This is a genomic window from Patulibacter minatonensis DSM 18081, from assembly GCF_000519325.1.
Taxonomy (GTDB): Bacteria; Actinomycetota; Thermoleophilia; order Solirubrobacterales; family Solirubrobacteraceae; genus Patulibacter; species Patulibacter minatonensis.
The window spans coordinates 4,287,229-4,342,816 of record NZ_KI912613.1; the positions used below are offsets into that span (position 1 = coordinate 4,287,229).

Consider the following 55,588-nt stretch of genomic DNA (forward strand, 5'->3'; position numbering starts at 1 on the left):
GGCGGGCCGGTGCCGGCTGGCGGCGGACCGGGGCCGGCTGACGGCGGACCGAGCCGGCTGGTAGTGGGCGGGCGTTCGGCGGGCGGCAGTTCGAGCCGGAAGGCAGCGGGCGGTCGGCAGTCCGCGGTGGGGGTCAGCAGGCGGCGGGATGTCGCCGACAGGCCGGCGGGCGGACGGCGAACGGGGGGCGGGGGGCGGGGAGCGACTGCGAGGTGCCGAGCCCTCAGGGTTCGCCGACCCGTGGCACATCGCGGTCGCTGGACGACCACGACGTGTCACGGTGCCGGCGAAATGCGACCCGTGGCACCTCGTGGTCGTGCGGGGAGCCGACGAGCATCGGCCGCCGGGCGGTCCGGATCGGGCGGCACGCGGTCAAGTAGATAGAAGTGGTGTAGCTCGGTGAGGAGCGCGGTGGGCCGTCGAAGGCGGGCCACCGCGACGTTCGCATCGAGACCGTGGGTCTTCTTGGCGGAGGCCCCCACGACCCAGAAGGAACATCACGATGGCCCAGAGCCAGGGTAAGACGACCACGCGCGACGCGGTCGAGAGAATGCTGTCCGAGCACGGCGATCTCGTCCGCGAGAGCGTCGCGTTCATGGTCCGCGAGCTGATCGAGGCCGAGGTCTCCCAGCTCGTCGGTGCGGAGCTCGGCGAGCGATCCGAGGACCGCTCAACCCACCGAAATGGGTACCGCCACCGGCGGTGGGACACGCGGGCGGGCACGATCGACGTGGCGGTGCCGAAGCTTCGCCAGGGCTCGTATCTGCCGTCGTTCCTTGAGCCCCGGAAGCGTTACGAGCAGGCGTTGGTGGCCGTCGTGCAGGAGGCCTACGTCAACGGTGTCTCGACCCGGAAGGTCGATCGGTTGGTTGAGCAGATGGGCCTGCAGGGCCTGTCGAAGGGGTCTGCTGCATCGGTAGGTGACATCTGACGTGTGGTGCCCTGGGGTGCCACCAGAGAGGATGTGCAGCGTGCCGAAGCCGTATCCGCGGGAGTTCAAGGAGGACGTGGTCCGGGTCGCGAGGGCTCGTGATGGGGCGACGACGATCAAGCAGATCGCGAAGGATTTCGGGATCAGTGAGTCGTGTCTGACGAACTGGATCAAGCAGTCCGACGTCGAGGCGGGCGTGCGGCCGGGCGTGACCGCGGCCGGTGTCCGTGAGGTCATCGGTCTCGACGTCGGCGAGTCCGAGACCGAAGCGTTCTGGACCGAGTTCCTGCACTCGCTCCGGGCGCGTGGCCTGGCCGGCGTGCAGCTGGTGATGAGCGACGCGCACCAGGGTCTGAAGAACGCGATCGGTCGCGTCCTCTCCGCGCGGTGGCAGCGGTGCTGCGTGCACTTCGCTCGCGACATGACCGGCCACGTCGGCGCCGCGCAACGGCAGCTCGTCACCGCCGCGATCCGGCAGATCTTCACCGCCGACTCCGGCCAGGCCGCCCGCATCAAGCTCGGCGAGGTCGTGCAGCAGCTCGAGGGCCCCGCACCGAAGGTCGCCCGGCTGCTGGAAGGTGCTGAGGACGACCTCCTCGGCTTCTACGACTTCCCCAGCGAGCACTGGCCGAAGCTCAGGTCGACCAACCCGCTGGAGCGCCTCAACCGCGAGATCGGCCGTCGCTCCGACGTGGTTGGGATCTACCCCAACGACCAGGCGCTGCTGCGGTTGGCCGGCATGGTGCTGTTGGAGCAAAACGACGAATGGCTCGTCGGTCGCCGGTACCTCTCGGAGACCTCGATGCGCCGCGTTCTCAACCGCACCGAAACCACCACTGAGGCGCTGCCGGTGCAGCTCGCCGCCTGACCCAGACCACGCGCGTGGTGCCCGGACCGCTCGCCCTACGGGCTCCCGACCCGGGCACCACGCGACCCACGACCTCCGACCCAGAGCCGCTCACGGATCACGAAACCGAGCTACACCACAAAACGCGACTTGACTCGGCACGCATCGTGGAGGTGTCACCCCGGAGAACGTGACGATCCCCCGGTCCGACGGTCGGGGGTCGTCACGTTCTCCGGGCCGGGACGAGCATGACGTGACAACCCCCTCTGTCGCCCGTGGGGGCTCGTCACGTTGTCCCGGCCCGCGTCGCGTGCCCGAGCGGCGCGCCGCCCTGCCCGGACCGCCCGCGCATCGACCGCGTCGTCGAGCCCGTCCCCTACGCCGCCCGCGCGTCGACCGCGTCGTCGTGCCCGTGGTGGTGCATCGCGTCGGTGCCCCAGCGGGGCCACGGGTCCGGGAGCGCGCGGCCCCACCGCGGGCCGCGGGCGAGCTCCGCGTCGGTCAGCAGCGCCGCGTCGAGCCGGGCGATCAGGGCGTCGCGGTCGAGCCCCTGGCCGATGAAGACCAGCTCCTGCCGGCGGTCGCCGTAGTCCGGGTGCCAGTCCTCGGCCAGGCGCTCGCGCATCTCGTCGGGCCACGCGGTCTCGGGCTGCGTCGCCCACCAGGTGCCCACGGCGCGGAGGTTCAGGATCGGCCCGGCGGTCGACCACTCGCCGACGAGCGCCGGCCGGCTGGCGAGCCAGAAGAAGCCCTTCGACCGCACGACGCCCGGCCACGCCTCGTGGACCGCGTCCCAGAGGCGCTGCGGGTGGAACGGGCGGCGCTGCCGGAAGACGAAGCTGCCGATCCCGTACTCCTCGGTCTCGGGCTCCTCCTGCCCGCGGAGGACCTGGAGCCAGCCGGGGTGCTCGGAGGCCTCGTCGAAGTCGAAGCGCCCGGTGTCCAGGAGCTCGCCGAGCGGCACCTCGCCGTGCTCGGCGCGGACGATCCGCGCGCCGCGGTTCAGCTGCCGGACGACGTGTTCGGTGCGCTGGAGCCGCTCCGCATCGACGAGGTCGCACTTGCTGAGCACGACGAGGTCCGCGAACTCGACCTGGTCGATCAGGAGATCGACCACCGTGCGCTCATCGTCCTCGCCGAGGCTCTCGCCCCGAGAGGCGATGTCGTCCGTGGAGCCGATGTCGTCGACGAACCGCGCGGCGTCGACGACGGTGACCATCGTGTCCAGGCGCGCGACGTCGCCCAGGCAGCGGCCGTCCTCGTCCTCGAAGGTGAACGTCTCGGCGACCGGCAGCGGCTCGCTGATCCCGGTCGACTCGATGACCAGCGCGTCGAAGCGCCCCTGCTCGGCGAGCCGACCGACCTCGACGAGGAGGTCCTCCCGCAGCGTGCAGCAGATGCAGCCGTTGCTCATCTCCACGAGCTGCTCGTCGACCCGCGAGAGGGCGCTCTCCCCCGTGCCCGCGCGGTCCACGAGCTCGGCGTCGATGTTCACCTCGCTCATGTCGTTGACGATCACCGCCACGCGGCGACCCTCGCGGTTCTTCAGGAGCTGGTTCAGGAGGGTGGTCTTCCCGGCGCCGAGGAAGCCGGAGAGGACGGTGACGGGCAGCCGGCCGTCGTCGGTGAGGGGTGCGGTCATCCCTCCGTTCTATGAGACTCAGTCTCATCTGACAACCAGATGAGAATCGCGGCCCGCGCTCCCCCGTCATCGGGGGAGCGCGACGCCGCGACCGGGACTCAGAGAGCCTTGAGGATGTCCTCGACGCGGTCCTTCGCGTCGCCGAACAGCATCTGCGTGTTCTCGCGGAAGAACAGCGGATTCTGCACGCCCGCGTAGCCCGAGGCCATCGAGCGCTTGAAGACGATCACGTTCTCGGACTCCCAGACGTGCAGGACGGGCATGCCGGCGATCGGGCTGCTCGGGTCGTCGGCGGCGGCCGGGTTGACCGTGTCGTTGGCGCCGATCACGAGGACCACCGACGTCTCCGCGAAGTCGTCGTTGATCTCGTCCATCTCGAGGACGATGTCGTACGGGACCTTCGCCTCGGCCAGGAGGACGTTCATGTGGCCCGGCAGGCGCCCGGCGACGGGGTGGATGCCGAAGCGGACCTCCACACCGGCGTCCCGCAGCTTGCGCGTCAGGTCGGCGACGCCGTGCTGCGCCTGGGCGACGGCCATGCCGTAGCCGGGCGTGATGATCACGGACTTCGCGCTCTTCAGGAGCTCGGCTGCACCCTCGGCGTCGACCTCGCGGTGCTCGCCGTAGTCGGTGTCGCCGTCGCCCGCGGGCGCCTCGATGCCGAAGCCACCGGCGATGACGGAGATGAACGACCGGTTCATCGCCTGGCACATGATGTAGCTCAGGTACGCACCGGAGGAGCCCACGAGCGCGCCGGTGATGATGAGCGCGTCGTTCTCGAGCAGGAAGCCCGAGGCGGCGGCCGCCCAGCCGGAGTAGCTGTTCAGCATCGAGACGACGACCGGCATGTCGCCGCCGCCGATCGAGGCGACGAGGTGCCATCCGAGCGCGAGCGCCAGGATCGTCGCGAGGATGAGCGGCACGATGCCGGGGCTGGCGCAGAACCACACGGTCAGCCCGGCGAAGACGACGAGCGACCCGACGTTGATCAGGTTCTTGCCCGGCAGCATCAGCGGCTTGGAGTCGATCTTCCCCGAGAGCTTCAGGTAGGCGACGATCGAGCCCGTGAACGTCACGGCGCCGATGAAGACGCCGATCATGACCTCGGCGTGGTGGATCCCGAGCGTCCCGAGGACGTCCAGGTGCAGCGCCTCCTCGCCGTTCTTGTCGTTCTCGACGAGCAGGAAGCCGTTCCAGCCGACGAGGACGGCGGCCATGCCGACGAAGCTGTGGAGCAGGGCGATGAGCTCGGGCATCCCGGTCATCTCGACGATGCGGGCGCGCCAGATCCCGATCGCCGCGCCGATGACGACGGCGACGAGGAGCAGGACGAGCCCGATGTCCTTGATGTCGGCGTCGATGGCGAGCCAGACGGTGGCGATCAGGGCGACCGCCATGCCGGCCATGCCGTAGCGCAGACCGACCTTCGCGGTCTCGTGCTTGGAGAGTCCTGCCAGCGCGGCGATGAAGAGCAGCGCTGCGACGAGGTATGCGGCCTGGGCCGGAACGGTGACGGTCATTCCGCTAGCTCCTCGAGAACATGGCGAGCATGCGGCGGGTCACCGCGAAGCCACCGAAGACGTTGATGCTCGCGAACAGGATCGCCACGAACGCGACGGCCGTGATCGTGTCGTTGCTGTGCCCGATCTGCAGCAGGCCGCCGACGACGATGATCCCGGAGATCGCGTTGGTCACCGACATGAGCGGCGTGTGCAGCGCGTGGTGCACGTGGCCGATCACGTAGTAGCCGATGACGATCGCCAGGGCGAAGACGGTGAGGCGCGGCACGAGCACCTCGGGCGAGATCGCCACCAGGCCGAAGAACAGCGCGGCCGCGGCGAGCACGAAGCCCAGGCGCGTGGTGTCCGACATCGGCTCCTTCGGCGGGGGCGGCGGGGCCACCTCCTTCGGCGGGGCCGTGGGCGCCGCCGACACCTGGACCTCGGGCGGCGGCCAGGCCAGCTCGCCGTCGTCGACGACCGTGATGCCGCGCTGGACGACGTCCTCGGAGTCGAGGACCAGGACGCCGTCCTTCTCGGGCGTCATGAGCTTCATGAGGTTGACGAGGTTCGTGCCGTAGAGCTGCGACGCCTGCGCGGGCAGACGGCCCGCGAGGTCCGTGAAGCCGAGGATCGTCACGCCGCCTTCGGTGACGACGGCCTCGCCCTTGACCGTGCCCTCGACGTTGCCGCCGTTCTGGGCGGCCATGTCCACGATCACGGAGCCGGGCTTCATGCTGGCCACCATCTCGGCGGTGATCAGCGTGGGCGCGGGACGGCCCGGGATGAGCGCCGTCGTGATGATGATGTCGACGTCCGTCGCGAGCTCGGCGTAGAGCTTCGCCGCGCGGGTGTTGTAGTCGTCGGACATCTCCTTCGCGTAGCCCGTGGCGCTGACCTGCGCCTCCTCGGACTCGACCGAGAGGTACTCGCCGCCGAGCGACTTGACCTGGTCGGCGACCTCGGGCCGCGGGTCGGTCGCGTAGACGATCGCGCCCATGCTGCCGGCCGCGCCGATGGCGGCGAGCCCTGCGACGCCGACGCCGGCGACCAGGATCTTCGCCGGATTGACCTTGCCAGCGGCGGTGACCTGCCCGGTGAAGAAGCGCCCGTAGGTGTGGGCGGCCTCGACGACCGCGCGGTACCCGGCGATGTTCGCCATCGACGAGAGCACGTCGAGCGACTGCGCGCGGGAGATGCGCGGCACCGCGTCCATCGAGAGCGCCGTGATCGGGCGCCGGGCGAGGTCGTCGACCATCGCCTGGTCGAGCCGCGGCGAGAGCAGAGCGATCAGCGTCGCGCCCGGCTTCAGGCCGTCGAGCTGCGCCCTGGCGGGAGCGTTGACGCCGAAGACGACGTCCGCGGCGAGCGGGTCGCCGATGGTCGCGCCGGCCTCCGTGTAGGCCTCGTCCGTGAAGCTCGAGGCCTCGCCGGCGCCCGTCTCCACGGTCACCTCGTAGCCGAGCTTGAGCAGCTGCTGGACGGTCGCGGGGGTGGCCGCGACGCGGGTCTCCCCGGCCTGCGCCTCCCTCAGTACACCGATCACCATGGGCGAATCCTTTTCTGCATCTGGGCGTTCATCCGATCCACCGGCGCCGACCGGCTGGTGGTTCCGGGTGTGGTTGTGTGCTCGAGAGCATCGCGGCGTGGTCCTGGCACCGCCACCGCGACGGCGGCGGCGGTCGGGCGTCGCGACAGAACGGTACTTGTGCGGCCCGTCGGGTGTCGTCGCCGCGGATCGCGGCGTTGGAGTCCCCCGATAGAAGGAGAATTCTGACCGGCGGTGTGAGTGCCCCCGCTCCCTACCGCCCGGTCGCCGAGCGGGCGGCGACCGGCGCGACGAGCGCAGCCCGCTGATGCGTGACGGACGACGGGGCCGTCGCCGACGCCGGCGCCGCCCCGCTCCCCCCGAGCAGCCCTGCCACGAGCAGCCCGACACCCACCAGCGACCGGCGCACGATCTTCTTCGTCCGCGGGCCCATGAGCCAGGGGAAGCGGGCCTCGAGCCACATCCGCATGCCCGAGGCGCCCGCCACGGCCGTCATCGCGCCCGCCGCGCACTGGATGCACATGACGTCGATGCAACCAGGGCGGCGGACGGCGGGCCAGTAGATGAGAAGACGGGCGCCCCGCCGCTCGCGGGCACGCCGGGCCCTACTTCAGCTCGGCCGAGCTCTTCTTCAGCAGCTGGCGCGCGATGATCAGCAGCTGGATCTGCTGGGTGCCCTCGAAGATGTCGAGGATCTTCGCGTCGCGGGACCACTTCTCGAGCAGGTCGGCCTCGCTCAGGCCGATCGAGCCGCAGAGCTCGACGCAGCGCAGCGCGACGTCGGTGCCGGTCCGACCCGCCTTGGCCTTGGCGTACGAGGCGTGCAGCGAGTTCGGCAGCCGGTTGTCGGCCATCCACGCGGCGCGCATCGTCAACAGGCGCGCGGCCTCGACGTCCGACTCGAGCTCGAGGAACGTCTGCGCGGCACCGACCTGCAGGGCCGCGGGGCGGTCGTAGTCGATCGTGACGCCGGCGTCCTCCAGCTGCTTCCGCGTGAAGTCGAGCGCCGCCTCGGCGACGCCGACGGCCATCGCGGCGACGAGCGGCCGGGTGTTGTCGAACGTCTGCATCGCGCCGGCGAACGACTTCTTCGCGTCGATCTCCGGCGTGCCGAGCAGGTTGGCGGCCGGGACCCGGCAGTCGACGAGCTCGAACTGCGCGGTGTCGGACGCCCGGATCCCGAGCTTGTGCTCCAGGCGGATCAGCTGCATGTTCGGGTTGCTGCGCTCGACGACGAACGACTTGATCGCGGCACGGCCCTTCGAGAGATCCAGCGACGCCCAGACGACGACGAGGTCGGCGCGCTCGCCGGACGTCACGTAGATCTTCGTGCCGTTGAGGACGTACTCGTCCGTCGCCTCGTCGTAGCGGGCGGTGGTGCGGATGTTGGCCGAGTCCGAGCCGACCGACGGCTCGGTGATCGCCATCGCCGCCCACTTGCCCTCGAAGCGCTCGAGCTGCTCGTCGGACGCCACGGAGGCGATCGCCGAGTTGCCGAGGCCCTGACGGGGCATCGTGAGCGTCAGGCCGACGTCGCCCCAGCAGGTCTCCATGACCGACAGCGCGGTCGACATGTTCGTGCCGTTGCGGTTGCCCTCGCCCGTGTCCTTCGACGCGCGCACACCGGTGGCGCCGGCGCCGCCGGAGCCGGAGTCGTTGAGCCCGTCGATGAGCGCGGCCAGCATGTCGAGCTCCTTCGGGTACTCGTGCTCGGCGGCGTCGTACTTCCGGGAGTTCGGGCGCAGCACCTCGCGGGCGACCTGCTTGGCCTGCCCGATCAGGGGCGCGAACTTCTTGGGGGTCTCGAGATTGATCATCGGATTTCGATCCTTGGTCTTCGGAAGGCTGTGGGCCGACGGCACGCCGTCGCCCCTGGTCGGAGAACCGGGTGTCACGTGTCCTTCACGGTCCGACGCGGTGCGGACCCGAGAGACACGGGACGGGGCCCGGTCCCCTGTCAGACGAGAAGGGCCCCTTCCATGACGCCGGCGGCCCGCAGGTCGCGGTACCAGCGCTCGACCGGGTGGTCCTTCACGTAGCCCGCGCCGCCGAGCATCTGGACGGCCTGCGAGCCGATCTCCATGCCCTTGTCGGCGGTGAGCTTCCGGGCCAGCGCGGCCTCGCGGGCGAAGCTCTTGCCCATGTCCGCGCGGCTCGCCGCGCGGTAGGTCGTCAGCCGGAGGCTCTCGAGGTCGATCGCCATGTTCGAGACGGTGAACGCGACGCCCTGGCGGTGCGAGACGGGCTCGCCGAACGCCTCGCGCTCGTTGACGTACGGGATGACGTGGTCGAGCGCCGCCTGCGCGGTGCCGGTGGCCAGCGCGGCCCAGGCGATGCGGCCCAGGCGGATCGCCTCGGCGTAGACGTCGGGGTCGCCGCCGCCCAGCAGCGCGGAGGCCGGGACGCGGACGTCCTTCAGCACCAGGCGCCCGGTGGCCGCGGCGCGCAGACCGATCGCGGGCTCGGGCTCGGTCAGGACGCCGGCGGTCTTCGACTCGACGAGGAACAGCGCCGGATGGTCCGCGAGGTCGGCGGCGACGACGAACAGCTCGCCGGTCCCGACGTGCGGCACGAGGGACTTCACGCCGGAGAGCACGTAGTCCTCGCCGTCGCGGGTCGCGGTCGTCCGCAGCGCGAACGGGTCGAACAGCGGCCGCGGCTCCTGGACGGCGAGCGCGGCGGTCGGGACGTCCTCGCCGACGAACTCGGGCAGGTAGGTCGCCTGCTGGTCGGCGTCGCCCCAGAGGCCCAGCGCGGTCGATACCGCGGCCGGCGCCAGGACGGCGTAGGCGAGGCCGAGGTCGCCGTGCGCGAGCGCCTCGGCGAGCAGCACGGACGTGACGGCCGAGCGCTCCTCGACGGCGCCGCCGGCGGCCTCGGGCACGCCGAGCAGCGTGGTCCCGATCTCGGTGCTCTTCAGGAGCAGGCCCTCGGGCATCGCGCAGGCGGTGTCGGCGGCCTCGGCGGCGGGACGCAGCTCGGTCGCGGCGAAGTCTCGCGCGGCCGACTGGATCATCTCCTGCTCGTCGTCGGGCGTCAGGTCGAACAGCCCGTTGCCGGTGCGTGCGGGCTTCAGGCGCGACGCCGAGCCCCCGCCGGAGCGCTTGGCGAACGTGCGCCCCACGGTGCCCGCCGCCTGGAAGCCGCGGTGCGCACCGATGCGCACGACGCGCTCGCTGGCGCTCCGGGCTCCCAGGCGGTCGATCAGCTCGGAGCCCGCGAAGCGGTTCAGCGCGCGGAGGCCCAGGGCCATTCCTCGGTCGGTCAGGTTCATCTCGTGGCGATCCGGGTCGATGGGACGACGGCGTCGCACGGTCTCGATACGACCGCGTACACCTTTCCTACTCAGAGTAGCACCTGAGTGCACACCTGTACCGAAGATCCTCGCACCGATGAGTTCGCGGAGCCGGCGCGGTCCTCGTCCCGAACGACCGCCCGCCGGCCCCGGATCCGCCTGCGCGGATCCGGCCGCCCGACCCGAGGACCACCGTGCCCGACGTCTCCGCCCCCACCATCACCCCGAACCTCTGGTTCGACACCCAGGCCCATGAAGCCGCCGAGTTCTACGTCTCGGTCTTCCCGGACGCCGAGATCCTCGACGTCCACCGCTACGGCCCGGAGGGCATGCGCGACGAGGGCACGGTGATGCTCGTCGTCTTCCGGCTCGGTGCCACCCGCTTCTGCGCCATCAACGGCGGCCCGCAGTTCACGTTCGACGAGGCGGTGTCCTTCGAGATCGAGTGCCAGGACCAGGAGGAGGTCGACCGCTACTGGGAGGCCCTGATCGCCGGCGGCGGCGCGGAGAGCAGGTGCGGCTGGTGCAAGGACCGCTTCGGGCTCTCGTGGCAGGTCGTGCCGAAGGGGATGGGCGAGGTCCTCTCCGACCCCGACCGCGAGCGCGCTGGCCGGGCGATGAAGGCGATGCTCGGTATGCGCAAGCTCGACCTCGCGGCGCTCCGGCGCGCGGCCGACGGGGAGGCCTGACGCATCTGGCAGGCTTCCCCCATGGCCTCCACCGTCCCGCGCGCGCCGTTCACGTCGTCCCTGGCGGAGGAGCTCGCGCCCGGGCTGCTCGAGCGGTTCGTGCGGTACGCGCGGGTCTCCACGCAGTCCGACCGCGAGGCGACGACGAGCCCGTCGACCGCCCGCCAGCTCGACCTCTCGCGCCTCCTCGTCGACGAACTCCGCGAGATCGGGCTGGACGACGTGGTCCTCGACGACGACGGCTACGTGTACGCCACGCTCCCGGCGACGACGGACGCCGCACCCGACGGGACGCCCTGGCCGGTCGTCGGCCTGATCAGCCACGTCGACACGAGCCCCGACGCGCCGGGCGAGGGCGTCGAGCCGCTCGTCCACCGCGCGTACGACGGCACGACGATCGCGCTGCCGAAGGACGGGACGGTCCTCGATCCCGAGCGGATGCCCGAGCTCTCCTCGCGCGTCGGCCACGACGTCGTGACGTCGAGCGGTGACACGCTGCTCGGTGCGGACGACAAGGCGGGCGTCGCGGAGATCGTCACCGCGCTGGCACATCTGGCCGCGCGTCCCGAGCTGCCCCGCCCCACGCTGCGGGTCTGCTTCACGCCGGACGAGGAGATCGGCCGCGGCGCGCACCGCTTCGACGTCCCCGGCTTCGGCGCCGTCTGCGCCTACACGGTCGACGGCTCCGAGCCGGGCGAGCTGCAGGACGAGACGTTCACCGCGTCGGAGGCGGTCGTCACGATCGAGGGCCACGACGTCCACCCCGGCTTCGCGACCGGCAAGCTCGTCAACGCCACGCGCCTGGCCGCCCGGATCGTGGCGGCGCTGCCGCCGGAGCTCACCCCCGAGCAGACCTCCGGACGCGATGGCTTCATCCACGTCTACGAGACCACGGCCACCGCCGCCCGCGCCGAGATCCGCGCGATCGTCCGCGACTTCGACGACGACCTGCTCGCGCAGCACGCCGACCTCCTGCGGTCGATCGTCGCGGAGGTCGCTGCCGACGAGCCGCGTGCGACGCTGTCGGTCGAGGTCACGCCGCAGTACCCGAACATGCGCGACCACATCGCGCGGTTCCCGGCCGTCGTGACCGCCGCGGAGCGCGCGATCGAGGCCGAGGGCCTCGCGCTGGTGCGCACCGCGATCCGCGGCGGCACCGACGGCTCGCAGCTGAGCGCCATGGGCCTCCCGACCCCGAACGTCTTCACCGGCGGGCACGAGTACCACTCGGTGCGCGAGTGGGCGTCGCTGCAGGAGATGGCCGCCGCGTCGGCGACGGTCGTGCGGATCGCCGAGGCGTGGACGGCACCGGACCTCGTGGCCGCCGCGGCCGCCGGGCACCTGCCGGCCTGACGTCAGTCGGTCACGCCGGAGATCGCGACGGCGACGTACACCAGCCCGCCGGCGCCCAGCACGCGCCGGAACGCGTCGTCGCCGTGCGCGAGCTCGAGGTACGCCCAGATCGTCACACCGACCCGCGAGACCGCGGCGAGCAGGTCGGAGGCGTCCCCCGAGGCGGCCTTCGCGAAGAGCGACGCGCCGATCGCGACGAGCAGCGGCGCGTTCGGGAACTGGACGACGGGGTAGGACGCCGGCCAGCCGCGCTGGGCGCGGCGCCACAGCGCGGCGAGGTCGGCGGGCACCGGACGAGCCTACGGGTCCGGGGCGCGCCGCCCCGGACCCGGACCTCCCGCCCCGCTCAGCGCCTCCCGAGCTGCACCGCCTGGAGGGCGTTGACCACGCCGTCCCCGTAGAACGAGTTGTGGCTCGTCGTCCCGGTGCACCGCGCGGTATAGAGCGCGGGGTCGAGTTCCGGGTCCGGGTACGTCTGGACGCCGCCCGCCGGGCACGCCGTCGGGGTCGCCGTGCGGCTGAGGAGCCGCTCGGTCTGCTTCGGGTCCAGCGTCACGCCGCCGCCCCGACGGTCCCGCCTGCCCTCCGCCGCGACGACGAGCGCCGCGACGCCCGCGGCGTGCGGGCTCGCCATCGAGGTGCCCTGGAGGTACTGGTAGTACGCGGGCTTCCCGGACGAGACGTCCTTCACCACGAACGGCGTCGTCGGCTCGCCGGCGGCGTCGACGTCCCCGACCGTGCGTGCGACCGCCTCGGGGTACGGCGCGAGGATCCCGTTCTCCGGCGACCGGTACTGCGCGGTGCCGAAGAAGTCGCGGGTGTCCCCGCCCGGGGCCGCGACCTGGGTCTCCTTCAGGCTCCAGTTCGAGTAGTACGCCTTCCGACCGCTGCGACCGGTCGACGAGACGCCGACGACGCCGTCGGTCTCGGTCGGGACGCTCAGGCAGCCGTTGTCGATCGTCCGCTCGTACGCGGCGTCCGGCGGGTAGTCGGGCGACACGCCGTCGACCTTCGGGTCGTCGATGTCGGTGTTCTCGTTGCCGAGCGCCGCGACCGGCAGGACGCCCTTCCGGCGGGCGTAGTCGACGGCGCGCTGCACGGCGACGATCGTCGTCCGCTGCTGTGCCTGCGCCGCCGGGGAGTCCGCCGCGTTGCTGCGGCAGTTGTAGAGCCACGGATCGACGTAGAAGCTCATGTTCACGACGTCGATGCCGTGGTCGGCGGCGTAGGTGAGCGCGTCGACCGTGGGCTGGGCGAAGAAGTAGCCCGAGTCCTGCCCGGCGCGGAGGTTGACGATCGAGGCCCTCGGCGCGACGCCGGCGATGCCCGCGCCGTTCAGCGGTGCCGCGATCGTGCCGGCGACGTGGGTGCCGTGGCCGTCCTCGTCGACGTCGGCCGGATCGGTGCACGAGCCGTCGGGGTCCTCGGAGCAGGGTCCGTCGATCAGCGGATCGTCGGTCGTGAAGTTCCGGGAGAGCGCGCGGTCGAAGTTCGGCGCGATGTCGGGGTGCGCGCCGTCGACGCCGGTGTCCATGATCCCGACGCGCACGCCCTCGCCCTGACCGAAGCGGTAGCTGCCCGACGAGCTCGCGCCGATCGCGGCCATGTCCCACTGCAGCGGGGCCAGCGGCTCGACACCGGTGGCGGGCGGGTTCGGCGCCGGCGGGCGGCCGCGGAGGCTGTCGCGGAGCGGCTGGTCGCGCTCGAGCAGGCGCTGACGGGCGATCCGCTTCGCCGCCGCGGACCGGGGTGACGCCTGCGGCACGCTGCCGATCACGCGTCGCTCGGACGCCGCGGTGATGCTGCGCGTGGCGATCGCGCGGCGGGCGAAGCTGTCCGGGGCGGTCGCGCTGCCGACGGCGACGGCGCGGTTGTAGTCGGTCGTGCGACCGCCGGCCGACCGCACCGCGGCGCGGAAGGTCTTCTCGGTGGTGCCGTTCTTCGCGACGACCGTGTACTGCCGCGTGCTCGTGGGCGCGGCGGACGCTGGGACGGCCGAGGCCGCGCAGGCGGCCGTCAGCACGCCGAGCGCGAGTGCTCGGTGGAGCTGCATGAGGGGGATCCTCCTGGTCACGTCCGGCGGGGGATCCGGACTGCGATCGACCCTCCCACACGATCCGGACATGGCGCAAGCACCCACGGGCCAACGTGCGGGCGCCAGGTCGCGCCGCGCGGAGCGCGTCGCCCCCGGCGCGGCGCACACCGCCCACGCCCTAGCATCCCGCCGATGCCGAGTCTCCTCCGCTCACCAGCCCGGCGCGCACTCCTGGCGCTCGCGGCCGTCCTCGCGTGCCTCGCCGTCGTCCCGCACGCCCGTGCCGCGCAGCCCGCCATGGTCAAGGGTCTCCAGGACACCAAGCTGACGCTCTCGGACGATCCGCAGGACCGCGCGCGGTTCTGGACCCACGCGAAGCGCGCGAAGGTCGGCCGGGTGCGGCTCCTGGTCTCCTGGGACGGCGTCCAGCGGACGATCGCCCCCGACGTCGCGGCCCGCATCCTCCGTGCGGCCGACGACGCGAAGGCGCACGACGCGAAGCTCATCGTCGGCATCTACGCCGCGATCAACCGCAAGCGCGCGGTGCCGCGGAGGATCAACGCGACGCTGATCTCCCGCTTCTCGGACTTCACCGCCTCGATGGGCAAGGCGTTCCGCCCGATCCGCCTGGCCGGCTACCTCACCTGGAACGAGCCGAACTTCAAGTCGATGTGGCCGCAGAACCAGCCGCGGACGTGGGTGACGATGTCGAACGCGGCGTACCGCTCGTTCAAGCGCACCGATCCCGGCGCCAAGGTCTACGTCGGCGAGCCCGCTCCGAACGCCCGGACGACGAACGCGGTGAACCCGGGGTCGTTCTTCCGCAAGGCCCTCTGCCTGAACGCCAGCTACCGCTCGCTGAACCGCACGAAGTCGTGCCGGACGAAGCTCCTGGCGGACGGCTTCGCGATCCACACGCACGACTTCTTCCTCAGCCCGGTCGCGCGCCGCTACCCGTCCGACGCGTGGACGATGGGCAACCTCAAGGGCACGATGCGCCAGATCCGGGCGCTCGCCCGGGCCGGTCGCATCACCGCGAAGGCGTCGCGCAACGTCCACATCACCGAGTTCGCGTACCGCACCCACGGGTCGGCGAGGACCCCGGACGCGCAGGCGGCGCGGTGGCTGCGCCTGGCGTGGAACTACGCCAAGCGCGAGCACGTCCGGTCGTTCACCTGGTACCAGCTGCAGGATCCGGGCCCGGCGGAGGAGTGGCGCTCCGGCATGCTGACCGCCGGCGGCAAGGAGCTCCGCACCTGGAAGACCTTCCGCTCGCTCCGCTGAGGGCGCGCCGCTCAGGGCCCGACGAGCGCGGCCCCGTCCGACGGCCCCGTCGCACCGTCGAGGTCGAGCGGCCGGAGGCCCCCGACGAGCGCGGTCCGCAGGCGCTGCTGGAACGCCGGCTCGGGCACCTCGACGACGCCGAGGCGCGCGGTGTGGGGCGTGCGCTGCTGGACGTCCAGCACGGCGTAGCCCGCGTCGCGGATGCGGACCGCCGCGGAGAGCACCGCGGCCGTCCCGGCGTCGGGACCGCGGTGGAACATCGACTCGAGCGTGTGCGCGCGACCGATGGTCACCCCGAACGTGCCGCCCACCAGCTCGTCGCCGTCCCAGACCTCGAAGCTCCGCGCGTGCCCCCACCGGTGCAGGCGGGAGTACGCCTCCTCGAGCCGGGGCGTCAGCCAGACCTCCTGGCGTCGCAGTCCGGGACGCTCCGCGCACGCGGAGACCACGCGCTCGAACGCCGCGTTCACGGTGAGGGCGTAGCCGCGCCGCGGGAGCGTGCGGCGGAGGGTCCGGGGGATCCGGACGTGCTCGAGCGGGAGCACGGCCCGCGGGTCCGCCCGGTAGGCCGCGACGCGGAAGCACCCGTCGCCGTCGAGCGTGTCCATCGGGAACGCGCCCTGCTCGTAGACGAAGAGCATCCCGGGCGGATCGAGGATCCACCCACCGTCGTCCGCCTGCGCCCCGGGTTCGCCGTCCACGTCGCCGGACCGTAGCGGACGACGACGCCCGCCCCGTCAGCGCCGCTCGACGTAGAGGGTCTGGGTGGCGGTCCCGAAGCGCCCGGCGGCGTCGTGCAGCTCGCTCGTGGTCAGCCCGGTGCCGGCGCGGTGCAGCTCGGTCCGCGCACGGACGCCGATCCATTCGCCGGCGGGGTCGCGGTGCAGCGCGACGTGGAGGTCGCAGTTGACGAAGAGGTAGTCCGCGAACGTGACGGGCGCCGAGAGGCCGTTGCCGAAGTCGGCGGCGGCGACCGTCCGCTGTGCCGGCGTGGGCGTCTCGTCCGCGACCACGGGGACGCGCAGGCGCAGCCACGCGGTCCTGCCGCCCGGTGCGGGCTCGGCGAGCGGGGCCCCGGCGACCCGGATCTCCATCGCGGTCGGGTGGAAGGCGGTCGCGTCCTCGGGGAGGAACCAGCTCCGCGTCGGCGCCAGGCCCTCGGGCGGCGGCAGCTCCGGCCACGGCATCCCGATCCCGGCGGGCAGCGGGACGTCGCCGCGGCGCAGGACGACGGCCTGGACCTCCATGGCCACGCGTCCCGCGGCGTGGAGCTCGGCGTGGACGACCTGCAGCCGGCTCCCGGGCTTCACGATCCGGGTACGGACCTCGACCTCGCCGATCGGGACGGGCCCCAGGAACGTGTAGGAGAGCGAGCTCGTGCGCTGTCCCTCCCCCGCCCGGCGCTCGACGGCGCGGGCCAGGAGCGCCGCGGGCGCACCGCCGTGGGCGCTGGCCTCGTCCCACGGCCCGCGCGCGGACGGGCCGACGACGTAGCGCGCCGGGGCGTCGGGGTCGGCGGGCTCGTCGACGATCGCGACGACCGGGTCGGCGGAGCTCATCCGACCGCGTCCGTCCGGGCGACGAGGTCCGCGATCACGCGGGAGAGCTGCCCACCCTGCCAGGCGATCGGCGACTTCCCCTCGTCCTCGACGACGAGCGCGCTGTCGGGCAGCGCCTCGGCGTAGCGCTCGGCCGTCGCGAGCGGGTGCCCCGGATCGGCCTCGTCGCGGTCGCCGACGACGACGGTCGGCACGCGGATCGCGGCGAGGTCGTCGAGGCTCGCGTACGGGGCGCTCCGCGGCACGGCACGGACGGCGGCGGCGACCGCGCCGGGGTGCTCGTGGACGGAGAGCCGCTGGTGCATGACCTTGCGGACGGTGTCCTGCCACGCCTCCGGGATCCGGTCGAAGCGGTACGCGTCGACGAACCCGTCGGCACCGCCCTGCTCGAGGCCGTCCGCGAGCCGGTCCCACCCCGCGAGGGTGCGCTCGTCGGTCTCGTTCCCCGGCTCGTACGCGGGGGTCACGACGACGACGCCGGAGACGAGCTCTGGGCGGTGGAGCGCCACCCGCAGCGCCGTGTGCGCGCCCATCGACGCCCCGACGAGCACCGCACGGGGCATGTCGTGGGCGGCCAGCGTCGCGACGAGGTCCTCGGCGAGGTCCTCGTAGCGGTAGGCCGCCGGGTCGTCGGCGGGGTCGGACGCCCCGTGCCCCCGCGCGTCGTACGTGAGGACGCGGTGGCCCGCCCGCTCCAGGTGACGGCTGCCCATCACGACGTAGCGGTGGCTGGCGGTCAGCCCGTGGAGGAGGACGACCGGGGGTCCGTCCCCTGCGACTTCGGCGTGGAGCATCTCCGGAAGGTCTACCAGCGGGCCCGCCGCGACCCCGACCGGCCGGTGGTCATCCGGTCGACAGCGGCAGCACGAGCTGCACCCCGGGCCCGTCCTCGAGCTCGAGCGACGCCATCCGGACCCCGAGCAGCCGCACGGGGAGCGCCGGGGCGTACTCGCGGAGCATCCCGATCGCGGCGTCCGCGAGGACCTCCTCGTCGACGACGGGGACGGGGAACGTCCGGGAGCGCGTGACCGTCGTGAAGTCGCGCAGCCGGACCTTGATGCCGACCGTGCGCCCACGGCGGCCCTGCTTCTCCAGCGCCTCGAAGAGCTTGATCGACAGACGCCGGAGCTCGGCCTCCTGCTCCTCCGCGTCGGAGAGGTCGACGGAGAACGTGGTCTCGCGGCTCTCCGAGACGGGCTCGCGGACGGGCTCGACGGGCGCGTCGTCGTCGAAGCGGCAGCGCCGCCACAGCCACGGTCCGGTGCGGGGGCCGTACCAGTCCGAGAGCGTCGCCTCGTCGACCTTCGAGAGGGCGCGGATCGTCGCCACGCCGCGGCGGGCGAGGTCGTCGGTCGTCTTCGGTCCGATGCCGCCGAGGATGCCGGGCGAGGCGTCAGCCCAGCGGAGCCAGGCGTCCTTCCGGGAGAGCACGCAGAAGCCACGGGGCTTCTCGGCGTCGGAGGCGAGCTTCGCCACGAGCTTGTTCGGCCCGATGCCGAGCGAGACGTGCAGCTCGGTCTCCCGCAGAATCCGCGCCTGCAGCCGGCGCATCGCGCTCTTGGGCATCGCCATGGCGCTCAGGTCCATGTAGGCCTCGTCGACGCTGACCTGCTCGACGATCTCGACCTCGTCGCGGACGATGCCCATGACGCCGGCCGAGGCCTCGCGGTACGCGTCGAGGTCGGGCGGGACGATGATCGCCTGCGGGCAGCGGTTCTTGGCCGTCGCGAGCGGCATCGCGGACCCCACGCCGAACTTCCGCGCCTCGTAGGTCGCCGTCGTGACGACCGAGCGCGGGCCGTCGTGGGCGACGATCACGGCCTTGCCGCGGAGCTCGGGGCGCCGCAGCAGCTCGACGGAGGCGAAGAACGCGTCGCAGTCCAGGTGCCCGATGCAGCGAACGGGTGTTCCCTCCGACCCCACCGCACCAGACTACGCCGACGGACGGCGGGATCGTCCGGGGCGGGGCCCGGTCCCTTCCGGGTGCCCCGGACCCTGCCGCAGTCCTGCACGGCGGTCCCCGGGACGTCCGGGGCGGGGCCCGGTCCCTTCCGGGTGCCCCGGACCCTGCCGCAGTCCTCCGCGGCGGTCCCCGGACGTCCGGGGCGGGGCCCGGTCCCTTCCGGGTGCCCCGGACCCTGCCGCAGTCCTGCACGGCGGTCCCCGGGACGTCCGGGGCGGGGCCCGGTCCCCTTCCCTATCGGTCGACCATCACGTTGCCCGTCGAGCCGAAGCCCAGGCGCGACTTCGTGGCCGACGTGAGGTCGAACTCGCGACCGGCGACGTACGGGCCGCGGTCGACGACGCGGGCCTCGACCTGGCGGTCGCCCAGGCGGAGCGTCAGGCGGGTGCCGCAGGGCAGCGACTTGTGGGCGACGCCGACGGTACCGGGGCTCAGGTGGCCGCCGCAGGCGAGCGCGCTGCCGTAGAGGCCGGGCCCGAAGTAGGACGCGTACGCGCGGCGGAAGCCGTGGACGGGCTCGACGCGCTCGATGTCGCCCTTGCCGCGCGAGTTGGACACGATGCGCAGGCGGACGGACCGGTCGCCCATCGACGAGATCTTCGTGCTGACGCGGAAGCGCCCGTCGCGACCGACGGCGTCACGGGTGATGGCGCGCCACTTCGAGCCGCGGTGCTCCTCGAGCCGGACGTGCTGTCCGGCCGAGTGGTGCCGGACGCGGCCGGCGTAGACGGCGGTCCGTCCGACGAGGCCGGAGCCCCGCTCGGTGGTCGCGCGGATCGCGGGCGTCCGGCGCTTCGCCGGAACGGCGGCGGGGGTGGCCACGGCTGCGGTCACGGGGGTCTCGCGGGCGGCCGTCGTCTGCGACGGTGCGGCCCCGGAGCTCGGGGTCGGGGTCCCGCCCGGCGCGGAGGCCATGGCTGGGACGGCTGCGGTCAGGGCCAGCGCCGCACCGGCCGCGAGTGCGGCACGGGTCGGCGTGACGACGGCGTCACGGGTCACGTTGGGTTCTCCTCTTCGAGAAGACGCCTACGGAGTTAGCTGACGGGCTCGCGAGCTCCGGACGGACCGCACATGGGTGCGGGACGGCCGGAGGGCGCTACGGACGACTCGGCGTCCGATTCGCCCCGTGCCGCGACGCTCGAGGGAGAGCGGTGCGGCGGTGGGTCCCCCGTTCGGAGCGTGCGGGCACGCCCCGACTCGGCATCGGTGAAGGTGTCGTGAACCTTAAGGGGCGGATCCGGGTCTCACCCGTGCGATGCCGCACACCCGCCAGGCGAGCGTCGGGGCGCCACGACCTGCGAAGAATCCCTGCTCAGAGCAGGGACGAGATCATCGTCATGACCGTCGCGGCGGCGAGCTCGGAGCCCTCGAGCTCCGCCCGCATCCGCGCCAGCCCGAGCCGGAGGCGGCCCTTGACCGTGCCGAGCGGCAGCCCGGAGCGGTCGGCGATCTGGTTGGCCGTGAGGTCGCCCCAGCAGGCGAGCGCGATGGCCTCCCGCTGCGGGACGGGGAGCGCGGACATGGCGCGCATCAGCGCGGCGCGAGCCTCGTTGCGCTCGGCCTCGCTCACGACGACGTCGGACGGCAGCGGCGGCGGCGCGGCCGCGAGGCGCTCGGCGGCCCTGCCGGCGGCCTGCCCGGAGCGCAGGATGTCCAGCGCGCGGGACCGGGCGACCATCCGCACGTACGCGCCGAGCGGGCCGCGTGTCGGATCGAAGAGCCGGGGGTCCCGCCAGAGCCGAACGAAGACGTCGTGGACGACGTCCTCGACGTCCGAGCGGCGCCCGACCGGCGCCAGGACGGCCGCCGCGGCACCCGCTGCAGCGGGTGCGTGCTCGGCGTAGGCGCGCGCGAAGTCGTCGGGGTCTCGGAGGTCCATGGGAGCCGGGTGCACGGTGCACCGCTCCCTAGAGTACCGACACGCCAGACGAACGTTGAGGCGCCAGTGCCATCCCGGAGGGGTCAGGCCGCCGGACGGACGGCGATGACCATGCGGGTGATGGCGCAGACGCGGCCCTGGTCGTCGGTCATCCGCACGTCCCACACCCAGGTCGTCCGCCCCTTGTGGAGGCGCTCCGCGCGCGCGTGCACCGTCCCCTCGAAGCACGGTCGCAGGAAGTTGGTGGTGTTCGACAGGCCCTGGGCGACGAACCCCTGGGGCACCACCGCCCGGGCGGTCGCGATCGACGTCAGCGACTCGGCGATCGCGGCGTACACCCCGCCGTGCACCAGCCCCATCGGCTGGCGCACCTTGTCGGCGACCGGGACCGAGGCCTCCGCCCAGTCCTCGCCGTGGTCACCCACCTGCAGCCCGATCAGGCCGTCGAGGGTCTTCTCCGGGGACACCACGGTCTCGAACTCCATCGGCGGGGATCCTACGCGCGGGACGGCGGAACCTCTTACCTCACCGTAACCCGGGCCCCTATAGGCTCACCGCCGATGTCCCGTTTGCAGGCGCTCCATCCGGACCAGCAGGCCGCCCTGCAGCTCGTGCTGCGGCGGCGGATGCCGTACGGGGACCTCGCCGGGTTGCTCGGCCTGACCCCGGAGGGCGTCCGTGAACGGGCCCTCGACGCCGTCGACGGCCTCGCGCCCGACGACGTCCCAGGTCTGCAGCTCGAGGACCGCGACCGCATCGCCGACCACCTGCTGGGCCAGGACGGCGGTGCCGCACGCGAGTCGACCGCCGCGCTCCTGCGAGACCACCCGCCGGCGCTGCTGTGGGCGACCACGGTGGCGACGGAGCTCGAGCCCCTCGGCGGACCGGTGCCGGAGCTGCCCGGGGCGGCGTCCGGGACGCCGGAGCCCGCCGCGGCCGCGGTCGAGCCCGTCGCGACCCCGATCGCCGACGACGCGCCGGAGCCGGCCCCCGTCGCCGAGGCCCCCGCCGTCGCGCCGACGGTCGCGGCCTCCGCCGGTCCCGCTGCGGGGAACGACGCCGGCTCGGCGTTCGCGGCGATCGGCACCAAGGGCGGCGCCGGACGGGCGAGCAACCCCTTCGGCTCGCGGTCCCCACGTGTGCTCGCCGGGTCCGCGGCCGCGGTCGTCGTCCTCGTCCTGCTCGTGGTCTGGATCGCGGGCGGGTTCTCCGGGGGCGACGACAAGGGCGACTCCTCGGCTTCCGCGCCGGGCACCACGACGGCCGCCGCGGACGGCACGGCGTCCGATCAGCAGGCGGCCGCCGAGGCGAACGCCGCGCGCTTCGCCTCCGCCCTCCCGCAGTCGATCACGCTGCGGCCGCCGTCCTCGGCCACCGGCGCGGCCGCGAAGGCCCTCGGCCGTGCGCAGCCGACCGTGAGCCAGCAGGACGCGTCGATCCCCGTCCTCGCGGTCGCGATGCAGGGCCTGCCGGCCGTGACGTCGAAGCGGCGGTACTTCGCGTGGGCGGACAAGAACGGCGCCGACCCGATCTTCCTCGCCTCGCTGCCCTCCGCCGAGGGCGCGGAGATCCCGTTCGTCGGGATCGACGTGAAGACGCGGCAGTCCACGAGCGTCGACCCGTCCGTCTACACGACGGTCCGCATCACGCGCGAGACCGCCCAGGCCCCGACGAAGCCGGGCCCGACCGTCCTCGTCGGCCGGATCAGCCCGCGGAGCTGATCACCCGGAGCAGGCCGTCGAGCGCGAGCCCGGCCTGCTCCTTCGACGCCTTCCGGCCCATCCGGGCGGCGAGCATCCCCTTCTGGATCAGCTCGCGCTCGACGGTGACCGTGATGCGGGTGCCGTCGCCGGACGGCTCGAGCCGGATCTCGACGACGCTCGTCTTCAGCGCCTTCTCGAACGGCGTGTTGACGATCTGCTGCTCCCAGCGCTGGACCTCCGGCCGCTTGGAGGTCGTCGTCGTCCAGTCGGTCCGGACGGGGACCCCGCGGCTCGAGCGCAGCACCAGCGTGAAGAGTCCGCCCTGGACGTCCTCGGCGCGCTCCGCCTTCGGCCACCAGGCCGGCAGGCGGGTCGCGTTGCTGATGTGGTGCCAGACGTCCTCGGGCGCCGCGTCCGTCGTCTTGCTGGCCGATCCTTCGGCGATGGCGCCCATGGTCAGTCCTCGTAGGAGATGAGGGAGAACACGTCGTGCGGCGCGAGGGCCGCGCGACCACCCAGGAACGCGAGCTCGGCCAGGAACGAGCAGCCGACGACCTCGCCTCCCAGGCGCTCCACCAGCGCGCACAGGGCGCGGGCCGTCCCGCCAGTCGCCAGCAGGTCGTCGTGCACGAGCACCCTGGTCCCCGACGGCAGCAGGTCGGCGTGGACCTGGAGCTCGTCGGTGCCGTACTCGAGCTCGTAGGTGACGCCGATCGTCGCGCGGGGCAGCTTGTCGGGCTTGCGGGCGAGGATGAAGCCGGCCCCGAGCTCCCGGGCGACGGCGGGCCCGAGGAGGAACCCCCGGGCCTCGGCACCGATCACGCGCTGCACGCCGAGGTCGCGGGCGGCTTCGGTCAGGCGGTCGACGGCGGCCGCCAGCGCCTCGGGGTGCGCGAGCACCGGCGAGATGTCGCGGAACGTCACCCCGGGCGTCGGGTGGTCCGGGATGTCGACGACGTGGTCCTTCAGGTCGACGCCGGCGGTCTCTTCACGACTCACGGGACCAAGCGTCGCAGGTCGCGCACGAGCAGCAGGTGCTTGAGCCGCATCGTCGTGGCGGCGAGCGTCTCGAGGGCGTCGACGGCCTCCGAGCGGCGCTCGGCGCTGCGCGACCGCAGGGACGGGCCGAGCAGTTGCTCGAGGAGCGCCCCCTCGCGGTCGGCGGAGCTCCGCAGGACGCGAAGGTGGCGTCCGCCCACGCCGTAGTGGGAGAGCTCGACCGCCGCGCGGACGATCTCGCGCTCGTCGTCGTCGAAGACGATCGCCCCGTCGCGCGTGGTGCCCTGCACGACGCCGAAGTCGCGGAGCTCCTTCACGAGCGCCGCGCTGGCGCGGGTGTCGTCGCAGAGCTGCTCGAGCGTGTGGAGGGCGGTGCCCCCGCCCCGCAGGGCGATCGGACCGGTGCGTGGCGCGCCGGGATCCCCGGGGTCCTCGTCGGGCTCGCCCGGCCCCGAGACGCGGGGGGCGTCCTGGCCCCTCCCGGCGGCGAGCTCCTGGCGGATGACGCGCAGCGGCAGGAACTCGTCGCGCTGCAGGCGGAGGATGGTCCGCAGGCGGTCGACGTCGTCGGTGCTGAAGAGCCGGTACCCGCCGGACGTGCGGCGTGGTTGGAGGAGCTTCTGCTCCTCGAGGTACCGGATCTTCGAGATCGAGATGTCCGGGAACTCGCCGACGAGGAGCTTGCAGACCTGCCCGATGGTCAGCGGCCGACCGGAGCGGACCGCCGGTGCGGGCCGCTGCGCGGCGGCGTCCGGTGAAGCGACCTGCCCGGGGACGCCGGCTCCGCCTTCCGCTCCGGACAGTGCGAACACGGGGCGCTCAGCGACCGAGGAACGTGAGCTTGAACTTGCCGACCTGGACCTCGTCGCCGTCGTGCAGGAGCGCACTGTCGATCCGGCCGCGGTTGACGTAGGTGCCGTTCAGCGACCCGAGGTCGTCGATGTGCCAGCCGTCGGCGCGGGCCACGACGAGGGCGTGGTCGCGCGAGACCGTCACGTCGTCGAGGAACATGTCGCTCTCCGGCCGTCGGCCGATCGTGACGCGGTCGCGTTGCAGCGGGACGCTCTCGCCCTCGCGGCCGCCGCCTGCCCGGACCACCAGGGCGGCGCCGCCCTGCTCCTGCAGCGCGCCGACGTCGAGCGCGGCGATCTCGCCGGACTCCTGCAGGTGGTAGGTGGCGGTGGTGGGCTCGTTCGGCGACCCCACGTCGGCCAGGTACGCCCCGCACTTGGGGCAGAAGTTCGCGGCCGTGCCGGCCACGAACCCGCACTCGGGGCAGTGGACCGCCATCAGTCCTTCGCGTCCTCGCCCTCGTCACGCTCGACCGTCGGCTCCTCGTCGGGCACGGGACGCAGTCCGCCGACGCGCCCGGAGAGGATCTCCGTCAGCCGGTCGACGTCGGAGCCGTGGATGACGGTGCCGCCCTCGTCGTGCCGGAGGCGGAGGCGACTCACGAGCTCGGCGCGCAGGATGTCGATCTGGCCGTGCAGGATGCGGCGGCGATAGCTGACCTCCGTCTCCTCGGTCGTGAGGCGGTCGATGATCGCCTTGAGCTCCTCGTCCGGGAGGCTGCCGAGGTCGGGAAAGGTGTCGTCCATGGTGTGGGGGTGCTCCGATGGTGAGGGGCGCCGCCGCGAGCATACCAGCGGTCCCGGCGAAGATCTGAACCTCCGGTTGAGGGTCCAGCTCAGCCGGCCGGACCGGCGTGCGCATCCGTGGCCGCCGTGGCCTCGGCCGCGGCGCGCTCGCGGAGCTGCCGCCGCCCGTCGCGCTCGTAGCGGATGGTCGCCATGATCGCCATCGCCACCCCGATCACGACGGCGACCTTCGCGGGCCACCCGACGCCGACGAGTGCGGCGAACAGCCCGGACATCAGCGGCCAGACGGCGAGGCGCCCCCACCAGTTGACCCCGAGACGGACGTCCTTCTTCAGCGCACGGCGGGCCGCGTCGGTCGTGTAGGCCTCGCGGACCACGAGGATCGCGAGCGCCTCGCGCGGCAGCAGGTCGAAGTGCCAGCACACGACGCCGCCCGCGACGATCAGTGCACGATCGGTCAGCGGGTCCAGCAGGGTGCCGAAGCGGCTGTACTGCCCGGTCAGGCGGGCGAGGAAGCCGTCGAGGTAGTCGGACGCGGCGATCGCGAAGAAGACGAGCGCCGGCACGAGGTCGGTGCCTTCGTCCGTCCGCAGCGCGAGCACGAGGAAGACGGGGATGAACGCCAGCCGGATCAGGCCGACGACGTTCGGGATCGTCCAGACCCGCAGCGGCTGTCCCGCCAGGGTCTCGATCGGCGGCGGTCCGGACCGGTCGATGCCGAACAGGCGGTAGACGGTCATCCGCGCGGGCTCGGTCAGCTCGCGCGTGCGCTCGCGGACGTGCTCGGTGCGCTCCATCGCGCGGTCGCGGACCTCCTCGGTGCGCTCGCGGACCTGCTCCGTGCGCTCCCGGGTGCGCTCGCGGACGAGCTCCGTCCGCTCCTTCGTGCGCTCGCGGACCTGGTCGCGGCGCTCGCGGCCCTTCGCCCGGGCACGCCGCGCCCGACGACGCATCGGCGACGCGTCGCCCGACCCGTCCGGGGCCCCGTCGGCGGCGGGCGGGCGGGAGCCGGCGCCGGGCTCCTCGTCCGGCCGGTCGCCGGTCGAGGGGCTCAGGGCAGCCGCCCCGCGGTCTCGGTGCCGTCGGCCGGCGACGACGCGCACGCGCACCGGCTCCCACCGGAGCGCGCGGGCGCGACGGGGATATGTGACGGCGACGTCATCGACCACGGAATCTACGCGACCCGCCCGCCCCGGGCGTCCGGAGTCGCGAGGGACCGCGCGGCGGGGCGGCCCCGGCCCGGCGCGCCTGTAGGTTTGACCCGAGCGGGTCCGCCGCACGCCGGTGCCCGCCTCCGTTCCCGACGCTCCAGAGGAGCCCCATGGCGTTCTCCGTTCCCTCGCTGCCCTTCGCGTTCGACGCGCTCGAGCCCCACATCGACGCGAAGACGATGGAGATCCATCACGACAAGCACCACCAGGCGTACGTCGACAAGGCCAACGCCGCGCTGGAGGGCACCGAGTTCGCCGACAAGCCGATCGAGGAGATCGTCGCGAACCTCGGCGCGCTGCCGGCCGACAAGCAGGGCCCCGTCCGCAACAACGGCGGCGGCCACTACAACCACTCCCTCTTCTGGGAGGCCCTGCAGGGCGACGGCGTCCAGACCCCCGAGGGCGACCTCGCCGCCGCGATCGATTCCGCGTTCGGCTCGTTCGACGCGTTCAAGACGCAGTTCCAGGACGCCGGCGTCGCCAGGTTCGGGTCCGGCTGGGTGTGGCTCGTGAAGGGCGATTCCGGCCTGGAGGTCATCTCGACCCCCAACCAGGACACCCCGCTGGCGGAGGGCAAGACCCCGCTCCTGGGCAACGACGTGTGGGAGCACGCCTACTACCTGACCTACCAGAACAAGCGCCCCGCGTACCTCGAGGCCTTCTGGAACGTCGTCGACTGGAACAAGGTCGCCGAGCGCTTCAGCGCCTGAGGACCTCGGTCGCCGCTCAGCCCGAGCGGCTGAAGCGGCGGCCGGCCGTCGGCGACGACGTCTCGTCCGCGAAGGCCTTCGCGGCCTCGACGGGCGTCGTGCCCTCGGCCGCGAGGCGCTCCTGCTCCTCGCGCTGCTTGTCCTTCTCCATCTGGGCCAGGCGCTCCGGCGTCATCGCCGACAGGTCCTCGTTCTCCGACAGCCACTGCGTGGCCTCGGCGGCCTCGCGCTCGTCGCGGACGACCTGCTTGCCCGACGCGTAGTAGCGGTCGATCTCCTTGAAGAGCTCGTCGACGAGGTCGGCGGTCTTCACCTTCTTCAGGGGCTCGCCCTTGCTGAAGATCATCCCGGCGTCCTTGGCCCCGGTGATGCCGAAGTCCGCGTGGCGGGCCTCGCCGATCCCGTTGACGGCGCAGCCGAGGACGGAGACCTCGATCGGGTCCTCGTAGGCCTGCAGGCGGTGCTCGACCTCCTGCACCACGGAATCCATGTCGAACTGCAGGCGGCCGCAGGTCGGGCAGGCGATCAGGACCGGGCCCTTCTCGCGGAGCTTCAGGGCCTTCAGGATCTCCCAGGCGACCTTGACCTCCTCCTCGGCGTGGAACGTCGAGAGCGAGATCCGGACGGTGTCGCCGATGTCGTCGGCCAGGAGGGTGCCCAGGCCGACGGCGCTCTTCAGCGAGCCGGTCCACTTCGTGCCGGCCTCGGTCACGCCGAGGTGCAGCGGGTACGGGATCCGCTGGGCGAGCAGGCGGTTGGACGCGATGGTGTTCGGCACCGACGTCGACTTCATCGAGACCTTGAACTCCTGGAAGTCGAGCGACTCCATGAGCGCCACGGTCTCCTCCGCCGCCGCGACGAGCGCGCCGACCGGGTCGGTGAACTCCATCTCGCGCAGGTGCTTGGGCAACGAGCCGGAGTTCACGCCCACGCGGATCGGGACGTCGTACTCCTTCGCCGTCGCCACGACCTCGGCGACCTTCTCGGGACCACCGATGTTGCCGGGGTTCAGGCGGATGCAGTGCGCACCGGCCTCGATCGCCTTAATCGCCAGCGTGTGGTTGAAGTGGATGTCGGCGATGATCGGGATCGGCGACTCCTTCACGATCGTCCGGAGCGCCTCGACGTCCTCGTTGCGCGGCACCGCCACGCGGACGAGGTCGGCCCCCGCCTCGGCGACGCGATGGATCTGGGCCATCGTCTCCGGCAGGTTGGCCGTCTCCGTCTTCGTCATCGTCTGCACGGCGACGGGGGCCCCGCCCCCGATGAGGACGTCGCCGACGCGGATCTGGCGCTTGGAGGACACGCTCCGATTGTACGCGGGACGGCTGAACGGCCGGTGAACCCGCCGTTTCCCCGTGCCCGCGGGGCTCAGCGGCGCAGGCGCAAGGGGACCCGGACCGTCGCCGCCGCCTGTCCCCCACCGGTGCAGGTCGCGACGAGCGTGGCGTCCACGCGACGGGCACGACGCAGCTTCGAGCGGTACCGGGATGCGGCGCGGACGCTCGCGGACGCGGCCTTCCCCGCCGTGAGCGCGACGCTGCCGCCGGTGCCGAGCGTCAGCGCCTTCGACCCGAGCCGGGTCCGGCGGGCCTCGCCGCGCGTGACCACCAGGCGCACCCGCGCGGAGCACGTGCGCTGCGCCGTGAGCCGCAGCGACACGGGCGAGCCGCCGGCCAGGCGTCCCAGGCGCGGCGCCGTGACCGTGCCGCCCTTCAGGACGGCGCCGGGCACGACGGGCGGCCTCGGGCCGGGCGGGTCCGGCGTCGGCGCCTTGCCGCGATCCTCGCCCTCGCACCCCGACGTGACGTCGCCCGCGTCGAGCGTCGTGCTGTCGGCGCCCTGGCCGCAGTCGACCTGGTCGACCTCGCCGTCCCGGGCGTCGATGACGTCCGCACCGCCCGCGTAGACCGTCGCGCCGTCACCGCGGAGCACGTCCCGCCCGGTGCCCCCGGTGATCCGGTCCGACCCGTCCCAGCCGTCGACGACGTCGTTGCCGGCGCCGCCGTCGAGCGTGTCGTCCCCGCGGCCGGCGTTCAGGTCGTCGTCGCCGTCTCCCCCGCGCAGCACGTCGGCGCCGTACCCCGTCTCGATCACGTCGTTCCCCGCGCCGCCGTCGATCTCGATCGACTGGTCGATGATCCACTTGAACCGGTCGTCGCCACCCCCGAGGTTCGCGACGACCCGGACCTGGGGACCGAGCGCCCCGCAGTCGACGGACGTCGCCGAAAGCTGCGCGCACCCCGCCCCCGCGACGATCGGGTTCGCGCTGCGCTCGTTCAGGACGCTCCGGCCGAGGTAGCCCTCGTACGACTCCTCGATCAGGCTCGGCGCGTCGTCGCCGGTGATGGTCACGACGTCCGCGGCGAGGCTCACCGTCGTCGTCGCGGCGGCACCTGCCGGGACCGCGAGCGCCACGAGGAGCACCACCCCCGTCGTCGTGGCGAGCCGGGCAGGGGTCCAGGGGGCTGGCATCCGGCGAACGTCGACGCGCCACGTCGGTCCCGCATCGGTGATTCCACCGGTCGGGTCCGCGAGACCGCGGACGGCTAGCCTCCCCTGCCGTGCCGAGCACCGACGTCTACGCGACCGCCCGGGGCCCCGTCGCCCGCCTCGCGGGCCCGGTGGCCGCGCGCCTGCGGGCCCGGCGCCACGCGCAGTTCGCCGGGCTGACCGGGGTGCGCCCCGGCGACCGGGTGCTCGACGTCGGCTGCGGGACGCTCGGCCTGCGCGCGCAGCAGACCGACCTCGACATCACGGGCACCGACCTCGTGGACCGCCCGACCTACCCCGGGCCGTTCGTGCGGGCGGACGCCACGGTGCACCTGCCGTTCGACGACGACCAGTTCGACCTCGTGCACGCCAGCTCGGTGATCGAGCACATCCCGCCGCTCGCGCGCATGGCGTTCGCCCGGGAGCTCGCCCGCGTCGGTCGGGGGCTGTACGTGCAGACGCCCGCGTGGTCGTTCCCGATCGAGCCCCACGCGCTGCTCCCCGTCGCGCACTGGCTCCCGCCGGCGCTCCGGCGTCCCTACTGGCGTCTCGGTGCCCAGGGGCACTGGGAGGACGTCCGGCTGCTCCGCAGCGGCGAGCTCCGCGCCCTGTTCCCGGGGGCGGCGGTCCACGCCGAGCGCCTCGGCCCGCTGACGAAGAGCTGGATGGCCGTCCGCCGGGTGCGCTGACGGCGCTTGGACGACCAACACACGCAGTAGGGTGCTCGCGTGCGTGGAATCCCAGGACTGGTCAATCGGCGACGCGTGACGACGGCGGTGGTCGTCGTCGCGACGGGCAGCGTCGCCACGGTCGCGGTGGCGGCGGGGCCGGTGATCTACTCCGAGTACACCACCGGCGGCGACCGCGAGGCCCGCGTCGTCCAGGACGACGGGTCCGACGCGCCGCTGCCGATCGACGTGGCCGGGGCCGCGGTGTCCCCGGACGGCAGGCGGATCGCGCAGACGACGATCCGGACCTCCCCGAAGTCGGACGACCGGTTCGAGTCGTCGCTCCGCGTGACCGCCGGCGACGGGACCGCGCCGGTCACCCTCGTCCAGCACTCGACGTCGAGCGGCGGCGGGCGACTGAAGATCGTGGCGGGGACCCCGGTGTGGTCCCCGGACAGCACGAAGGTCCTCGTCTACCGCACGGAGATCGGGGGCCGGGGAGCCGCCCGGACCGTCCGCGTGGTCTGCGCCGTCGACGCCGGGACGTGCGCCGACGCCGGGACGATCACCGCCGGGCTCGGCTCCGGTGCCGAGACGGCCACGCTCCGGACGCTCGGTGACGCCGACGGCTCGCCGTTCGGGGGCGACGTCGTGGCGTGGCAGCAGACCGACGGACCGATCGTCCGCGATGCGCTCCGCGACCGGACCGCCCTGACCCGCGTCCGGTGCGGGACCACCCCGGGGTCCGCCAAGGCCCCCACGATCCGTCTCCGCGGGCTGGACGGCTCCGCCTTCGGCGCCCCGGTCGCGTTGCGGGGGCTGCGTTCCGGCGACGCGCTCGACCCGTCGACCGCCGGGGCGCTCGCCGTCCCGGGCGGGACCCTCCTCGTGGACCTGCCGGGCGCGTCGGTCCGCACGGGTCGGCTCCGGTGCTCGGGCAGGTCCGCGACCGCGACCCGGCGCAGCACGATCGGGACCGCACGCGTCCGCCTGCACGCGGGTGGCCGGACGGTGTCGCTGCCGACGCCCCCCGGGCTCCGCAAGGGCGACGGGCTCCGTCTCGTCGGCACGGACGACGGTGGCGCGGTCCTGATCAGCGCCACGGTCGAGGCCGGTGAGGAGCGGCTCTACTGCGACGAGTTCGGTCGTCGCACCGGGAAGGTCCGCGACTGCGGCGACGCGTACACGGACTCGTACGGGTTCGACCGCGGCGACGATCGCCCGCTCCGCGTCTGGCGCTACGTCGCCGGGCCTGCACCGCGCTTCGAGCGCGTCACGACCGCCCGGCGCAGCGCCCTGCGCACGCTGCAGGAGGCCACCGAGTTCACCGTCGCCTCGGGGGACGCGGTCCTCGCGGTCACCGACGGGGCGATCGAGCGCGTGCCGCTGGACGGCGGGGCGCCGACGACCGTCGCCCGCGGCCGCGGCATCTCGCTCGACCTCGGGTCCTGGTGAGCCGGGGCGGGCCGGGCGTCCTGCCCGGCCCGCCTGCGCCTCAGGTCGTGCCGCCGGGGCGCCGGTCGTCCGGCGCGTCCCTGTCAGGATGCTCGATCGCCTCGATCATCCCGGTGTCGAACGTGGCGTCCTGGTTCCGCGTCGCCACGTAGTTCGCGAGCCAGAAGATCAGTCCGAGCCCCATCAGGAGCAGTGCCCGGGTGATCTGGTCGGTGTCGTTCGCCACCCGGTGGATCAGCAGACCGAGCGCGGCGACCGCACCGATCGCGGGCATGATCGTCGGGGCGACGAAGTGCGTGTGGGACACCGGGTTGCGGCGCAGCACGAGCACGCTGATGTTCACCGTGATGAAGACCACGAGGAGCAGCGTCGTCGTCGTCGAGGCGAGGTCGGAGACGTCGCCCGTGGCGGTCAGGATGATGGCCAGGCCGCTCGTGAACAGGATCGCGCGCAGCGGCGTCTGACGCCCCTTGTGGACCTTCCCGAAGAACGCCGGGATGATTCGCTGGCGCGACATGCCGTAGGTCAGCCGCGACGCCATGATCATGTTGATCAGCGCGCCGTTGATCAGCGCGAGGATGCCGATCGCCGCGAAGATCTTCACGTGCACGTGCAGGGGTCCCGTCTGCGCGATCTCGAGCAGCGGCGTGGTGTCCTCGTCGACGAGCGTCGTGTATGGGAGCACGGCCGGGGCGATGATCCCGATCACCACGTACAGCGTGCCGGCGATCGCGAGCCCGCCGAACAGGGCCCGCGGGAAGTCGCGGCCCGGGTCCTTGGCCTCCTCGGCGACGTTGACCGAGTCCTCGAACCCGATCAGCGCGTAGAACGCGAGCGCGGTGCCCGCCAGGGCGGCGGGGACGAGGCTGACGTCGTTGCCGGCCTCCTTGGCGTCCGACGTCGAGAACGCGTTGCCGATGTCGCCCACGCCGTCGATCAGGGCGCCGAGGCCGATCACGACGATGAGGATCAGGCCGCCGAACTCGATCAGCGTCAGGACGACGTTGATCTTCACCGACTCGCTGATGCCGCGGAAGTTCACGGCGGCGACGATGAGGAGGAAGCCGAGCGCGATCAGGACCGTCTGGGTCTCGTTCAGCGTCCAGTCGAAGAGCTTGGGCAGGTACGTCTCGGCGACACCGCGGGAGAGCGTCGAGGCCGACGCGATGCCGGAGCACATGACCGCGAACGCGATCATGAACGTGAAGAACGGCTTCTTGAACGCCTTGTTGACGTAGAGCGCGGCGCCGGCGGCCTGCGGGAACTTCGTGACGAGCTCGGCGTAGGCCGTGGCGGTGAGGACCGCGAGCACGAGCGCCAGGGCGAACGGGAGCCAGACGAGGCCTCCGACCTCCTGCCCGATCGTGCCGACGAGCGTGTAGATACCGCCGCCGACGACGTCGCCGATGACGAACAGCAGGAGCATGTTGCGCGAGATCGCGCGCTTGAGTGGTGGGTCGGCCGCCGCCGGGGGCGGCGTCGCAGTGGTGGCCATCGTGGGGGACTCCGGGGGGATCGGCGGCGGGCCCCGGCCTGGGGCACCGCGCGCTTCGGTGTGGCGTCACGCTCTCATACGCGCCGGATGGGCGCCAGTGCGCCAGGTCCCTGTCGCGACGCCACGGTTCATCCGGTCGGACAACCGGCCACGGACGGCGCCGCGCGGGCGCCGTCCGTCGGGGACGCCGTCAGGCGTAGAGGCCCTCGATCGCCTCGGCGTACTTCTCGCCGATGGGCTTGCGCTTGAGCTTCATCGTGGGCGTCAGCTCGTCGCCGCCCGGCACCCAGTCGCCTTCGACGATCGTGAAGCGCTTGACCTGCTCGACCCGCGAGAGCGTCGCGTTGGCGGCGTCGACCCCGCGCTGGACCTCGGCGAGGACGTCGGGGTGCACCGCCAGGGCGGCGAGGTCGGTGTCCTCGATGCCCTGCTGCGCGGCCCACGCCGGGGCGAGGTCGGCGTCGAGGACGATCAGCGCGGTGTTGTACGGCCGGGCGTCGCCGATCGCGCAGACCTGCCCGATCAGCGGATGGGCGCTCTTGACGGCCGCCTCGATGTTCGCGGGCGACATGTTCTTGCCGCCGGCGCTGATGATCAGCTCCTTCTTGCGGTCGACGATCCACAGGTAGCCGTCGTCGTCGACCCGGCCGACGTCCCCGGTGCGGTACCACCCGTCGCCCTCGAGGACCTCGGCGGTCTTCTCCGGCAGGTTGCGGTAGCCGCGCATCACGGGCGCCCCGCGGAGGAGGACCTCCCCGTCGTCGTCGAGCCGGAGCTCCATCCCCGGGACGACGGGCCCGACGCTGCCGATCTTGATCCGCTCGACCGGGTTCAGGGTGCCGCACGCGCAGGTCTCCGACATCCCCCAGATCTCCGCGACGGGGACCCCGAGGGCGTGGAAGAACTCGATCACCGGGGCCGGGGTCGGGGCCGCGCCGACGTTCACCGACTCGGCGGCGTCGAGCCCCAGGCGCACGCGGAGCGGCGCGAAGATCCGCTCGTCGGCCTGCGCGACCGCGGCCTCCAGCTCGTCGGGAACGGGCTCCCCCGCCTGCTGCAGCCGCACGCGCCGCGTGGCGGCCTCGATGGCGCCGAGCACCGCGGTGCGCTGCTCCTCGGGCTGCGCCCCGATCATCGCCTCCAGGCCCGACTTCAGCTTCTCCCAGATCCGCGGCACCGCGAAGAACCAGGTCGGCCGGACCTCGGCCAGGTACGCCGCGATCTGCTTCGGGTCCGGGCAGACCGTGACCTCGAGGCCGTACATCAGCGGCGCGTAGAGGTGCGCGCCGCGTTCGGCGATGTGGGCGGCCGGCAGCCACGAGATGACCCGGCCGCCGCCCTCGAGGTGCGCGACCTCGCCGATCCCCCACATGGCGGCGAGCTCGTTGCGGTGCGTCAGCTCGACGCCCTTGGGCGGACCGGTCGTCCCCGACGTGTAGATCAGCGTCAGGAGGTCGTCGGGCCGCACCGCCGCGGCCTCCGCCGCCGCGTCGAATCCTGCGGGTGCCGCCGCCTCGGCGTCGGCGAGCGTCAGCACGCCCTCCGCGTCCCCCGCGTCGTCGACGACGACCACGTGCCGCAGACCGGGGAGCTCGTCCCGGACCGCGAGGACGCCGGGCAGGTACATCGCCTCGGTGACGATGACCCCGAGCTCCGCGTCGCCCGCGATGTAGGCGATCTGCTCCGGCGACGACGTCTGGTAGAGGGACACCGGGACGCCGCCCGCGGTCAGTGCCGCGAGGTCGCAGATCAGGAATTCGGGCCGGTTGTTCAGGAGCAGCCCGACGGTGTCGCCGCGCTCCACGCCGAGCCCGCGGAGCCCGCCCGCCAGGCGCCCGATCCGTTCGGCGGCCTCGGTCCACGTCCAGGAGACCGCGTCGTCCTTCGTGCGGACCAGCACCTGGTCGGGCCACCTGCGGAGCCCCTCGCGGAAGACCTCCAGCATCGTGCCGACCGCGGTCGTGGCGTCCGTCGTCCCCATGTCGCTCCCTCGTTGGCCTCGGGCGCTCACCGACGAGCGGCCCGAGTCATTCCTACCACCGGGAGCTTCTGCGCGCCAGGTCTGGCTGGTCGGCCAACCAGCGTCGGGGCCCGCCCGCTTACGGGCCCTGGACCTGTCGCGCGGCCGTCCCGTCGGCGAACCGCCCGATGTCGTTGTAGAGCCCGAGCCCGAAGAGCATGATCACGAGCACGAAGCCCACGACGCTCGCGCGCTCCATCCAGCTGAACGGGATCGGTTTGCGCCGCAGCTTCTCCGCGATCGCCCAGAAGATGTGTCCGCCGTCGAGCGGCAGGAAGGGCGCCATGTTGATGATCGCCAGCGACAGGCTGACGACGGCCAGCAGGATCATCGCCCTGGTCGTGCTGAACTCGATGGTCCGGCGGGTGGCGTCGTACGCGCCGGCGACCGACCCGACCTCCCGCCGGGCCTCGGCCGAGTAGAAGATCCGCGTGATCGCCTTCGCCGTCTCCGACGTGACGAACCAGATGTAGTTCGGGGTCTCCTTGGCGGCCGTGCCGACGCCCGCGGGCAGGAAGTCGAGCCCGCCGAACGAGACCCCGATGAGGGCGCGCTTCTCGGTCTTGCCCGTGTCGGGGTCCTTCAGCTCGGTGAGCCGGGGCTTGATGAGGACCGTCTGCCGCTTCCCGTCCCGCTCGATGGTGACCCGGGCGGGCGTCGCGGCGACGCAGCCGACCTTCGTGCTGCCGTCCGCGCACCCGTGGGCGGCGATCGCCTTGGTCAGCGCGGCCCGGCGCTCGGCGCTGTTGCGGTAGGTCAGTCCGCCGTCGTATCCGACGACCCCGTCGACGCTGACGATGCGGTCGTCGGGCTTCAGGACCTGCGCGGCGGCGCCGTCCTTCGCCACGCTGTTGACGACGGGGGCGTCGTTGGTCGGGACGCCGGCCGTCGCGTAGACGCCGAAGATGATCACGAAGGCGATCACGACGTTGACCAGGGGCCCGGCCGCGATCACGACGATCCGCTTCCAGACCGGCTGCTTGTAGTAGGCGCGCGCGACCACGTCCTCCGGGATCTCCTCCCGGGGGTCCATGCCGCTGATCTTCACGAAGCCGCCGGCGGGGATCCATCCGATGCCGTACTCCGTCTCGCCGCGCCTGATGCTCCACAGCGGCTTGCCGAAGAAGAGGTAGAACTTCTCGACCCGCATGCCGACCGCCTTGGCGGCGGCGAAGTGCCCGGCCTCGTGCAGGATGATGAGGACGGCGAAGCCGACGAACGCGAGGACCCATGACACGCCGGACAGGGTCCCACAAGGACCTCACGGGCGCGTAACGCGTGAACGGCGGGAGCCGCGGGCCGCTCAGCCGGCGACGAGGGCCGCCGCCGCCTCGCGGGCGGCGCGGTCGGCGTCGTAGAGCATCTCGAAGGCGTGGACGGACCGGGGGGCGACCTCGTCGAGCGTCGCCTCGACGATCTCCGCGATCCGCAGGAACCCGATGCGGCCGTTCAGGAACGCGTGGACCGCGATCTCGTTGGCCGCGTTCAGGATGCACGGTGCGGTCCCGCCCTCGCGCCCGGCCTCACGGGCGAGCGGCAGGCACCGGAACGTCTCCTCGTCGGCGGGCTCGAACGTCAGCTGCCCGACCTCCGCGAGGTTCAGCGGGCGCATCGGGATCGGCCGACGCTCCGGGTGGTTCAGGGCGAACGCGATCGGCGCCTTCATGTCCGGGTGCCCGAGGTGCGCGAGCGCGACCCCGTCGCAGAGCGTCACGTACGAGTGGATGATCGACTGCGGGTGGACGACGACGTCGATGCGGTCGTACGGCGTGCCGAACAGGTGGTGCGCCTCGATCACCTCGAGGCCCTTGTTCATCAGCGTCGCCGAGTCGATGGTGATCTTGCCGCCCATCGCCCACGTGGGGTGGTCCAGCGCCTGTTCGACGCCGACGTCGCCCAGATCGGCCCGCGTCCGTCCGCGGAACGGACCGCCGGAGGCCGTGAGCACGAGCGTGTCGATCGTCCCGGCCTCGAGGGACCCGCCGCGGGACTCGGCCTCGACGAGCTGCCAGAGGGCGGAGTGCTCGCTGTCGACCGGCAGGACCCGGGCACCCGTGGCCTCGGCCAGCTGCATCACGAGCTCGCCGCCGACGACGAGCGACTCCTTGTTCGCGAGTGCGAGGTCGATGCCCTCCCCGAGGGTCGCGACCGTCGGCCCGAGGCCGGCGGCGCCGACCAGCGCGTTGAGGACGAGGTCCGCCCCGGACTCCAGGACGAGGTGGACGAGGCCCTCCGGTCCGTGCAGGACGCGTCCGCCGTCCCAGGCGGCGGAGGCGCGGGACGCGGTCTCCTCGTCGCCCAGGGCGATCAGGTCGACGCCGAACTCCCGGGCCTGCGCGACCAGGGGCTCCCACTGGCGCCCGGCGGCGAGCCCGACGATCTCGAACGTCCCCTCGGGGGCGGCGCGGACGACGTCGAGCGCCTGGGTCCCGATCGAACCGGTGGACCCGAGGATGAGGAGGCGGCGCGGCATGACGCCGACACCCTTTCAGGTGCGGCCGTCCGCGGGTGCCCCGAGGCCGGTCGCCCGACCCTTCCGGGTGCTCCGAGCCCCGCCGCGGTCCGACGCGCCCGCGACCCGAGACGCTCGGGGCGGGACCCGGACCCATCCGGGTGCTCCGGGCCCGGCCGCAGTCCGACGCGCCCGCGACCCGAGACGCTCGGGGCGGGACCCGGACCCATCCGGGTGCTCCGGGCCCGGCCGCAGTCCGACGCGCCCTTGCCCGAGAAGCCCGGAGTGGGACCCGGCCCCTCCCTCAGGCCATGCCCATGGCCAGCCACACGTAGTAGCCGGCCACGATGCCGAACATCGCGGCGTCGAGGCGGTCGAGGACGCCGCCGTGGACGCCGAAGAGACCGCCGGCGTCCTTCGTCCCGGCGTCGCGCTTGAGGAAGCTCTCGAAGAGGTCGCCCAGCGGCGCGACGACGGCGACGGCGAGCCCGATCAGGAGGGCGTCGGTGCCGCTCAGCCAGTCCTGGTAGAGCCCGGCGAACCAGACGGCCGCGACGGCGACGACGATGCCGATCAGGAGGCCCTCGATCGTCTTGTTCGGCGAGACGCGCGGCCAGAGCTTGCGGTTGCCGAACAGGCGTCCGCCGAGGTAGGCGCCGGTGTCGCCGAGGAACACGCCGATCAGGACGTCGACGACGATCCCCGCCCCGTGCTCGCTCTCGCGGAGCAGGATGGCGTGTCCGAGCGCGAGGCCGATCCATCCGATGCCGAGCATCGTCACCGCGACCCCGGGCATGCTGCCCTTCGGGTGCGACAGGGCCACGGAGAGGAAGACGATCGGGACCATCGCCACGAACGCGGTGAGCATCGGTTCGCGCGAGCCGTCGCCGAGGGCGGCGGCGACGATGATCGCGGTGATGCCGAGACCGGTGGCGAAGAGCGACGGGCGCGTCTTCGCGAACATGCGGGTGAGCTCCCACGCGCCGACGAGACCGAACGCGGCGATGCCGACGGCGAAGACGGGACCGCCGGCCGCGACGAGCAGCACGGCGACGACGGCGGCCGGGACCGCGACGAGGACGCGGGCGCCGAGGTCGCTGCCGCCGCCGCGGTTCGACGGCGAGCGGACGGTCTCGATGGCGTCCTCGAACCGCTCGAGAGCCTCGATCTCCCCCGCGACGTCGTCGCGGGACGCGCGGGCGGGACGCTCCTCGACCTCCGAGACGCGTCGGCGTGCGCGGCGGTCGCGGTCCTCGATCCGGACGTCGTAGGTGCCCGAGTCGTCGGGCAGCGGCTCGCCGGCGCGCGGGCGCCGGCGGCGCGGGAGCGGCTCGACCGGGTCGTACGTGCCGCTGATCGTGCCGCGCATCCGGCCACCGTCCCGGGTGCCGGTGCGGTCGTCGCGTGACCCCGTCCGGTCGTCGCGCGAGTCGGTCCGGTCGTCGCGGGAGCCGGTGCCGCGGTCCGACGGCTCGAACGTGCCGAAGTCCAGCTCGAAGCGCGCCTCGCGGCGTCGGCCGCGGGGCGGGACCCTCCTGGGGGCGCGCTCGCGTTCGTCGTCCAGGTCGTCGAAGTCGTCGTCGGCGGGCCGCCGCGGGATCGGCATCAGGAGACCCTGCCGCCGAAGCGTCGCTCGCGCGTGCCGTAGGCGTCCAGGCAGCGCTCGAAGGCGGCCCGGTCGAAGTCGGGCCAGAGCTCGGGGGCGAAGACGATCTCGCTGTAGGCGCACTGCCACAGCAGGTAGTTGCTGACCCGCTGCTCGCCGGAGGTGCGGATCAGGAGGTCCGGGTCGCGGAGGTCGGGGCCGTAGAGCAGGGAGCGGAACGCGTCCTCTCCCCCGCCGTCGTACTTCGCCGCGGCGTCGAGGATCTCGGCCCGGCCGCCGTAGTTGAACGCCACGACGAGCGTGATGTTCTCGCCGCCCGCGGTCTGCTGCTCCGCCCAGTCCATCTTCTCGACGAGCTCCGGGTCGACGCCCTCGCGCCGGCCGATGAAGCGCATCCGCGCGCCCTCCTCGATCAGCTCGGGGGTCTCGCGGTCGATGCGGTCGGCGAACATCGCCATCAGCGCCTGGACCTCGGCCGCCGGCCGGCTCCAGTTCTCGGTCGAGAACGAGAACACGGTGAGCTCCTCGACGCCGAGCTCGGCGGCGTCGCGCAGGCGGGCGCGGACGACGTCCGCGCCGGCGCGGTGCCCTTCGGCGACCGAGACGCCGCGGCGCTGGGCCCAGCGGCCGTTGCCGTCGGTGATGATCGCGACGGCCCGTGGACGCTCGGCGGCGTCGACCGGGGACGCGACGTCGGTCGCGTCGGCGCTGGGAGGCGCAGGCACCGGGTCAGACCTCGAGGACGTCGGCTTCCTTGGCCTTCAGCGACGCGTCGAGCCCGGCGATCGCGTCGTCCGTGACCTTCTGCAGCTCGGCCTCGGCGCGGTGCTCCTCGTCGGCACCGATGTCGCCGTCGGTCTTGAAGGTGCGGAGGTCGCCGAGGACGTCGCGGCGGACGTTGCGGACGCGGATGCGCCCCTCCTCGCCGATCTTGCGGGCGGTCTTCACCATCTCCTTGCGGCGCTCCTCCGTCATCTCGGGGATGCCGAGGCGGATGGTCTTGCCGTCGTTGGAGGGCGTGACGCCGAGGTCGCCGTCGGAGATCGCCTTCTCGATCTGCTTGATCGAGGACGGGTCGTACGGCTGCACCGTCAGCAGGCGGGCCTCGGGAGCACCGATCTGCGCGAGCTGCCGCAGCGCGGTCGGCACGCCGTGGTAGTCGACGACGACGCGGTCCAGCAGGTTCGGGCTGGCGCGGCCGGTGCGGACGGTCGCGAGCTCCCCGTTCGTCTGCTCGACGGCCTTCTTCATGCGCTCCGCGGCGTCGGCGAGCAGCTCGTCGATGATGGAGTCGTCGGGCATCAGGGGACCTCTTCGGTGGTGACCTATGGGTGGGTGACTGCGGACCGGCGCGGGGCCGGGGTCACGCCGGTGTGTGGACCAGCGTGCCGAGTCGCTCGCCCGAGACTATCCGGACGATGTTCCGCTCGTCGTCCATGTTGAACACATGGATCGGGAGCTTGTTCTCCATGCACAGGGTGAGTGCGGTGGAGTCCATGACCCGCAGGCGGCGCTCGATCGCCTCCATGTGGGTGATCTCTCCGATCAGCTCCGCGGAGGGGTCCGTCCGGGGGTCGGCGGTGAGCACGCCCTCGACGCCGTTCTTGGCCATCAGGATGGCCTCGCAGTGGACCTCGGCGGCGCGCAGCGCGGCGGCGGTGTCCGTGGTGAAGAACGGGTTGCCGGTGCCGGCCGCGAAGATCACGACGCGCCCGCGCTCCAGGTGGCGCTCCGCGCGGCGCCGGATGTACGGCTCGGCGACCTCGGTGATGTCGAGCGCGCTCTGCACGCGCGTGACGACGCCCATCCGCTCCAGCGCGTCCTGCAGCGGCAGCGCGTTGAGCACCGTCGCCAGCATCCCCATGTAGTCGGCCGTGGCCCGGTCCATCCCCGCGGCGGCACCGGCCATGCCGCGGTAGATGTTGCCGGCCCCGACGACGATCGCCACCTCGACGCCCAGGTCGTGGACGTCCTTGATCGAGGAGGCGACGGCCACCAGGCGGTCCGGATCGGTGCCGTACTCCCGCTCGCCCATGAGGGACTCGCCGGAGAGCTTGATCAGGACGCGCTTGAAGGCCGTCGTCGTCGGGTCGGTCATGGGATGGAGGGAGCTCCGGGGTCGGAGGTCCTACGCCCCGACCTGGAAGCGGGCGAAGCGAGCGACGGTGGCGTCGTCGGACAGCGCCCCCCGGAGCTGGTCGATCGTCTTGCCGTCGTGCTTGTCCGGGTTGATGTGCTCCTGCGGCAGGAGGGCGATCTCCTTGAACCACTTGTTGAGCTTGCCCTGGGCGATCTTGTCGCGGATCTGCTCGGGCTTGCCCTCGGCCTCGGCCTGCTGGGCGTAGACGCGCAGCTCGGCGTCCTTCTCGTCCTGCGGGACGTCGTCGGAGGAGACGTACTTCGTGGCGGGGGTGGCGGCCACGTGGAGCGCGACCTCCTTCGCCAGCGCGGCGGCCTCGTCGCCGGAGACGCCGCCGACCTCGACCACGACGCCGACCTTGCCGGTGGCGTGGATGTAGGACGACAGGGCGCCCTCGCCGGACACGACGAAGCGGTCGGCGCGGCTGATGACGACGTTCTCGCCGGTGGTGGCGGAGACGTCGGCGCGGGCGGCCTCGATCGTCTGACCGGAGGCGATCTCCTCGGTCAGCAGTGCGGCGACGTCGACCGGGCCGGTCGCGTCGGACGCGCCGGCGACGTGCTCGGCGATCTTCTTCGCGAACGCGATGAAGTCGTCGTTGCGGGCGACGAAGTCGGTGTTGCAGTCGACCTCGACGAGGACGCCGCGCTTGCCGTCGGCGGCGATGAACGCCTGGACGGTGCCCTCGGTCGTCTCGCGGTCGGCGAGCTTGCCGACCTTGTTGCCGAGCTTGACGCGCAGCAGCTCGACGGCCTTCTCGATGTCGCCGTCGGCCTCCTGCAGCGTCTTCTTGCAGTCCATCATGCCGGCGCCGGTGCGCTGACGGAGGGCCTTGACGTCGGCCGCGGTGATCGTGGTGCTCATGCGGTCTCCTCGTTACTCGGCGGCGGGCGCCGGGGCGTCGGTGGTCGGTGCGGCGGCCTCGGTCGGCGCGGCGGGCTGCTCGGCGGCGGCGGCCGCGGCGGCGGTCTCGTCGGCGGCGTTCTGCGCGGCCTCCTGGCTGGCGGCGGCGGCGGCGCTCTGCTCCTCGGCCTCGAGGCGGCGGGCGTCCTCGGCCTCGCGGTTGGCGGCCTCCTCGGCCTGGCGCTGCTCCTTCTCGGCGGCCTCGCGCGAGCGGCGGGCCTCCTCGGCCTCCCACCAGGCGGCGGCGCCACCGGCGGCGGCGTCGCCGATCGCGTGGGCGATCGCGGCGCAGGCGCGGATGGAGTCGTCGTTGCCCGGGACCGGGAAGTCGACGCCGTCGGGGTTCACGTTCGTGTCGACGAGCGCGATGACGGGGATCCGGAGCTTCGAGGCCTCCTCGACCGCGATCTTCTCGGAGTTCACGTCGACGACGAAGACGGCGTCGGGCGCGCGGCGGAGGTCCTTCACGCCGCCGAGGTTGATCTGGAGCTTCGCGAGCTCCTTGCGGCGCGTGATGCGCTCCTGCGACGGGAGCAGCTCGAGCTGGCCCTCGGCCTCGAGGCGCTCGAGGTCGTTCAGCGTCTTGATGCGCTTGCTCGACGTCTGGAAGTTCGTGAGCAGACCCGGCGACCAGCGCTGGTTGACGTACGGCATGCGGGCGGCCTCGGCCGACTCGCGCACGGCGTCCTGGGCCTGGCGCTTGGTGCCGACGAAGAGGACGGTGCCACCGCGCTGGGCGATGTCGGACACGAACGCCTGCGCCTGGGCGAGGAGGTCGACCGTCTGCAGCAGGTCGATGACGTGGATGCCGGAGTGCTCGCCGTGGATGAAGCGCGCCATGCGCGGGTTCCAACGGCGGGTCTGGTGTCCGAAGTGGACGCCAGCCTCGAGCAGATCCTTGATGCCGATCTCGGACATGGGTACTTCCCTTGGTGCTCTGAGAAACAGGATCCCGCTGGACCGGAGCGCGTTCCCGACGGGTCGGGCAGGGACGTTCCGGGGGTACCCGGCGGGGTAGGAATGGACGGTGCTGCTGTGCGTCCGGACGGACGCACGGACGACGAATTCAACCAGGAACCGGCGTCCGGCGCTGTGACGCCGGGCCGGACGGCCGCGTCAGGCGCGCGCGAGCTCGAGGGCGCGGGCCAGGTCCTCGGGGAGCGGCGAGGCGACGTCGACCGGCTCGCCCGTGATCGGGTGCGCGAACGACAGCCGGGCGGCGTGCAGGAACTGCCGGTCCAGCCCGAGGGGGTGCTCGCCGACCGGCCCCGCCGCCCCACCACCCGAGCGCCCGTACTCCGGGTCGCCGGCGACGGGCAGCCCGATGGCCTTCAGGTGCACGCGGATCTGGTGCGTCCGACCGGTCTCGAGGGTCACCCGCAGGAGCGACGTCCGGGTCAGGGCCTCCTCGAGGACGAAGTGCGTGACGGCGCGCCGCGGTGTGTCGGTGTCCAGCGAGTGCTTCGTCCGGACGTGGCGGTCGCGGCCGATCGGCGCGTCGATCGTGCCCGTCCGGGCGTCGGGGCGGCCGTCGACGAGGGCCAGGTACTCGCGGGTCACGGTCCGCTCGCGGATGGCCTCCTGCAGCAGCCGGTGCGCCTCGTCGGTGCGGGCGACGACCAGCAGCCCCGAGGTGTCGCGGTCCAGGCGGTGCACGATGCCGGGGCGCTCGGCGTCGCCGCCGGGCGGGAGCGCCGAGGTGATGCGGCTCGCGACGGCGTCCACCAGGGTCGGGCCGTAGGAGCCGGCACCCGGGTGGACGACGAGCCCGGCGGGCTTGTCGACGACCATCAGGTGCTCGTCCTCCCACAGGACGTCGACGTCGGGCGCGTCCTCCCGGACCGGCCCGATCGACGTGACGAGGGTGCCGAGATCGACCTCGAGCTCCTGGCCGGCGCGGACCGCGTGGCGCTTCTGCGCCGGATCGGCGGGCGTGCCGTCGATCCGGACGCCGCCCTCCGCGATCGCCCGCTGGGCGCGGGCGCGGGATCCGCACGCCTCGGCGAGGACGACGTCCAGCCGGGCGCCGTCCTGCTCGGGCGGCACCGTCAGCCGGGTGCCGGTCATCCGCGCTGGGGGCGGGTCTCCCGCCGGCCCTTCGTGTTCGTCTTGCGCCGGTTCTCGAGCTCGACGACGACCACGAGCAGGATCATGCCGCCGACGATCGCCACGTCGGCCAGGTTGAAGGCGGGCCAGTTCGGCGGCTTGAGGAAGTCGATGACGGCGCCCTCGACGACGCGGTCCAGCACGTTGCCGATGGCGCCGCCGGCGAGCATCCCGGCGGCGAGCCACGCCAGCCGGACCGTGCGGTTGCGGAGGAACCAGAACGTCAGTGCGGTCAGCGCCCCGACGACGAGCAGCCCGACGATCCACGGCTGGTCGCTGAAGCTCGAGAACGCGACGCCGTCGTTGCGGACATAGGTGAGGTCGAGGAACGGCAGGACCTCCTCGCGGGTCCCGCGGTCGATCGCCTGCACGACGAGGCGCTTCGTCAGCTGGTCGAGGACCAGGACGAGCACCGCGACGGCGAGGACGCGGCGGACCGCGAGCGACCCCGCACGGGCCTCTTCGCGGGAGACGACGCGGGGCTCACCCCTGGACAAGGCGCACCACCAGTCCGCCCACGATGCGCAGGACGAGGATCGCCACGATCGGCGAGAGGTCGAACGGCCCGAGCGGCGGGATGAAGCGCCGGAAGAACGCGAGGAAGGGCTCCGCGGCGTCGTGCAGGAACTTGATCACCGCGGCCGTGACCGTGTTGTACGGGATCCGCATGCCGGCGCTCTGGACGATCGACACCAGGATGTGGGCGATGATCACCAGGGTGTAGACGGTGATCAGCGCGCTGATGAACGAGCCGACCTCGTACCGGGTGTCGGCGAGGGGCGTCAGGGTGCTCACGAGGGTCACGAGACGGCCACCGCGGCGTCGAAGGCGTCCTGGACGGCCTCGCGGAGCCCGCCGCGGTCGAGGGCGCGGAGGCCGCGGGCGGTCGATCCGCCGGGCGACGTCACGCCCCGCCGGACGGCGAGGGTGTCGTGGTCCTGCGCGCGCAGGAGGGCGGCGGAGCCCTCGATGCCGGCGGCGACCATGCGGCCTGCGGCGTCGGGCGTCATCCCGTGGCGGATCGCGGCGTCGACCGTCGCCTCGGCGAACAGGCTGACGTAGGCCGGCAGCACGCCGAACGCGGCGGTGGCGGCGGCCATCTGCGACTCGGGGAGCTCGACGACCGTCGCGCAGCGCGCGAGCAGGCCGAGGAGCTCGGCGCGGAGCTCGTCCTCCCCGGCGGGGGCGGCGACGCCGGGCTCGCGGGCCTCGATCGCCACGGCCACGACGCCCTTGCCGACGCCCGCGGGGGTGTTCGGCATCAGGCGGACCACGGGGCGGTCCGGGTAGGCGGCGCGCAGGTCGGCGATCGGGACGCCGCCGAGGATCGAGACGACCGCCCGGGCACCCGACGCGTCGCGCGCGGCGTCCAGGAGCTGCCCGGGCTTGTGCCCGAGCACGACGGCGTCGGCGCGCTCGGCGAGCGCGGCGGCGTCGGCGACGGCCTCGCCGCCGAGCTCGGTGGCCAGCGCGCTCGCCCGGTCACCGACCGGGTCGAAGCAGAGCGCGGGCTCGCCGATGCCCCGCGCGAGCGCGGAGGCCATGTTGCCCGATCCGAGGAATCCCAAGCGCATGAACGACCCCGAACGGTACCGGTCCGCCGCCGCGGGGCCCCCGCCCCTCCGGGTGGCCCGTGCCACGCCGCAGTCCGACACCGTTCGGACGCGAGACGCACGGGTCGGGGCCCGGCCCACTCCCTAGGACTGGTTGAAGAAGCCCTTCTCGATCAGCTGCGCGCGTTCCTCCGCGGAGATCGAGACGTTGGCGGGCGTGAGCATGAAGACCTTGTCGGCGATGCGCTGCATCCCGCCGTCCATGGCGTAGGTCAGGCCGCTGGCGAAGTCGATCAGCCGCTTGGAGAGGTCCGAGTCGGACGTCTGCAGGTTGATGACGACGGGGATGCCGTCCTTGAAGCGGTCGGCGATCTGCTGGGCGTCGTTGAACGACTTCGGCAGGACGAGGTGGACCCGGACGTCGCCGCCGGGGCCCGCGGCGCTGCGGGACGACGAGCCGCCGACCGGGCGCAGGTGGGCGCCGCCGACGCGGGAGGATCCGCCGTCGTCGTCGGAGAAGATGTCGTCGAACTCCTCGCGCCGGCGTCGGGCGCGGTCGATCCTGCGCACGGGTGTGGGCTCCCTCACGGGTTCACGAGCACGTTCACGACGGTCGTCGTACTCCGGTTCATCGTCGTAGGTGTCGTCGTACGGATCGCGCTCCTCTGCGAGAGCGAAGTACACGAGCACCTTGTGCCAAGCGTCGCGGAAGGCCATGACTGGCGGTTGATTCTCCCACGGCGACCCGGTTCCTCCCCGGTTCCCCGAATGTTTCCGCGAAGTGACGTCAGCGGACGAGGACGCTGCCGAGCCGGACGACGGTCGCGCCCTCCTCGACGGCGACCTCGAAGTCCTGCGTGGTGCCCATGGAGAGCGCGGAGAGGCCGTGCTCGCCGGCGAGCTCGCGCAGGGCGGCGAACCACCGGCGGCTGTCCTCGGGGCGCTCCGCGTGGGGCGGCATCGTCATCAGGCCGGCGACCGGGACGGGGCAGCGCTCCAGGACGCCCGCGAGCTCGGCGGGCGCGATCCCGCTCTTCGCGTCCTCGCCGCTGACGTTGACCTCGATCAGGACGTCGAGCCCGGGACGGGCCAGATCGGCGTGGCGCTCGAGGCGCCCCAGCACGCTGTCGCTCGAGACCGAGTGGATGCGGTCGACGTGCGGGAGGACGTCGGCGACCTTGCGGGACTGCAGGTGCCCGATGAACTCCCAGCGCAGCCCGTCCGCCCCGGGCTGTCCGACCTTCTCGACGAGCGACTGGGCGCGGTTCTCGCCGGCGAGCGTCAGGCCGGCCTCGGCGAGGCGCCCGGTCTGGTCGGCGGCGACGTACTTCGTCGCGACGAGGACGTCGACGCCGTCGGGGTCGCGGCCCGCGCGGTCGCAGGCCGCGGCGATGCGCTCGCGGACCTCCCCCAGCCGTCGCCGGACGTCCTCGACGTCCACGTCCTGGATCACGTCGACCACGTCATGCCCGCCTGTCGTCCGGTGTCGCCGGCGTCGCGCCGGTGGGAGAAGAAGCGCCCGGGGGCGCAGATGGTGCAGATCCCCGCGACCACAACGCGGTCGGTCCCCGCCGCGAGGAGCCGGATGCGTGCGGCCTCGGCGAGGTCGGCGTTCCGGCCCGCGCGGACGGTGGGGCCGAGCGGCGCGAGCGCGGCGTGGACCTCGTCACCGACCTCGTAGCAACAGGGTCCGGCCCCCGGCCCGACGACGGCCGTGACCGCCCCGCGGCCACCGGCGGCGCGGAGCGCGCGCAGGCCCTCCTCGAGAACCCCGGCGACGAGGCCGCGCCAGCCTGCGTGGACGGTCGCCACCGCCCCGTCGGCGACGAGCGCGACGGGCAGGCAGTCGGCGCACAGCACCACGCACGGGGTCCGGTGCAGCGCGGTGGCGACGCCGTCGGCCTCGCGCACGGACCCGAGGTCGGCACCGGGCAGGTCGACGTCGCCCGCGACGACGAGGACGTCGGTCCCGTGCACCTGGCGGGGCTGCGCGAGCCGGTCGCGGCTCACGCCCGCGAGCGCGGCGAGGCGGTCGCGGTTCGCGCGCACGGCCGCGGGGTCGTCCGGGGTCCAGCTCCCGAGGTTCAGGGAGGCGTAGGCGCCGGTCGACTCGCCGCCGAGGCGTCCCGTGAAGCGCACCTCCGCGCCGGGGAGCGTGCACGCGAGGCCGCCGTCGGGCGTCGGGCGCAGCTCGGGTCCGGCGCTCACCGGTCGGTCTCCTGCCCGGCGACCGCGCCGGCGTCCGCGTGCGGGAGCCCCGCCGCGGCCAGCTCGGCGTCGCGCTCGGGGAGCGCCGGGTCGAGCCGGCCGTCGAGCTTCGCGACCAGCGCACGTCGCAGGCCCTCGCCGACCGCGGGGCCCGCGGGGACGCCGGCCGCGAGGAGGTCGTGCCCGCCGATCGTCAGGCGTACGTGCCGGAGCTCGTCGAACCAGCGCCGGGCGTTGTCCCCGCCCGCGAGCGCGACGACCTCGACCGGCACGCCGGACGCGGCCCGGTGGATCTCCGACGGGGTGGTGGCGCGCGCGAGGGGCCCGGCGGTGCTCGCCCGCGACCCCGCGCCGATCACGTCGGCCTCGGCGGTGCTCCAGCCGGTGTCGGCCACCCACGGCAGCAGGTGGCGGAGGTCGACGCCCGCCGTGGACGCCGCCATGCGCAGGAGATCGGGGCGGCCTTCGGGCGGGAGCAGCTCCAGGGCGGCCGGCAGGGCGGCCGGCTCCGGGTCGAAGCCGGGCGGCAGGAAGCGCGGGTTCAATGCGAGGAGGGTCCGGAAGACCGCGGCCGGATCGGGCTCGCCGAGCGCCAGCCGCAGCTCGCCGCCGTGCCGGGCGCCGGAGATCGCGAACGGGTCGGCCTCGGCGGCCAGCGCCGCCGTCGCGGGGTCCACGGCGAAGCCCAGCCGGGCGGCGTACCGGGCGGTGCGCCAGACCCGCGTGGGGTCGTCGACGAACGAGCGGTCGTGGAGCACCCGCAGCACGCCGGCGGCGAGGTCCTCCCGTGCGCCGGGGATCTCGGCGGACCGGCCGTCGGAGAGCCGGAGCGCGATCGCGTTGACGGTGAGGTCGCGGCGGACGAGGTCCTCGTCGACGGTGGCCGCGGGGACGACGTCCGGCAGGGCGCCCGGGCGGGCGTACGTCTCGGTGCGTGCGCGGGCGAGGTCGTGCAGGACCCCGGTCGCCGTCCGCACGGTCGCCGTGCCGAAGCGCTCGTGGCGCGCGACGGTCTCCCCCAGGCGCTCCGCGAGCGGCTCGACCGGTCCGACGACCACGACGTCGAGCTCCTGCGGCTCGCGGCCGAGCAGCAGGTCGCGGACCGCGCCGCCCACGAGCCAGGCGTCGTCCTCGGGCCGGACGGCCGCCAGGAGGGGCGCGGCGGCGGGCAGCGCCCGGAGCGCCTCGTAGGCCGCGGCGAGGGTCGTCGGTGGAGGGGTGGGGACGGCCACGTCGAAGGACCGTACCCTGATGGCCGGTTCGCCCTCCGACCCGCGCCGCCGCCGGTCGCGCACGGGCGGGGCCGTGGTCCTCGTACTCGTGGTGCTCGGCGGGGGCGGCGCCCTGCTGGTGCTGGAGACGCGGGGCCCGGACGACGTCTCGAACCCGGGCGTGGAGTTCTCCGGCGACGACGGCTCGACCACGAAGCAGCGGGCGCCGAAGAACGCGGAGGACCGCTACGACGACGGCGCCGACTGGCCGATGTACGGCGGGAACGCGCAGCGCACCCGGTACGTCGCGTTCGCGGGCCCGGAGCCGATCCGGCCGCCGTTCGTCGAGCGGTGGGGCGTGACGGGCCGCGTCCTCCTCGAGTTCCCGCCCGTCCTCTGCGGCCGCCGGATCTACTCGATGCGCAACGACGGGCTGCTGCGCGCCGTCGAGCGCCGTACCGGGAAGGTCGCGTGGACGACGCGCGTCGGCAGCCTCGCGGCCTCCGCGCCCGCCTGCGGCGACGGACGCGTCTACGCCACGGTCCTGCGCCGCAACCGGTTCGTCAAGGGCGGCGAGGTCGTCGCGCTGCGCAGCCGCAACGGGCACCGCGTGTGGCAGGTCCGCCTGGCGAGCCGCACGGAGTCCTCGCCCCTGCTGACGGACGACCGCGTGATCTTCGGCACCGAGTCCGGCGACGTGCTCGCGCTGCAACGGCGGACGGGGCGGGTCGTCTGGCGCTACCGGGCCGGTGCCGCGGTGAAGGCGGCGGTCGCGCGGGACGGCGATGCGCTCTACGTCGGCGATTACGCCGGGAAGATGCACTCGATCTGGCTGCGCAGCGGGCGGAAGCGGTGGGTCCGGCCGCTCGGAGGCCGGCTCTACTCGACCCCCGCGGTGGCGTACGGCCGCGTGTTCGTCGGCAACGTCGACGGCTCCGTCGCGGCGATCGGCGAGCGGACCGGCCGGCTGGCGTGGCAGCGGAGGACCAAGGGCTTCGTCTACTCGGCTCCCGCCGTGGCGCCGGTGGCCGGGCGCGGGCCGACGGTGTTCATCGGCTCCTACGGCGGCACGCTCTACGCCTACGACGCCCGGACCGGCCGGCAGCGGTGGACCAAGAGCCTGGGCGGCAAGGTCTCGGGCGGCATCACCGTCGTCGGCGACATGGTCATGTACGCGAACCTCGGCAAGAAGTCGCTCGGCATCCGTCGCGCGAAGGACGGCGCGCTCCTCTACGCCCACCGCAGCGGCGCGTTCGACCCGGGCATCTCCGACGGCCGGCGCCTGTACCTCGACACGTACACGAGCATCTACCACCTGGTGCCGAAGCGGCAGGTGGCGCGGGACGTCGATTCGTTCCGCGCGGCGGCGAAGCGCCGGTCCGGAAAGCGCTGAGGACGCCTACAGCGTGGTCGGCCGCACCGGCCGCACCGCGATCCCGGCGTCGGCGATCCGCGCCTTCGCCTCGGCGATGGAGTACGTCGAGAAGTGGAAGATCGACGCGGCCAGCGCGGCGTCGGCGCCGCACTCCAACGCCTCGACGAGGTGGTCGAGCGTGCCCGCGCCGCCGGACGCGATGACCGGCACCGGGACGGCCTCCGCGATCGCGCGGGTCAGGGGCAGGTCGTACCCCGAGGTGGTGCCGTCGCCGTCCATGGAGGTCAGGAGGATCTCGCCCGCCCCGCGCTCGACGCCCTCGCGCGCCCACGCGACGGCCCCGCGCCCGGTCGGCCTGCGGCCGCCCGCGACGAAGACCTCCCACGGGTCGCCCTCGACGAGGTCCGCCTCGCGCAGATCGGCCGGTGCCCAGTCCGCCCCGCGGGTCGTCCCGGGGACGCCCTTGGCGTCGATCGCGAGGACGACGCACTGCGTGCCGAAGCGGTCGGCGAGCTCGGTGAGCAGCTCGGGACGGGCGACGGCCGCGGAGTTCACGGCGACCTTGTCGGCCCCGGCGTCGAGCACGGCCTGCGCGTCGTCGACGGACCGGATCCCGCCGCCGATCGTGAACGGCACGAAGACCTCGTCGGCGGCACGGCGGGCGAGCTCGACGATCGTGTCGCGCTGGTCGCTCGTCGCGGTGATGTCGAGGAAGACGAGCTCGTCGGCGCCCTCCGCGTCGTAGCGCGCCGCGAGCTCGACGGGATCGCCGGCGTCGCGGAGGCCGACGAAGTTCGTCCCCTTCACGACGCGTCCGGCGTCGACGTCGAGGCAGGGGATGACGCGCTTGAGGTGCACGCGGGTCTAGCGGTCCTGCAGGGCCGCGTGGCCCTCGGCGATCGTGAAGCGCTTCTCGTAGAGCGCCTTGCCGGTGATGATCCCGCCGAGGTTCACGAGGCGCGCGTTCGCGAGCTCGCGCAGGTGCTCGACGGTGCCGATGCCGCCGGAGAAGATCCACGACCCGCGGACGGCCTGGGAGATCCGGCGGACCTCGTCCATGTCCGGGCCGGTCTCGAGCCCGTCGCGGTCGGCGTTCGTGTAGACGAACCGCCGCACGCCGCGCTGCTGCAGGCGCTTGATCGCCTCGGCGCCGTCGATCTCGGTGGTCTCGAGCCAGCCCTTCGTGGCGACCTTGCCGCCGCGGGTGTCGATCGACACCATCACGCGGTCGCGGTGGCTGCCGAGGACCGAGTCGAGGAAGTCGGGATCGGTGATCGCGGCGGTGCCGAGGATCACGCGCTCCGCACCGGCGGCCAGGGCGGCCTTCACGGACTCGATGTCGCGCAGACCGCCGCCCCACTGGACGGGGACGTCGAGCTCCTCGGTGATCGCGGCGAGCTGGTCGAGGTGCGCGGGCTTGCCGGACTTGGCCCCGTCGAGGTCGACGAGGTGGAGGAAGCGCGCGCCGGCCTCGACCCAGGAGCGCGCGGCCTCCAGGGGGCTGTCGCGGTAGACGGTCGACTCGTCGAAGTCCCCGCGCACCAGGCGCACCGCCTGGCCGTCGAGGATGTCGATGGCGGGGTACAGGATCACGTGGGGCACCTCAGACAGGTCTCGGCGAACCCGCGCAGCACGCGCAGGCCGTCCGTGGACGACTTCTCGGGATGGAACTGCGCGCCGTGCACGCGGCCGCGGCTGACCGCGGTCACGAACGGCGAGCCGTAGTCGCCGCGCGCGACGACGTCGGCGGGGTCCTCCGGCCGGGCGACGAAGGAGTGCACGTGGTAGAACGCCGTGCCGTCGGGCAGCCCGGCGCGCAGCGGCGACGTCGTGCCCTCCGACCAGGTGACGGAGTTCCAGCCGATGTGCGGGAGCTTCAGGCCGAGAGCGGGCTCGAGCTGCCGGACGGGGCCCGGCAGCAGGCCGAGGCCCTCGGCCCCGCCACGCTCGTCGGAGCGGTCGAAGAGGAGCTGCATGCCGAGGCAGACGCCGAGCAGCGGCGTCCCGTCGGCGACCCGGTCGCGGACGACCGCGTCGAGGCCGGTCTCGCGCAGTCGGCGTGCGCCCTCGGGGAACGCGCCGACGCCGCAGAGCACCAGGCCGTCCGCGGCGCGGATGGTCTCGAGATCCGCGGTGACCGTCGCGTCGGCCCCGGCGCGCTCCAGCGCCTTCTCGACGCTGCGGCGGTTGCCGACGCCGTAGTCGACGACGACGATGCGGACGCGGTCGCCGTCTGGGCGTGCGAGCGCCGCGTCGCGGTCGTCCGCGTCGCCGGAGGCGGAGGGGCCCGCCCCGACCTCGGCGGCGCTCATCCGGTGAGCGTCCCCTTCGTCGACGGCACGCCGTGCTCGTCGGGGTCGATCGACACCGCGACGCGCAGCGCGCGGGCGAGCGCCTTGATGCCGGCCTCGATCATGTGGTGGGCGCCGCGGCCCACCTCGATCTCGAGGTGGATCGTGGACCGCGACGTGGCGGCGACGGCGCGCACGAACTCCTCGAGCAGCTCGTGCTCGAAGCCGCCCGTGACGCCGTGCGGCAGCAGGCCGTGGTCCTCGAAGACGACGAACGGCCGGCCGGAGAGGTCGACGTGGCACGTCGCGCGCGCCTCGTCCATCGGCACCGTCGCGGAGCCGTACCGGCGGATGCCGACGCGGTCGCCGAGCGCCTCGGTGATCGCCTGGCCCAGGACGAGACCCGTGTCCTCGACGGTGTGGTGGCTGCCGGTCTGGAGGTCGCCCTCCGCGGTGACCTGCAGGTCGACCTTCGCGTGGCGCGTGAGGAGCTCGAGCAGGTGGTCGAAGAAGCCGACGCCGGTGGTCCGGGTGCCGGTCCCGGTGCCGTCGAGATCGAGCGTGAGCTCGATGCGGGTCTCGCCGGTCGAGCGCTGGATGGTCGCGGTGCGGGTCATCGGGTCGCACCATTCTGCCGGGCGCGCATCGACGCCGCGTGCACCACGAAGCCCTCGGCGTCCGCGATGCGGATCCCGGCGTCCGCCAGGGGCCCGGTCGCGCCGTCGAGGTGGACCTCGTTCATCGTGCGTCGGAACGTCCGCGCCGACAACGTCGACGCGTAGCGGGCGGCGCCGTCGGTCGGCAGCGTGTGGTTGCTTCCCGCGACGTAGTCCCCGAAGGCCGTGGCGCCGGAGGCCCCGACGAACACGCAGCCGGCGCTGCGGACGCGGCCGGCGAGCGGCTCGACGGTCGGGCCGACGATCTCGAGGTGCTCGGCCGCGAACGCGTCGGCGACGGCCAGCCCGGTCTCCGGGTCGGGCACGAGCACGCTCGCGTACGCGGCGGGCGAGCCCTCCAGCGGCAGGCTGCCGCCGATGCCCGGCGCGAGGAGCTCCCAGACCGCGGTCTGCAGCGCCTCGTCGTCGGTGACGAGGACCACGAGCGAGCCGTCGCCGTGCTCGGCCTGCGCGGCGAGGTCGAGGGCGACGAGCCTCGGGTCGGCCGCGGCGTCGGCGAGCACGAGCAGGTCGCTCGGACCCGCGAAGCCGTCGATGCCGACCGACCCGGAGAGCTGGGCCTTGGCCTCCTGCACCCACAGGTTCCCGGGGCCGACGACGACGTCGACGCGCGGGACGGTCTCGGTGCCGAGCGCGAGCGCGGCGACGCCGTGGGCACCACCGAAGCGGTACACGCGGGCGGCGCCGGCCAGCCGGCAGGCGGCGCGGAGCACCGGGTCGTCGGACGGACTGGCGACGACGACCTCGTCGACCCCGGCGGCCCGGGCGGCGACAACGCCCATGATCGCCGTGGACGGGTACGGCGCGCGACCACCCGGGACGTAGACGGCCGCCCGCCGGACGGGCACCTCGCGGACCAGGACGCGCTGACCCTGCGGCAGCTGCACGTCCCGGTCCTCGTGGACGGTCGCGGCGGCGACGATCCCGACGTTCTCGATCGCGAGCTCGAGCGCGGCGCGCAGCTCGGGCTCCAAGGCGGCGACGGCTGCGTCGAGCTCGTCGTCGGGGACGACCAGGGGCTCGAGCGGGGCGCCGCCGACGCGGTCGAAGCGCCCGGCGTGCTCGAGGAGCGCGACGTCGCCGCGGGCACGGACGTCGGCGATCAGCGTCGCGACGCCCTCGGCGACGTGCCCGCCGCCGGGGACGAGCGCCCGGATCCGCGCGGCCGCCGCGTCGGCGCCGGCGGCGTCGTCGACGGTCAGCCGCTCAACCGGCAACCAGGGCCTCCCGCAGCCGGTCGACGGCGTCGGCCTTCAGCCGGTGCGTCGCGGGGTTCGCGATCAGGCGGGCGGTGGACGTCGCGATCTCCTCGCGGATCACGAGACCGTTCTCGCGCAGCGTGGTGCCGGTGGCGGTGAGGTCGACGATCGCGTCGACCATCCCGGTCAGCGGCGCGAGCTCGACGGACCCGTTGACCTTGACGATCTCGGCCTGCCGGCCGGTCGACTCGAGGTAGTGGGTCGCGATCGTCACGTACTTCGTGGCGACCCGCATGACGCCGAGGCGCCGCAGGGCCTCCTCGGCGGGGTCCGGGTCCCCGGCGATCGACGCGAGCACCATGCGGCACGGGCCGTACCCGAGGTCGGCGAGCTCGACGACGTCGCGGGTCCGCTGCTCCATCAGGACGTCCTTGCCGGTGACGCCGACGTCGGCGGCGCCGCTCTCGACGTAGGTCGGGACGTCGGACGGCCGCATCGTGACGATCCCCGGCTCCTCGAACAGGAGCTTGCGGTCGTTGTCGCGGACCTCGCTCGTGTCGACGCCGACGCGATCCAGCGCGTCGAGGGTCGAGCCCATCATCACGCCGCGCGGCACGGCGATCCGGAGTCCGAAGGGGTTCACGACGACACCTCGGTCGAGCTCGGGCCGGACCCCTTCGAGCCCCCGGCGATCGGCGCGTGGACGGTGGGTCCGCCGCCGGGGATCGGCGCGTGGCCGCCCGTCGGCGCGGCCACGGGCTCCGGGGACGGGATCGCCGTCGGTGTCGTCCAGCCGACGCGCCAGGACCCGCGCGACTTGCCGACGAGCGCGGTGTGCAGCGCGTCGACGTCGAGCGCGAAGCCGACCGCGGGCAGGTCCCGGCCGAACTTGCCGAGCAGGTCGTCGTACCGGCCACCGCCGCCGATGGCGTGGCCTTGGCCGGGCGCGTAGACCTCGAACACCGCGCCGGTGTAGTACCCGAGCTTCAG

Annotated in this window: 57 protein-coding genes and 1 pseudogene (1 of these 58 cut by a window edge); 10 read left to right on the top strand and 48 right to left on the bottom strand. The window is 73.4% G+C overall.

Features of this window, described 5'->3' with window-relative positions:
• Positions 1-550: 550 nt before the first annotated feature.
• Positions 551-928: pseudogene (locus PATMI_RS31910) on the top strand (transposase); the annotation flags it as partial.
• A gap of 43 nt (positions 929-971) precedes the next feature.
• Positions 972-1,799: an IS256 family transposase gene (locus PATMI_RS31915; RefSeq protein WP_026912175.1), complete on the top strand. Its 828-nt coding sequence runs from the start codon at positions 972-974 to the stop codon at positions 1,797-1,799.
• 355 nt (positions 1,800-2,154) lie between these two features.
• Here the strand turns inward: PATMI_RS31915 and zigA are convergent, their stop codons facing one another.
• From zigA to PATMI_RS0120075, 6 genes are all read right to left on the bottom strand, one after another.
• Positions 2,155-3,420 carry a zinc metallochaperone GTPase ZigA gene (zigA, locus tag PATMI_RS0120050; RefSeq protein ID WP_026912176.1) on the bottom strand — a complete coding sequence of 422 codons (1,266 nt, stop codon included), beginning with the start codon at positions 3,418-3,420 and terminating at the stop codon, positions 2,155-2,157.
• Positions 3,421-3,518: 98 nt separating this feature from the next.
• The gene (pntB, locus tag PATMI_RS0120055; protein ID WP_026912177.1) at positions 3,519-4,940 is read right to left on the bottom strand and encodes a Re/Si-specific NAD(P)(+) transhydrogenase subunit beta; all 1,422 of its coding nucleotides are present in this window, start codon (positions 4,938-4,940) and stop codon (positions 3,519-3,521) included.
• Positions 4,941-4,944: 4 nt separating this feature from the next.
• Positions 4,945-6,468, bottom strand: a complete 1,524-nt coding sequence (locus PATMI_RS0120060; protein ID WP_026912178.1) for a Re/Si-specific NAD(P)(+) transhydrogenase subunit alpha — start codon at positions 6,466-6,468, stop codon at positions 4,945-4,947.
• 253 nt (positions 6,469-6,721) lie between these two features.
• Positions 6,722-6,991 (bottom strand): hypothetical protein, encoded by a 270-nt coding sequence (locus PATMI_RS0120065; protein WP_026912179.1) that lies wholly within the window; start codon positions 6,989-6,991, stop codon positions 6,722-6,724.
• Between the two features lie 82 nt (positions 6,992-7,073).
• Complete coding sequence (locus tag PATMI_RS0120070; RefSeq protein WP_026912180.1) at positions 7,074-8,285, bottom strand: acyl-CoA dehydrogenase family protein; 1,212 nt, start codon at positions 8,283-8,285, stop codon at positions 7,074-7,076.
• A gap of 140 nt (positions 8,286-8,425) precedes the next feature.
• Positions 8,426-9,721, bottom strand: coding sequence for an acyl-CoA dehydrogenase family protein (locus PATMI_RS0120075; protein WP_026912181.1), 1,296 nt, complete (start codon positions 9,719-9,721; stop codon positions 8,426-8,428).
• Between the two features lie 236 nt (positions 9,722-9,957).
• Between PATMI_RS0120075 and PATMI_RS0120080 the strand changes: the two genes are divergently transcribed.
• Together PATMI_RS0120080 and pepT are read left to right on the top strand one after the other, a co-directional pair.
• A complete protein-coding gene (locus PATMI_RS0120080; protein WP_026912182.1) occupies positions 9,958-10,452 on the top strand; it encodes a VOC family protein in 495 nt (164 codons plus the stop codon).
• Between the two features lie 21 nt (positions 10,453-10,473).
• Complete coding sequence (gene pepT, locus PATMI_RS31920) at positions 10,474-11,805, top strand: peptidase T (RefSeq protein WP_084270115.1); 1,332 nt, start codon at positions 10,474-10,476, stop codon at positions 11,803-11,805.
• A gap of 2 nt (positions 11,806-11,807) precedes the next feature.
• On the opposite strand, the gene PATMI_RS31925 is transcribed toward pepT, so the two are convergent.
• Both PATMI_RS31925 and PATMI_RS0120095 read right to left on the bottom strand, forming a co-directional pair.
• Positions 11,808-12,095: a hypothetical protein gene (locus PATMI_RS31925; RefSeq protein ID WP_036726184.1), complete on the bottom strand. Its 288-nt coding sequence runs from the start codon at positions 12,093-12,095 to the stop codon at positions 11,808-11,810.
• A 56-nt stretch (positions 12,096-12,151) separates the two neighbouring features.
• Positions 12,152-13,858, bottom strand: a complete 1,707-nt coding sequence (locus PATMI_RS0120095) for a S8 family serine peptidase (protein ID WP_036726187.1) — start codon at positions 13,856-13,858, stop codon at positions 12,152-12,154.
• A 174-nt stretch (positions 13,859-14,032) separates the two neighbouring features.
• Here PATMI_RS0120095 and PATMI_RS0120100 point away from each other — a divergent pair, with 174 nt between their 5' ends.
• Positions 14,033-15,124, top strand: coding sequence for a hypothetical protein (locus PATMI_RS0120100; RefSeq protein ID WP_026912184.1), 1,092 nt, complete (start codon positions 14,033-14,035; stop codon positions 15,122-15,124).
• Positions 15,125-15,135: 11 nt separating this feature from the next.
• Here the strand turns inward: PATMI_RS0120100 and aat are convergent, their stop codons facing one another.
• The 7 genes from aat to PATMI_RS0120135 form a co-directional block, all read right to left on the bottom strand.
• Positions 15,136-15,825 carry a leucyl/phenylalanyl-tRNA--protein transferase gene (gene aat, locus PATMI_RS31930; RefSeq protein ID WP_051472080.1) on the bottom strand — a complete coding sequence of 230 codons (690 nt, stop codon included), beginning with the start codon at positions 15,823-15,825 and terminating at the stop codon, positions 15,136-15,138.
• 36 nt (positions 15,826-15,861) lie between these two features.
• Positions 15,862-16,683: a thioesterase family protein gene (locus PATMI_RS31935; RefSeq protein WP_051472081.1), complete on the bottom strand. Its 822-nt coding sequence runs from the start codon at positions 16,681-16,683 to the stop codon at positions 15,862-15,864.
• Positions 16,680-17,477 (bottom strand): alpha/beta fold hydrolase, encoded by a 798-nt coding sequence (locus PATMI_RS0120115; protein WP_026912185.1) that lies wholly within the window; start codon positions 17,475-17,477, stop codon positions 16,680-16,682. Before PATMI_RS0120115 ends, PATMI_RS31935 begins: the two co-directional genes overlap by 4 nt.
• Before the next feature lie 49 nt (positions 17,478-17,526).
• Complete coding sequence (dinB, locus tag PATMI_RS31940; protein ID WP_051472082.1) at positions 17,527-18,606, bottom strand: DNA polymerase IV; 1,080 nt, start codon at positions 18,604-18,606, stop codon at positions 17,527-17,529.
• Between the two features lie 274 nt (positions 18,607-18,880).
• Positions 18,881-19,645: a septal ring lytic transglycosylase RlpA family protein gene (locus PATMI_RS35150; RefSeq protein WP_026912186.1), complete on the bottom strand. Its 765-nt coding sequence runs from the start codon at positions 19,643-19,645 to the stop codon at positions 18,881-18,883.
• Between the two features lie 313 nt (positions 19,646-19,958).
• Complete coding sequence (locus PATMI_RS31950; RefSeq protein ID WP_051472083.1) at positions 19,959-20,525, bottom strand: RNA polymerase sigma factor; 567 nt, start codon at positions 20,523-20,525, stop codon at positions 19,959-19,961.
• A gap of 83 nt (positions 20,526-20,608) precedes the next feature.
• Positions 20,609-21,010, bottom strand: coding sequence for a PaaI family thioesterase (locus PATMI_RS0120135; protein ID WP_036726191.1), 402 nt, complete (start codon positions 21,008-21,010; stop codon positions 20,609-20,611).
• Between the two features lie 75 nt (positions 21,011-21,085).
• On the opposite strand from PATMI_RS0120135, the gene PATMI_RS0120140 reads away from it, so the two are divergent.
• The gene (locus PATMI_RS0120140; protein ID WP_157260878.1) at positions 21,086-22,246 is read left to right on the top strand and encodes a hypothetical protein; all 1,161 of its coding nucleotides are present in this window, start codon (positions 21,086-21,088) and stop codon (positions 22,244-22,246) included.
• On the opposite strand, the gene PATMI_RS0120145 is transcribed toward PATMI_RS0120140, so the two are convergent.
• The 6 genes from PATMI_RS0120145 to PATMI_RS35155 all read right to left on the bottom strand — a co-directional run bounded on the left by PATMI_RS0120145 (position 22,230) and on the right by PATMI_RS35155 (position 25,778).
• Positions 22,230-22,682, bottom strand: a complete 453-nt coding sequence (locus PATMI_RS0120145) for an SRPBCC family protein (protein ID WP_026912189.1) — start codon at positions 22,680-22,682, stop codon at positions 22,230-22,232. The genes PATMI_RS0120140 and PATMI_RS0120145 overlap by 17 nt on opposite strands.
• A 2-nt stretch (positions 22,683-22,684) precedes the next feature.
• Entirely contained in the window at positions 22,685-23,227 is a 543-nt protein-coding gene (locus PATMI_RS0120150; protein ID WP_026912190.1) for an adenine phosphoribosyltransferase, read from the bottom strand.
• The gene (gene ftsR, locus PATMI_RS31955; RefSeq protein WP_245604229.1) at positions 23,224-24,039 is read right to left on the bottom strand and encodes a transcriptional regulator FtsR; all 816 of its coding nucleotides are present in this window, start codon (positions 24,037-24,039) and stop codon (positions 23,224-23,226) included. The genes PATMI_RS0120150 and ftsR overlap by 4 nt, the downstream gene beginning before the upstream one ends.
• 7 nt (positions 24,040-24,046) lie before the next feature.
• Positions 24,047-24,517 (bottom strand): FHA domain-containing protein, encoded by a 471-nt coding sequence (locus PATMI_RS38585; protein ID WP_036726195.1) that lies wholly within the window; start codon positions 24,515-24,517, stop codon positions 24,047-24,049.
• Positions 24,517-24,825 carry an RsiG family protein gene (locus PATMI_RS31960; protein ID WP_051472084.1) on the bottom strand — a complete coding sequence of 103 codons (309 nt, stop codon included), beginning with the start codon at positions 24,823-24,825 and terminating at the stop codon, positions 24,517-24,519. Before PATMI_RS31960 ends, PATMI_RS38585 begins: the two co-directional genes overlap by 1 nt.
• 89 nt (positions 24,826-24,914) lie before the next feature.
• Entirely contained in the window at positions 24,915-25,778 is an 864-nt protein-coding gene (locus PATMI_RS35155; protein WP_245604230.1) for a CDP-alcohol phosphatidyltransferase family protein, read from the bottom strand.
• A 368-nt stretch (positions 25,779-26,146) separates the two neighbouring features.
• Between PATMI_RS35155 and PATMI_RS0120175 the strand changes: the two genes are divergently transcribed.
• Complete coding sequence (locus PATMI_RS0120175; RefSeq protein WP_026912192.1) at positions 26,147-26,746, top strand: superoxide dismutase; 600 nt, start codon at positions 26,147-26,149, stop codon at positions 26,744-26,746.
• A gap of 16 nt (positions 26,747-26,762) precedes the next feature.
• Here the strand turns inward: PATMI_RS0120175 and ispG are convergent, their stop codons facing one another.
• Positions 26,763-28,052: a flavodoxin-dependent (E)-4-hydroxy-3-methylbut-2-enyl-diphosphate synthase gene (gene ispG, locus PATMI_RS0120180; RefSeq protein WP_026912193.1), complete on the bottom strand. Its 1,290-nt coding sequence runs from the start codon at positions 28,050-28,052 to the stop codon at positions 26,763-26,765.
• A 65-nt stretch (positions 28,053-28,117) separates the two neighbouring features.
• Entirely contained in the window at positions 28,118-29,221 is a 1,104-nt protein-coding gene (locus tag PATMI_RS35160) for a calcium-binding protein (RefSeq protein WP_157260879.1), read from the bottom strand.
• Between the two features lie 89 nt (positions 29,222-29,310).
• Between PATMI_RS35160 and PATMI_RS35165 the strand changes: the two genes are divergently transcribed.
• Together PATMI_RS35165 and PATMI_RS0120195 are read left to right on the top strand one after the other, a co-directional pair.
• Complete coding sequence (locus PATMI_RS35165) at positions 29,311-29,928, top strand: class I SAM-dependent methyltransferase (RefSeq protein ID WP_051472085.1); 618 nt, start codon at positions 29,311-29,313, stop codon at positions 29,926-29,928.
• Positions 29,929-29,967: 39 nt separating this feature from the next.
• Positions 29,968-31,362, top strand: coding sequence for a hypothetical protein (locus tag PATMI_RS0120195; protein WP_157260880.1), 1,395 nt, complete (start codon positions 29,968-29,970; stop codon positions 31,360-31,362).
• Between the two features lie 40 nt (positions 31,363-31,402).
• Here the strand turns inward: PATMI_RS0120195 and PATMI_RS31980 are convergent, their stop codons facing one another.
• From PATMI_RS31980 to PATMI_RS0120285, 18 genes are all read right to left on the bottom strand, one after another.
• On the bottom strand, positions 31,403-32,857 hold the full coding sequence (locus tag PATMI_RS31980; protein WP_051472086.1) for an APC family permease: 1,455 nt from the start codon (positions 32,855-32,857) through the stop codon (positions 31,403-31,405).
• 190 nt (positions 32,858-33,047) lie between these two features.
• Complete coding sequence (locus PATMI_RS0120205) at positions 33,048-34,838, bottom strand: AMP-dependent synthetase/ligase (protein WP_026912196.1); 1,791 nt, start codon at positions 34,836-34,838, stop codon at positions 33,048-33,050.
• Positions 34,839-34,956: 118 nt separating this feature from the next.
• Positions 34,957-36,114, bottom strand: a complete 1,158-nt coding sequence (locus PATMI_RS0120210; protein WP_026912197.1) for a M50 family metallopeptidase — start codon at positions 36,112-36,114, stop codon at positions 34,957-34,959.
• A gap of 66 nt (positions 36,115-36,180) precedes the next feature.
• Positions 36,181-37,350 (bottom strand): 1-deoxy-D-xylulose-5-phosphate reductoisomerase, encoded by a 1,170-nt coding sequence (gene dxr / locus PATMI_RS0120215; RefSeq protein ID WP_026912198.1) that lies wholly within the window; start codon positions 37,348-37,350, stop codon positions 36,181-36,183.
• A gap of 283 nt (positions 37,351-37,633) precedes the next feature.
• Positions 37,634-38,935 (bottom strand): phosphatidate cytidylyltransferase, encoded by a 1,302-nt coding sequence (locus PATMI_RS35170; protein WP_026912199.1) that lies wholly within the window; start codon positions 38,933-38,935, stop codon positions 37,634-37,636.
• Entirely contained in the window at positions 38,935-39,660 is a 726-nt protein-coding gene (uppS, locus tag PATMI_RS0120225) for a polyprenyl diphosphate synthase (RefSeq protein ID WP_026912200.1), read from the bottom strand. Before uppS ends, PATMI_RS35170 begins: the two co-directional genes overlap by 1 nt.
• A gap of 4 nt (positions 39,661-39,664) precedes the next feature.
• Complete coding sequence (gene frr, locus PATMI_RS0120230) at positions 39,665-40,222, bottom strand: ribosome recycling factor (RefSeq protein WP_026912201.1); 558 nt, start codon at positions 40,220-40,222, stop codon at positions 39,665-39,667.
• Between the two features lie 76 nt (positions 40,223-40,298).
• The gene (pyrH, locus tag PATMI_RS0120235; RefSeq protein WP_026912202.1) at positions 40,299-41,033 is read right to left on the bottom strand and encodes a UMP kinase; all 735 of its coding nucleotides are present in this window, start codon (positions 41,031-41,033) and stop codon (positions 40,299-40,301) included.
• A gap of 30 nt (positions 41,034-41,063) precedes the next feature.
• Positions 41,064-41,939 carry a translation elongation factor Ts gene (gene tsf / locus PATMI_RS0120240; protein WP_026912203.1) on the bottom strand — a complete coding sequence of 292 codons (876 nt, stop codon included), beginning with the start codon at positions 41,937-41,939 and terminating at the stop codon, positions 41,064-41,066.
• Positions 41,940-41,951: 12 nt separating this feature from the next.
• On the bottom strand, positions 41,952-42,896 hold the full coding sequence (gene rpsB / locus PATMI_RS0120245; protein ID WP_026912204.1) for a 30S ribosomal protein S2: 945 nt from the start codon (positions 42,894-42,896) through the stop codon (positions 41,952-41,954).
• 198 nt (positions 42,897-43,094) lie between these two features.
• Positions 43,095-44,045: an RluA family pseudouridine synthase gene (locus PATMI_RS0120250; protein WP_026912205.1), complete on the bottom strand. Its 951-nt coding sequence runs from the start codon at positions 44,043-44,045 to the stop codon at positions 43,095-43,097.
• Positions 44,042-44,581, bottom strand: coding sequence for a signal peptidase II (gene lspA, locus PATMI_RS31990; protein ID WP_051472087.1), 540 nt, complete (start codon positions 44,579-44,581; stop codon positions 44,042-44,044). Before lspA ends, PATMI_RS0120250 begins: the two co-directional genes overlap by 4 nt.
• Positions 44,568-44,879: a YggT family protein gene (locus PATMI_RS0120260; protein WP_245604231.1), complete on the bottom strand. Its 312-nt coding sequence runs from the start codon at positions 44,877-44,879 to the stop codon at positions 44,568-44,570. Before PATMI_RS0120260 ends, lspA begins: the two co-directional genes overlap by 14 nt.
• A gap of 5 nt (positions 44,880-44,884) precedes the next feature.
• Entirely contained in the window at positions 44,885-45,658 is a 774-nt protein-coding gene (locus PATMI_RS31995; protein WP_051472089.1) for a pyrroline-5-carboxylate reductase family protein, read from the bottom strand.
• Positions 45,659-45,781: 123 nt separating this feature from the next.
• Positions 45,782-46,354, bottom strand: coding sequence for a cell division protein SepF (locus tag PATMI_RS0120270; RefSeq protein WP_026912207.1), 573 nt, complete (start codon positions 46,352-46,354; stop codon positions 45,782-45,784).
• Positions 46,355-46,424: 70 nt separating this feature from the next.
• Complete coding sequence (locus PATMI_RS0120275; RefSeq protein ID WP_245604232.1) at positions 46,425-47,090, bottom strand: YggS family pyridoxal phosphate-dependent enzyme; 666 nt, start codon at positions 47,088-47,090, stop codon at positions 46,425-46,427.
• A complete protein-coding gene (locus tag PATMI_RS0120280; protein WP_026912209.1) occupies positions 47,087-47,845 on the bottom strand; it encodes a purine nucleoside phosphorylase YfiH/LACC1 family protein in 759 nt (252 codons plus the stop codon). The genes PATMI_RS0120275 and PATMI_RS0120280 overlap by 4 nt, the downstream gene beginning before the upstream one ends.
• Positions 47,842-49,077: a tRNA nucleotidyltransferase/poly(A) polymerase family protein gene (locus tag PATMI_RS0120285; protein WP_169738403.1), complete on the bottom strand. Its 1,236-nt coding sequence runs from the start codon at positions 49,075-49,077 to the stop codon at positions 47,842-47,844. Before PATMI_RS0120285 ends, PATMI_RS0120280 begins: the two co-directional genes overlap by 4 nt.
• Positions 49,078-49,096: 19 nt before the next feature.
• Here PATMI_RS0120285 and PATMI_RS0120290 point away from each other — a divergent pair, with 19 nt between their 5' ends.
• The gene (locus PATMI_RS0120290; RefSeq protein ID WP_026912211.1) at positions 49,097-50,449 is read left to right on the top strand and encodes a PQQ-binding-like beta-propeller repeat protein; all 1,353 of its coding nucleotides are present in this window, start codon (positions 49,097-49,099) and stop codon (positions 50,447-50,449) included.
• A gap of 6 nt (positions 50,450-50,455) precedes the next feature.
• Here PATMI_RS0120290 and hisF read toward each other — a convergent pair whose 3' ends face one another.
• The 7 genes in view from hisF to PATMI_RS32000 are tightly spaced (at most 6 nt apart) and all read right to left on the bottom strand, a layout consistent with a single transcriptional unit that may run on beyond the window.
• Positions 50,456-51,289 carry an imidazole glycerol phosphate synthase subunit HisF gene (hisF, locus tag PATMI_RS0120295; protein ID WP_026912212.1) on the bottom strand — a complete coding sequence of 278 codons (834 nt, stop codon included), beginning with the start codon at positions 51,287-51,289 and terminating at the stop codon, positions 50,456-50,458.
• A gap of 6 nt (positions 51,290-51,295) precedes the next feature.
• A complete protein-coding gene (gene hisA / locus PATMI_RS0120300; RefSeq protein WP_026912213.1) occupies positions 51,296-52,024 on the bottom strand; it encodes a 1-(5-phosphoribosyl)-5-[(5-phosphoribosylamino)methylideneamino]imidazole-4-carboxamide isomerase in 729 nt (242 codons plus the stop codon).
• Positions 52,021-52,743 (bottom strand): imidazole glycerol phosphate synthase subunit HisH, encoded by a 723-nt coding sequence (gene hisH / locus PATMI_RS0120305; RefSeq protein ID WP_084270117.1) that lies wholly within the window; start codon positions 52,741-52,743, stop codon positions 52,021-52,023. Before hisH ends, hisA begins: the two co-directional genes overlap by 4 nt.
• Positions 52,740-53,339, bottom strand: a complete 600-nt coding sequence (gene hisB / locus PATMI_RS0120310) for an imidazoleglycerol-phosphate dehydratase HisB (protein ID WP_026912215.1) — start codon at positions 53,337-53,339, stop codon at positions 52,740-52,742. Before hisB ends, hisH begins: the two co-directional genes overlap by 4 nt.
• A complete protein-coding gene (hisD, locus tag PATMI_RS0120315; RefSeq protein WP_026912216.1) occupies positions 53,336-54,616 on the bottom strand; it encodes a histidinol dehydrogenase in 1,281 nt (426 codons plus the stop codon). The genes hisB and hisD overlap by 4 nt, the downstream gene beginning before the upstream one ends.
• Positions 54,606-55,241: an ATP phosphoribosyltransferase gene (hisG, locus tag PATMI_RS0120320; protein ID WP_026912217.1), complete on the bottom strand. Its 636-nt coding sequence runs from the start codon at positions 55,239-55,241 to the stop codon at positions 54,606-54,608. The genes hisD and hisG overlap by 11 nt, the downstream gene beginning before the upstream one ends.
• Positions 55,238-55,588: the end of an ATP phosphoribosyltransferase regulatory subunit gene (locus tag PATMI_RS32000; protein ID WP_084270118.1), read on the bottom strand. It continues 789 nt past the right edge of the window; 351 of the gene's 1,140 nt are visible here — the last part of the coding sequence; its start codon lies beyond the right edge, outside the window; it ends in the stop codon at positions 55,238-55,240. Before PATMI_RS32000 ends, hisG begins: the two co-directional genes overlap by 4 nt.

What these genes read in the sequence shown, in the direction of transcription:
- zigA (WP_026912176.1), bottom strand. Translation starts at nt 3,420, where the DNA reads ATGACCGCACCCCTCACCGACGACGGCCGGCTGCCCGTCACCGTCCTC.
- pntB (WP_026912177.1), bottom strand. Translation starts at nt 4,940, where the DNA reads ATGACCGTCACCGTTCCGGCCCAGGCCGCATACCTCGTCGCAGCGCTG.
- PATMI_RS0120060 (WP_026912178.1), bottom strand. Translation starts at nt 6,468, where the DNA reads ATGGTGATCGGTGTACTGAGGGAGGCGCAGGCCGGGGAGACCCGCGTC.
- PATMI_RS0120065 (WP_026912179.1), bottom strand. Translation starts at nt 6,991, where the DNA reads ATGTGCATCCAGTGCGCGGCGGGCGCGATGACGGCCGTGGCGGGCGCC.
- PATMI_RS0120070 (WP_026912180.1), bottom strand. Translation starts at nt 8,285, where the DNA reads ATGATCAATCTCGAGACCCCCAAGAAGTTCGCGCCCCTGATCGGGCAG.
- PATMI_RS0120075 (WP_026912181.1), bottom strand. Translation starts at nt 9,721, where the DNA reads ATGGCCCTGGGCCTCCGCGCGCTGAACCGCTTCGCGGGCTCCGAGCTG.
- pepT (WP_084270115.1), top strand. Translation starts at nt 10,474, where the DNA reads ATGGCCTCCACCGTCCCGCGCGCGCCGTTCACGTCGTCCCTGGCGGAG.
- PATMI_RS0120095 (WP_036726187.1), bottom strand. Translation starts at nt 13,858, where the DNA reads ATGCAGCTCCACCGAGCACTCGCGCTCGGCGTGCTGACGGCCGCCTGC.
- PATMI_RS0120100 (WP_026912184.1), top strand. Translation starts at nt 14,033, where the DNA reads ATGCCGAGTCTCCTCCGCTCACCAGCCCGGCGCGCACTCCTGGCGCTC.
- PATMI_RS31935 (WP_051472081.1), bottom strand. Translation starts at nt 16,683, where the DNA reads ATGAGCTCCGCCGACCCGGTCGTCGCGATCGTCGACGAGCCCGCCGAC.
- PATMI_RS0120115 (WP_026912185.1), bottom strand. Translation starts at nt 17,477, where the DNA reads ATGCTCCACGCCGAAGTCGCAGGGGACGGACCCCCGGTCGTCCTCCTC.
- PATMI_RS31950 (WP_051472083.1), bottom strand. Translation starts at nt 20,525, where the DNA reads ATGGACCTCCGAGACCCCGACGACTTCGCGCGCGCCTACGCCGAGCAC.
- PATMI_RS0120135 (WP_036726191.1), bottom strand. Translation starts at nt 21,010, where the DNA reads ATGGAGTTCGAGACCGTGGTGTCCCCGGAGAAGACCCTCGACGGCCTG.
- PATMI_RS0120140 (WP_157260878.1), top strand. Translation starts at nt 21,086, where the DNA reads ATGTCCCGTTTGCAGGCGCTCCATCCGGACCAGCAGGCCGCCCTGCAG.
- PATMI_RS0120145 (WP_026912189.1), bottom strand. Translation starts at nt 22,682, where the DNA reads ATGGGCGCCATCGCCGAAGGATCGGCCAGCAAGACGACGGACGCGGCG.
- PATMI_RS38585 (WP_036726195.1), bottom strand. Translation starts at nt 24,517, where the DNA reads ATGGCGGTCCACTGCCCCGAGTGCGGGTTCGTGGCCGGCACGGCCGCG.
- PATMI_RS31960 (WP_051472084.1), bottom strand. Translation starts at nt 24,825, where the DNA reads ATGGACGACACCTTTCCCGACCTCGGCAGCCTCCCGGACGAGGAGCTC.
- PATMI_RS35155 (WP_245604230.1), bottom strand. Translation starts at nt 25,778, where the DNA reads ATGCGTCGTCGGGCGCGGCGTGCCCGGGCGAAGGGCCGCGAGCGCCGC.
- PATMI_RS0120175 (WP_026912192.1), top strand. Translation starts at nt 26,147, where the DNA reads ATGGCGTTCTCCGTTCCCTCGCTGCCCTTCGCGTTCGACGCGCTCGAG.
- PATMI_RS35160 (WP_157260879.1), bottom strand. Translation starts at nt 29,221, where the DNA reads ATGCCAGCCCCCTGGACCCCTGCCCGGCTCGCCACGACGACGGGGGTG.
- PATMI_RS31980 (WP_051472086.1), bottom strand. Translation starts at nt 32,857, where the DNA reads ATGGCCACCACTGCGACGCCGCCCCCGGCGGCGGCCGACCCACCACTC.
- PATMI_RS0120205 (WP_026912196.1), bottom strand. Translation starts at nt 34,838, where the DNA reads ATGGGGACGACGGACGCCACGACCGCGGTCGGCACGATGCTGGAGGTC.
- dxr (WP_026912198.1), bottom strand. Translation starts at nt 37,350, where the DNA reads ATGCCGCGCCGCCTCCTCATCCTCGGGTCCACCGGTTCGATCGGGACC.
- PATMI_RS35170 (WP_026912199.1), bottom strand. Translation starts at nt 38,935, where the DNA reads ATGCCGATCCCGCGGCGGCCCGCCGACGACGACTTCGACGACCTGGAC.
- pyrH (WP_026912202.1), bottom strand. Translation starts at nt 41,033, where the DNA reads ATGACCGACCCGACGACGACGGCCTTCAAGCGCGTCCTGATCAAGCTC.
- tsf (WP_026912203.1), bottom strand. Translation starts at nt 41,939, where the DNA reads ATGAGCACCACGATCACCGCGGCCGACGTCAAGGCCCTCCGTCAGCGC.
- rpsB (WP_026912204.1), bottom strand. Translation starts at nt 42,896, where the DNA reads ATGTCCGAGATCGGCATCAAGGATCTGCTCGAGGCTGGCGTCCACTTC.
- PATMI_RS0120250 (WP_026912205.1), bottom strand. Translation starts at nt 44,045, where the DNA reads ATGACCGGCACCCGGCTGACGGTGCCGCCCGAGCAGGACGGCGCCCGG.
- PATMI_RS31995 (WP_051472089.1), bottom strand. Translation starts at nt 45,658, where the DNA reads ATGCGCTTGGGATTCCTCGGATCGGGCAACATGGCCTCCGCGCTCGCG.
- PATMI_RS0120270 (WP_026912207.1), bottom strand. Translation starts at nt 46,354, where the DNA reads ATGGCCTTCCGCGACGCTTGGCACAAGGTGCTCGTGTACTTCGCTCTC.
- PATMI_RS0120290 (WP_026912211.1), top strand. Translation starts at nt 49,097, where the DNA reads ATGGCCGGTTCGCCCTCCGACCCGCGCCGCCGCCGGTCGCGCACGGGC.
- hisH (WP_084270117.1), bottom strand. Translation starts at nt 52,743, where the DNA reads ATGAGCGCCGCCGAGGTCGGGGCGGGCCCCTCCGCCTCCGGCGACGCG.
- hisB (WP_026912215.1), bottom strand. Translation starts at nt 53,339, where the DNA reads ATGACCCGCACCGCGACCATCCAGCGCTCGACCGGCGAGACCCGCATC.